Raw genomic sequence first — 53,252 nt, forward strand, 5'->3', positions numbered from 1 at the left:
TTGCAATTTAGTTATCCTAGCTGGCTCCCATCTGGGGGCCTTTTTTGCATCCTTCAGATTCCGCTCGGATTATGCATTTGCAAATAGAATTCGGGATGTATAATATACCTTTACGTATTGCTTTCGTCAATACACCTATATTTTGTTTAGAACCTCCTTTATACACGAATTTTTCAGGAACTTTGCACGCAACTTGTTTGATAATTTTTGTTAAATAAACAACCAAACCCAACTGCCTCAATAAACATAGTCTATCTTTACCTACGTGTTTTGGGAATGAAAAGGAGATTCAAATGAAAAAATTTTTCTAGCGGCCACAGTTCTGTTGTCATGCGCACTTTCGGGATGCATGAGTTTCTTTTATAAGATGAACCGTCTTGAGAGCACCCCATTTGCCAGCGAATTCATCAGTGACGCAAAACGGAATGTCGGTCTTGACACAACGTACAATGTTCCCGGAACAAACCTGGGCATGGAAAACATCTTCAAAAAGATTCCCTACGACACAAGAGCTCTTCTTCAAGGACTCATTGATAATTTCGGCGTTAAACAGCTTGAAGAAAATATGGAGCTCAATCTGGTGAACGGCTACGTTATGGACATTTTTATGAAATCCAAGACGGACGATTCCAAGCTTCATATGGTGCATATCAACTACGGTGGCGAAAAAGACGAAACCTTACGCAACGAGCTGAATGCATTTTACGATCTCTGGTATGTGGGCGGCCGCGTCACAAAACTAAGACGTCGTCTGCAGAATGGTTTTGAATACGACATGGACATCGAAAAGGAATATGAATACTCATATTATGAAGACGGAAAACTTAAAGAAGAGTACCACGGTACCCTTTTGAACGACGGCGAAGGTGTTGTTAGACAAAACGGCACGATGGCCATCTACAGAGATAATGGTAGAAAAGCTGTTGAATGCAAAATTTCAGACCTACAAGTTGATAAAGAAAGTTGCAAAGTCTGGGACGAAAACGGAAATTTAAAGAAGTAAAAAACACAAAAAATCTCGTCACACAAGACGAGATCTTTTTTTATCCAATCGCAGAGTTTATTTGAGCCTGTGCTGTTATTATTTCACGCCAGTGCTGCCGAAGCCGCCGCGGTCCTTGTCGGAGAGTTCGCCTTCCTCAAATTCCAGAGTAGGCTGGATTTCCATAATGCGGAACTGGGCAATGCGGGAGCCCTTCTCAATGGTCACGTCTTCGGTGGCATAGACCGGCATTTTCCACCAGTCGTTTGCGCCGCAATAGCTGGAGTCCACCACGCCAACAGAATTGGTCTGCAGAATCTTGAAGTTCTTGAAGGTGGAGCTGCGGGGGGCCAGATGGGCTTCATACCCCTCGGGCAATTTCATAGCCACCCCCAAATGAATCAGGCGAAACTCCCCCTTCTTCAGGGTAACGGTTTCCGCGGCGCTCAAGTCGATCCAGTCGGACTTACCGCCCACATATTCCAGACGAGGAATGGAATCATCAAGATATTGGATGGTGATTTTCATTGCCATAATGATGCCTTTTTGCGTTATGGGGTTACTATTTCCAAGTCAACAACCCATTTAGTAACCCATTTATTACTTTATTTTCAAAAAGATTGTGCTTTTTTCAAATTCTTTTTCTTGACAAGGTTACTAAACGCATTATTTACAGCAATTTAGTAACCTCTAGAACAGAATTTACAGCAATTTAGTAACCTCTAGAACAGAAATTTCGCCCCAAAAGCATTACTTTATTTAAAACCAAGGTTACTAAAAGGGCTCAAAACCTCCGTTTAGTAACCTATTTTTCAAATTTCTTAATGTTCGGCGTTATTACCCGGCCTTTCCTTCTTCGGCAGCAGCCTTAGTTTCTTCAGCTTCGGCGGCGGCCTTTGCGGCAGCGGCCTTTGCAGCGCGGTCTTCGGCCTGTTCCAGGCGAGCGGGCTTACCGGCTACATTACGGAGCAAACCGAACAGGGCCGAAAGTTCGTTGCGGGTGGGGTGTAGTCTCTGGAGCAGAGTGTTCAGGAAGTTATCTCTCCAGGCCTGATCATGATACTGACCGGTGAGATAGCGGTCCAGGAACTTCTTGAATCCGTTAATCTGGTCGATGGTTGCGGGCTGAGTTTCGCAGGCTCCCTTGGAACCACGCTTGGCGCGGCCTTCACCGTTTGCCAAGGCACCAGAACGGCACAGTTCATACAAAGAAATAGAAACAGCCTGACCCAAGTTCAAGCTCATCAAGCCCGGTACGGGAATTTCGCACTGGTAGGTGCAAGCGTTCACTTCTTCAAGAGCCAGGCCGCAGGATTCACGACCGAACACCAGAGCGATGGTTCCATCATCAGGAAGCATGCCCGACAGATCGGGAACCATGCAATGCTTAATAGCACTACCGAAAATGCGACGGCTGAAAGCGACTGCACAGGAGCAATCCCCAATAGCTTCGCGGAAGGTATGAACGATGGTTGCCTTGTCCAGAATGTCATGGCTGTTGGCTGCCGTGTGGTAGGAATTTTCAATCACCTTGTTACGCTTGGGGTAAACGATGTACAGTTCATCCAGGGCGTAGCAATGCATGGCGCGGGCTACGAAGCCAACGTTGTGAGGATGTTCCGGTTCAACAAGCACTACTCTAAACTTTCTCATTTCAATCCTTCATCATTCAAATTCTTCTATGGATTCTTCGCTACGCTCAGAATGACGCGCAGCCAATTCAACCATTCCAACACAAATCTAAATCTTCCAGCTAAATCCCTTACCGCGGATTTCATTTTCTACAGTTTCGCCCTCACCCACTGTGGCTCCTGCAAACACGATAGAATCGCGGGTCACAGCAACGCGTTCGTCAGTCCAGCTATCCACTCCAAGTTCATCAAGGCGGGCACGGCAAGCGGCCATCAGACCTTCAGGAGAACCCATGTCAATCCAGGTAGCATTCATCTGACTCATGTCCACAAAAGGTGGACGTCCTGCAGCAATTTCCTGCTTCCAGAATTCACGGATGTCAAATTCACCGTCAGCAATTCGGGCCAAAGCCTCGTCGCTGTAATAGGATACTCCGGAGAACGTTGCGGCGGCACCCTCTTCGGAACCAAAACGGCCAGCGATTCCTACCAGACGTCCATCCTTATTCACACGGAAGGTATTCACCTTGGGGAAATCCACAGCCAGCAGGGCCACACCAGGGGCAGAGCCGTCCTGAGCGGAGGCAAAAGTGCGCTTGGCATTTTCCACAAAGGCCTTCAGGTCAAAACTGCAGTAGGCATCGCCGTTCATGATCAGCAAGCCCCCACGGTATCCTTCGTTATAGATTCGCTTTAAGGGGCCTGCAGTTCCAAGAATCTCGGGCTCCACCCACACTTTTTCAAAGCCAAGGCGTTTACCCTCGGCAACCACCTGTTCGGCCAGATAGTGCGCATTGGCGTGAAGTCTTACGTTTCCAATACCGTTAGCTTTAACCGCCTGCTGCTCCAATATAGAAGCATCAACTACCGGAACCAAGGGTTTCGGCACATCGCTGGTCAACGGGCGCAAACGGGTTCCAAGACCCGCGGCAAGGATCAAAACGTTCAATTTTTTCATCAACATCAAAGATAGAAAACGTGGATATTTATCTTTTTACTAAAATTAAATGGTCTTACATTTTGAGCAATTATGATTAAGTATATCATTGATTATTTGATAAGAGCCAGCCTCACCAACTCGGATCTGTATACTATCCGAGACAAGGAAACCAATCATAACCATAGAGCGCTGCTGGTATATTCAGCCATATCGACTTTCTTTTTTTCGTTCACCTGCATAGCCGCCTTTGCAACCCGACTCCCCGCCATGTTGGAAAAGGCCCCCATCTACGCAGGGTTCGCCATGTTCTCCATTGTAAGTCTCGCCATAGCATTTGCTGTCGGAAAGAAAAATCACACCGTTGTCGGAATCTTGTGTCACATCTTCTACCCCATGCTCCTATGCTTCGGCCTGTTTTCATCGCTTGTGATATCCTGCGACGAACCCTCCACCTCCCTATTGGCCATGTACGTGGTTTCGCCGCTGCTGTTTGTCATGCGACCAATCCACATCGTAATTATCACTATTATCGCCGATTTCATCTTCCTCTATTATTGCGGTTCCGTCAAGCCGGCCGAAATTGTTGGAACAGAAATCGTCAACTGCATCGTCTATAGCGGCATCGGCATGATTGTCGGCATATTCAACGTCCGCGACAAATGCCAACGAATGCTTTTTGAAAATCGCGTATCCCAGTTCAGCACCAAGGATCAGCTTACCCACAACCTCAGATCCATTTCGGACATTTACGTTTCCATGCACCAGATCAACCTGGACTCGGACACGTTCTTCTCAATTAGAACAAACAACTTTATTGATTCTAGCGTAGACAGTTTCAACGAAAATTTCAGCAGACAAATAACGCTGGCCATGACGGCAACCACAGCTCCCGAATACCTGGACCGCATTCTGGATTTCGTAAACACCAAAACACTACCCGACAGGCTCAGAGGCAAGCGCACCATCACCCAGGAATTCATGGGCAAGAATTTTGGTTGGTGCCGAGCCCGCTTTATCGCCATTGGTCCCGTAAACACCGAAGTTAAGCCAAACCAGGTTATTTACGCCGTCGAAAATATCAGCGAACAGAAAAAGATCGAAACAACGTTGATTGCCAAAGCCGAAACCGACGCCATGACCGGACTGCTGAACCGCCAGGCCGGTATTGACAAGATAAAGACAGCCATCAACGAAAACCGAATCGGTATGTTGGCCCTGTTCGATGTAGATAAATTCAAGCACATCAACGACAACTACGGTCACCAAATGGGCGACGAAGTTATTATCGCTGTCGCCAACGCCATGAAGGAAACTTTCCGCGAAGAAGACATTCTATTGCGTCTCGGCGGAGATGAATACATTTTCTTCGTGAGCGGAGTTTCTAACGAGGAACAGGGAATCCAGATTATCAGCAGATTCTTTGAATCTATCAGCAGGATTACTTTCGAAAAGGTGAACAACCTAAATATTTCTGTCAGCCTGGGCGCAACATTCCTAAACGGCGAAGAAGGAATCGACTTCGAGGAATACTACCGTAGAATCGATAACTGCACTTACCGCAGCAAGAAGATCGAAGGCAAGGCCTTCACCTTCTGGCGTGACGAATAAGACTCTTGCACATTTGTACACCAAATATTATATTTACCTGCATGAGTGATCAGCAGGCAAGTCTTCTTTTTAATACAGCACAGCAGAAGCTTAAGGAATATTTCGGTTACGACAGCTTTAGACCCAAGCAGGTCGAAGTCATCAGACAGGTTCTTGAACGCAAGGACACCTTGGCCCTAATGCCAACCGGTGGAGGCAAGTCAATCTGCTACCAGATTCCGGCCCTGGTTTTCGATGGTTGCGCCGTGGTGGTTTCGCCTCTGATTGCCCTCATGAAGGATCAAGTGGACAGTCTCCGCGAAAACGGCATCCCCGCAGCGGCACTGAACAGCGGCCTTTCAACTGAAGAAGCTTCCGAGATCCGCAGCGCCTTTTGCCGCGGAGAACTTAAACTGCTGTATATCTCCCCCGAACGTCTGGTTTTTGAAGTAGAGAACCTGCTCCCCCGCGGTCGCGTTTCGCTGTTCGCAATCGACGAAGCCCATTGCATTTCTCAGTGGGGCCACGATTTCCGCCCCGAATACACCCAGCTTTTTAAGCTCCGCGAAAACTTCCCCGGCATTCCCATTCTCGCCCTGACGGCCACGGCCGACGCCATTACCCGAGAAGATATTTTACAGCAGCTTCGCATTCCCGAAGAAAATCTGATCCTGGATAGTTTTGACAGAAAGAACTTGTCCCTAGACGTTCGTCTTAACTATAAAAAATTGAGTAAGCTGGACGAAATTGCAGACTTTATAAAAGAAAGAAAGGGTGAAAGCGGAATTGTATACTGCCTTTCCCGCAAGTCTACCGAAACTGTTGCCGACGAACTCCGCAAAAGGCACATCATGGCAGACGCCTACCACGCCGGCATGACCGCCGATGAACGCGCAAGAATTCAAGAGGACTTCATCTACGACCGCACCAAGGTCATCTGCGCCACCATCGCCTTCGGCATGGGCATCGACAAATCCAACATCCGATTCGTCATCCATTACAACACGCCCAAAAACATGGAGGGATTCTATCAGGAAATCGGACGCGCCGGCCGCGACGGCCTCCCGGCCGACACCCTGCTGTTCTATTCCGACAGCGACATCGTTCAGCTGGCCAAGTTCGCCCAGGATTGCAGCGACCCACAGCAACGGCACCTGCAACTAGAAAAGTTGGAGCGAATCCAGCATTACGCCACCAGCCTGGTTTGCCGCCGGCGAATCCTACTAGGCTATTTCGGCGAAGTCATGGAACAGGACTGCGGCAACTGCGATATTTGCAACCACCCACCACGCCGTTTTAACGGAACCATCCTGGCTCAAAAAGCCCTCAGTGCCATCTTCCGCACCCGCGAACAAGAGAACGCCAACATGATTATCGACATCCTGCGGGGGTCCCATCGGGCAGAAATCATCGAAAAGGGTTACGACAAAATCAAGACCTTTGGCGTAGGGGCAGCCACCCCTGCCGACAAATGGCAATCCTACATCCAGCAGATGATTCATCTAGGTTGCCTTACCATGAGCTACACCGACAAGAAGACCTTGCGCATTACCGAATTCGGGAAGCAGGTGCTCTTCGGCGAAAAAGAAATTCAATTGGCCCTGATTACAGAAGACAAGCGAGAAAAAATCGCAAACCAGAGAAGCTCGCAACCGCAAAAAGTTTCTGTACGCCTCAGCGCCAAGGACAATCTGGAAGGAAGCGACGCCGTACTTTTCGAGGCCCTGCGAATCCATCGCCGCAATCTTGCCGACGCCGCCAACGTACCGCCCTACGTCATCTTCAGCGACAAGGTTCTGCTGGGTATGGTTCAGGAACGCCCGGCCAGCCTCACCGACATGGCCAACATCCCCGGAATCGGCGCCATGAAGTTGCAAAAATACGGTCAGGAATTTCTGCAGATAATCAACGGCGAAGACTAGCATTATAAAGCGTGTACACGATAATTAACGTGCAATTTCCGGACACTTTTTTTATTATTTGAAATATGAAGAAACGTTACATTGCCCTCATTGTCCTGGCGGTATTGATCGTTCTCGTGATCGCCGCCCTCAAAATCGCCCCCGGTATCGCAAAAGACTATGTAGTCGAGCATTCCGAAGAACTCATCGGCCGCAAAATGAAGATTGCCGACGTAGACTTCAATCCGTTCACCTTCACAGTTACCGTAGACGATTTCGCCATTTTCGAACAGGACGGCGCAACACCTTTCGTGGGATTTGAAAAGTTCCGCGTCAACGTGAATCCCACTCGCCTGCTGTCCAAAGAAATCAACGTCAGCGAAATCTATTTGAAAGGCCTTTATACCCAGGTAGTACAAGACGGCGACCGCTTCAACTTCAGCGACATCCTGGATAAGTTCGCCGCAAGTGAGCAGGACAGCGTCGCCACAGATTCCGCAGCCACCCCATCGGCAACCGCTGATGCAACTGCAGACTCCGCCGCAGGCGATTCTATCAAGGCCATAAACATTGACCCCGTCGAAATGACCGGAGGATTTGATGTCGCCATCCAGAACATCGTCCTGGAAAAGGGCAACATCATCTATCAGGATCGCAAGGTCGGTTCAAAAATTCACCTCCAGGATTTCTCTGTAGATATTCCCGCCGTCTACTTCAACAACAAGGACACCGACATTGGCGTAAACCTGAAGTTTGCAGATGGCGGCGATCTGACCGTGAAAGTTCTCTTCAACATGAAAACTCAGGACTTCAATGTAGCAGTCGCCCTGAAGCAGTTTGAACTGGCCTGCGGCAAGCCCTACCTGAAGGACTTCATCAACTATAAGGACTTTAGCGGCTCCCTGGACGTCAACCTGAATGTTGCAGGCAACGTGAATGACGTTCTTTCTAGCAATGTTGCAGGTACCGTAGGCCTTAACAATATCGTCCTTACCGAAACATCCGAAAAGACCATCGGCGTGAACAGCGTACAGGTCGGCATCAAGAAGGCTAACCTGAACGAAATGGACTTTGTCGTGGATTCCGTAGTGGTCGATGGCGCATTCGCCCATCTGGACCTGCTGAAGGGCGGCAAGACCAACATCGACATACTTCTAAATCCCAAGGGTGCAGCCGAGGACACCAGCGCAGTTGACAGCGCCCTGGCCGCAGCCGTCGTTACCGAAGCACCTGTAGACTCTTCCAAGTCTGATTCCGCTGTCGCAGCCGCCCCCGAAACAGCCAAGGCCGCCCCAGCAAAGCCTCTGAAATTCGTACTGAACAAGTTGCAAGTCAAGAACACGTCCGTCTCCGCAAACGATCTTACCATCAAGACGCCCTTCAACTATAAGGTTAGCGGCATCAGCGTTTCCGGTTCCAACATCAACTTTGACACCCCCTGCACCGTTAACGTAAACGCCAACTTCCCCGAAGGCGGCACCGTTTCTGTAAAGTACAAGGGAGCCCTCTCCGACCTGAGCACTATGGATGCCTATGTCAGCATCAAGAATCTGGCCCTGAAGCACTTCAGCCCCTACAGCCTCCACTACACCGGCTACCCCATCATTTCTGGCACCATGGCTTTCGCCAGCGACAACAAGATCAACAAGTTCAACCTGGATAGCAAAAATACAATCGACATCTACAACATCGACGTTGGCGACAAGGTAGAAGGCAGCGACCCGGAATTCACCGTCCCCATGAAGGTGGGTCTGTACATTCTCAAGGACAAGGACGACAAGATTCAGTTTGACGTTCCCGTGCAGGGCAACATGCAGGATCCCGAATTCTCTTACCTCAAGATTGTCTGGAAGACCGTGATGAACCTGCTGATCAAGGTGGCCCTTTCACCCCTGAAGATTGTGGGTAACGTCGCCGCATCCGGTGCAAGCGCCATCGGTTTCGACCTGAGCAAGAACGACGAAATCGTTATCGACCCGCTGAACAACCACATGGAAAGCGAACAGTACGCCAAGGCAATCAAGATGGTTTCTGCCCTGGCCAAGGATCCCAAGTTGAAGATGAACTTTGTGCAGTCCTTCAATATGAAGAAGACGGTGGAAGCCTACAAGACCCGCAAACTTAAAACCGAGTTCTACAAGTCTACTCAGGGCAAGACCGCCCTGAACGAGCTGGACGAAAAGGCTATCATCGCCATCGACGACAAGGACGAAGCCTACACCGCCTACGTTGCCGCCAACGCCGCCAATCTGGACCGCAAGGCTCTCGAAAAGGAACTGCTGGACATGGCTGCCAAGCGCAACGCAGAACTGCTGAAGACCCTTCAGCAGCAATCCGGTGTTACCAAGAAGAACGTCACGGTCACAACCGCTCCCCGTTCCCAGCTGGTTAACCACAAGGGCAAGGCAAACTTCAAGGTACAGATCGACGTACAGTAATTGGAAGTCGCGCTGCACCTACAGCGAAAAACGTTTCCTATAGCGAAAAAATCCTCGGTTTAAAACCGAGGATTTTTCTTTAAAGTTTGCGGGACCGACCTGCAGTCCCCACAAAATCAGGACTTACTTCTTCTTGTTGCCCTTAGACTTCGATTCATACCATTCATCGAAGGTGATGGAGCGGTCAACAACGCCATTGGGAGTCAGTTCCAGCACGCGGTTTGCCACAGTCTGCACGAATTCGTGGTCCTGAGAGCAGAAGATCACCGGGCCCTGGAAAGCGGTCAGGCCGTTGTTGAGAGCGGTAATGGCTTCCAAGTCCAAGTGAGCGGTAGGTTCGTCCAGCAGCAAGCAGTTTGCGTTGGAGAGCATCATCTTGGAAAGCATGCAGCGAACCTTTTCACCACCGGAAAGAACGTTACAGCACTTCAGGGCTTCTTCGCCGGTGAAGAGCATACGGCCCAGGAATCCGCGGATAAAGGATTCGTCCTGTTCCTTACTGTACTGGCGCAGCCAATCCACCAGAGAAAGTTCGCTGGCAAAGTAAGCGTCGTTGTTCTTGGGGAAGTAGTTGTAGCTAATGGTGCTACCCCACTTGAGCACGCCGTCGGCAGCCTTGGTTTCTTCGGCAATGAGCTGGAAGAAGGCGGTCTTCAGGGTGTCATATTCGCCAACCAGGGCAACCTTGTCGCCGTTGTTCAGCTTGAAGTTCACACCGTTGCAAACGATGCCATCACCGCCGTCGATAGAAGCGTTATTCACTTCCAGCACGATCTTGCCCGGTTCGCGGTCCATCTTGAAGTTGACCCAGGGGAACTTACGGCTAGAAGCCGGCATTTCTTCGACGGTCATCTTATCCAACAGCTTCTTACGGGAAGTAGCCTGCTTGGCCTTTGCGGCGTTGGAAGCGAAGCGGCGGATAAAGGCCTTCAATTCTTCAATCTTTTCTTCGGCGCGGCGGTTCTGGTCCTTACGCTGCTTCTGGGCCAGCTGGCTAGCTGCATACCAGAATTCGTAGTTACCACCGTAGATGTTAATCTTGCCGTAGTCAATATCGCAAGTATGAGTGCAAACCGCATTCAGGAAGTGACGGTCATGGCTCACCACGATCACGATATTTTCGAAACGTTCCAGGTAATCTTCCAACCAGGCGACGGTATCCAGATCTAAGTGGTTGGTCGGTTCGTCAAGCAGAAGAATGTCGGGGTTGCCAAAAAGAGCCTGAGCCAGGAGCACGCGAATCTTCTGACCGCCATCCAGATCGGCCATAAGGCTGTAGTGGAATTCTTCGGGAATGCCCAGACCCTTCAGGAGCACTGCAGCATTGGAGTCAGCTTCGTAACCGCCGATTTCACCGAAACGGGTTTCAATTTCCATGGCCTGCATGCCCTGTTCTTCGGTCATTTCCGGAAGAGCATACAGTTCGTCACGCTTCTTGCCCAGTTCATAGAGTTCCGGGAAACCCATCATCACAGTTTCAAGAACAGTGTTCTGTTCGTAGGCGAAGTGATCCTGCTTAAGGACGGCGATTCGTTCGCCCGGGTCCTTGGTCACGTCACCGGTATTGGGTTCCAGTTCACCGGAAAGGATCTTGAGGAAGGTGGACTTGCCGGCGCCATTTGCACCGATCACACCATAGCAGTTGCCGCGCTTGAAGGAAAGATTCACTTCCTTGAAGAGAACGCGGCTACCATATTGAAGACTTACATTAGAAACATTCAGCATGGCGCCAAATTTAGAATTTTTTTCAAAAAACAAAAGGGACGCCGGCCTCAAAACCGACGTCCTTTTTGCGGAAAGCGGAAAGCATAAAGCGTAGAGGCGAAGCCCCTTTAACCTTTAAACTTTAACCTTTATCCTCTACGCTTTATTAGCCTTTTCCAGTTCGCGAGCGTTGATGATCAGCATCTGCAAACGGTTTTCGATGTTTGCGAAGCTGGTATCCGGGTCGTAGTCCAGAGACAGGACCTGGATATGGGGGCAACGTTCCTTAACAGCCTTGGTCAGGCCGCGACCGGAAATGTGGTTAGCCAAGCAGGCAAAAGGCTGCAGCACAATGTGGCTATTAATGCCATGCTGAGAATTGTAGATGATTTCGCCCGGAATCAACCAACCTTCACCCGTATTGTAGGTGGGGTCGATAATGTCGCGGACGTAATCCATCAACTCGTAGCAGTCTGCATGATGTTCGTAAAGGCTGAAGTGTTCCTTCATGATCTTGCGAACAGTTTCCAGGGCACGGGTGTAGGCCTTTGCGGTAATGCCACCCACAATGCGATCGCTAATGGGGTTTGCAGAGAAACCACGCTTCAGCTTTTCGGCACGCACGGCTTCGTCCACGCGGAAGAAGTCGGTCATACCCGGCAGGTAGACTTCCATACCGTTGTTCATTAGGTAGTTTTCCACAAAGCCGTTGGCACTGGGGTGATAGTTCATGAGAATTTCGCCAAGCACGGCAACACGAGGCTTGCGGATACCCTTCTTACGGTCTTCGGTGATTTCAATACCGTTGAAGGCATCGATACACTTGGTGAATTCAGCCAGCATCTTGGTGGGGTGCGGCAATTCTGTCTTCTTCAGGTGACCGCCGATTTCCATGATGCGAGGCATCCAGACGTCGTAAACCTTCTGGGTGTCGCCAGCGTTCACTTCGTAGGGGCGAATAGCGCGGTACATGGTTTCAATAGCGTCCATGGTCACCAGGCCCCACAGCATATGGAGTCTGAAGTCCAGGCCAGTCTTAAAGCCCGGATGCATACCCTTCACGTCGTCACCGGTGGTAATGATACTTACATCTTCGAAACCAGCTTCGTCCAAAGCCTTACGGGCAAGCACGGCGTACTGCACGGCACGGCAGTTTTCGCAGTTCTTGGCCAAGCACATAGAAACGTTGGACGGCTTTACTTCGGGGTGTTCCACCAGCCACTTCAAACCTTCACCGATGTTCACCTGGCAGGGGAAGCAAATATCATTATGCACGTACTTCTTACCCAGTTCCACAGCCTTCTTGTCGGCCACAGGCAGGTATTCAGCGATAAAGCCGTTAGCCTTCATGTATTCGCTGGCAAGAACGGTAAATGCAGGAGACAGGTTCGGAGTCAAGATGCGACGGCGAGTCTTATCTTCGGCAACGAACGGGGTATGGAACAGCGGTTCGTTGGAAGCGGGCTTGTCGGGCAGATTTGCAGCACGGCGAGCCTTCACCGTTTCGATAAAGCTCTTGATACGAATGCCAACAGGACCGCGAGCGTCGCCTTCGTCAAGCTTCAGCATCAGCATTTCCTTGTTGGAATCCAGATGGAGCATACGGGACATTTCGTCGGTCAAGATGGAGTCATGACCGCAACCGAAGCTAACGATCTGAGCCAGTTCCACATTAGGATCCTTGGCAGCGATCATGGTAGCGCCAAGCATACGCAGGTGGAAGGTGTTCTTGATTTCGATACGGGTATGGCTAGGAATATCCTGATCGTAAACGCCAGGGAGAGATTCGGTTGTAAGAACCGGAATGCCCATGGCGGTAAAGTGAGAGGCAATGTTGTGGTTGATCAGCGGGTCCACATGGTACGGACGACCGGCAATCACCACGGCAAAAGTATTCTTGGCGCGAACGTCATCAAGGATCTTCTGACCTTCTTCAAGCAAAGTAGTCTTGTAGTCGTTCAGAGCCTTTTCACCTTCATCCACAGCCTTGGAAATCAGCTTCTTGTCCAGCTTCCAGTTTTCATGGAACCAGTCGATGGTCTGAGAGCGACGGAGCTTGGAATTGAACCAGTGGAAGATCGGCTGATCCATGGGAACGCCATAGTTCTTTTCAGGTTCGTCGGTGTTCTTGATGATGTTGGGGTAAGCCTGCACCACCGGGCAAACAGAAGTGGCGTCAAACTTGGTGTGGTCACTGGGAACAGCCACCATCATGGGGAAGAAGATACGGTCAACCTTCTTTTCGATGAGGCTGAGCACATGACCGTGAACAAGCTTTGCCGGGAAGCAGACCGTATCGGAAGGCACGCTGTGCAAGCCAGCTTCGAACATCTTGTAGTCAGAGCTACGGCTTACAACAACCGTGTAACCCAGGCTGGTAAAGAAAGCCTTCCAGAAAGGCAGACTTGCCCAGAATTCAAGAGCGCGAGGAATACCGATGGTCTTCTGAGTACCATCAGCCTTCAACTGCGGTTCCACCAACTTGGCCGGAGCATAGTCCTTCACCAGCAGCTGGTTGGTACGCTTGATCATATCGGGCACGGCCATCATCTTCTTGTTGATTTCGGCGATGAGAGCCTTGGTCTTCGGATCGTTAGGATCGGCAGTCACTTCACCACGTTCGCAGCGGTTGCCGGTAACGAAGTTCTGACCGTCGCTAAAGGTAACGATGGTTCTGGAGCAATGGTTGGTGCAGTACTGGCAAAGCTGACCCGGCTGGTTGTGCCAGCTGAAAGTCTTCATGGCTTCGAGGCCGATGAAGCTGGACTTCAGTTCCGGATTTTCCTTGCGCTTTTCTTCCATGAACTTCTTGGTGAGAAGAGCAATACCGATTGCACCCATTTCACCCGGACGTTCCGGACGGATGGGCTTGAGGCCCGTGTACTGTTCAAAGGCGCGGAGCACAGCGTTGTTCTTGAAGGTACCGCCCTGCACCACCACCTTCTTACCGAGAGTGTTGAGGTTGCGGATACGGATCACCTTGGTGAAAACGTTGTTAATAATGGAGCGGCAGATACCGGCGATAATGTCTTCAGGCTGCTTACCATCACGCTGTTCGGTGATGATAGAGCTGTTCATGAACACGGTGCAGCGAGAACCCAGCTGAGACGGGCTCTTGGCATTGAAAGCCAGTTCTGCAATCTTTTCCATGGGAATGCCCAGGGAACGTGCATAAGTTTCGATGAAGGAACCGCAACCCGAGGAGCAAGCTTCGTTCAGGATAATACCGGTAACCACACCGTCCTGAACAGAGATTGCCTTCATGTCCTGACCACCGATATCCAGAATGAAGGACACGTCGGGGCAGATACGCTGGGCAGCGTTTGCATGAGCCACGGTTTCCACAGTGTGGTAGTCGGCATGAACGGCCTTAGCGAAGAGCTGTTCACCATAACCGGTAGTACCCACACCCAGGATGTTCAACTTACAACCGTATTCTTCGTAACGGTCGGTCAGTTCGTTCATGGCATCCTTGAGCACCTGGAGCGGTTCGCCGTTGTTGCTAGCGTAGAAGCCATCGATCACGTTGTCCTGTTCATCGATAAGAACGAACTTGGTGGTGGTGGAACCGGCGTCGATACCCAGGTAGCAATTGATGGTAGAACCGGAAGCGGGCTGCGGGTACACGTTGCTCGCCATCTTGTGATCTTCCAGGAACTGCTGGTATTCCAGGTCGTTCTTGAAGAAGAGGTCGGCGGCAGCCTTGGCCTTATGTTCGGCCTGACGGGCTTCGTTAAAGTGGACCAGGGAGTCCAGAGAGCCTTCTTCGCGGTAAAAGCATTCCTGGTCAGCAAACATGGAGCCCAGGGAGAGAGCGGCGCCCATAGCTACGAGTACTTCGGAATGTTCAGGCACGATAGCCTGTTCATCCGTGATTCCCAGACGTTCCTTGAAGGCGCGGACAAGGGTCGGGTTAAAGGTAAGGGGACCACCTTCGAAAATGACGGGCGGCTTGATTTCCATACCCTGGGCAAGACCACCGATGGTCTGCTTGGCAATGGCATGGAAGCTGGAAAGGGCGATATCTTCCTTGGCGATACCGTTGTTCAGCATGGGCTGAATGTCGGTCTTGGCGAACACACCGCAACGGCCGGAGATTTCATAAACCTTCTGACCGCGCTTGGCGTAACCTTCAAAGGCCTCGGTCTTCACACGGAGGAGTTCTGCCACCTGGTCGATGAACGCACCGGTACCGCCGGCGCAGACACCGTTCATACGCATGTCGCTGGCAATCAGCTTGCCAGTAGTGGGATCCTTTTCAAAGAACACCACCTTGGCGTCCTGGCCACCCAATTCAATAGCGACACGGGTATCGGGGTAAGTAGCACGAACGGCGAGAGCGTTGGCCACCACTTCCTGTACGAAAAATGCGTGAGTTGCCTCGGCAAAGGGCTGACCGCCACTGCCACAGAAAGCGACTCTAAAGTTCTTGCCCGGGAACAGACCGTGGGCTTCGCGCAGCACCTCATGGACCTTCTGGGCCTGCATGGCGTTATGGCGCTGGTATGTGTAGTGTAAAAGCTTGTTGGTTTCAGGTTCAACGACGGCAATCTTAACGGTTGTAGAACCGACGTCGACACCGACCCATAAATCATTCTTAGTTGTACTCATAGTGCGCCAAATTTAGAAAAATAAGTTTAAAAACATAAACCTACAAAGCCCATTTTTTCTGTAATATGAGCAGAAATTCCCCATAAAAAAACAAAAAAGGTGGCACTAGGCCACCCGGGTATATTTTTTACAGATAAGCTATTAGAACTGCAAACCTATAAAAAGGTTTGCCCTATCGGGCAATAATAACCTTATTGCTGAACAAGACCTGCTTACCGCTCTCGACACGCACATAGAAACTGCCCTTGGCACCCACCAGTTCCTTCAGGGGGACGCTTACGGAACTGCCATAGAATCGGCTAAACAGTTTCTGTCCCTGCATATTGAACACGCTGACAGAAGCCCCGGAATTTTTCAGAGTCAATTCCAGATTGCCACGGGCATAAACCGCACGGCTAGCAGAAACCGCCGGAGTCCTCGGGCCAACCTTGATTGTACCATCAGATTCAGAGGAACCCATCTTCCAGGTGTCGGGAACACGCACCGCAATGCCACGGCCTGCAGTACTCATGTATACGACGCCATAGGTATTCATGTCGCCCATAACGAATTCACCATTGGCAAGACCGCCAAATTCATGACCGTCATCATTTACGCGGGTCCAGGAAGCGCCCTTGTCATCAGAGCCGAACACACCGGTAACGCCGTCAATTGTGGCAAACACATAAATTGCAGGATATCCGCCCTTCGTCTTGGGAGCGCCAAAACCAACGGCCTCGCAATAGCCAACGCCCTTCACCGCAGACCAAGTCTTGCCCCCGTCAGTGGAGTGCTGCAGACTGCCGCCAACGCCCACACCAGTAGACGGATCCTGTTCAGCAATGGGCAGCCACAAGTCGCCCTCATAACCAGGAATCGCACGGAACTTCTTAAAGACGCTCACACCGGGTTTTCCAACAGCGCTAAAACTAACACCCTTGTCGGAACTCTTGTAGAACAGGCCTTCCGTCTTGTTGTAAGCATAGAACACATCCGCATTTTCAGGATCGCCCACCACAAAGGAACCGTTATCGATACCCGTCACTTCCGTGTAGGCCGCATTGCTGTAGCGGTAAACGCTGGTACTACCTTCCATGGGAACAAACAAGGCCACTTCGCCGTCAGTTGAAATAGCGGCGGTGCCGTTGGCAATCTTTTCGTCAAGCTTGCAGTAAGTACCCACAGTCCAAGTCTTTCCGGAATCGCTAGAGAACTGCAGAGGTTCAATAGGAACATCGCTATACTTGCCCTCATACTTACGGGCATTGGCCACCTTCACCAAAGTACCGGACTTCGCCGCATAGGCAAGCCCCTGGGTAGTTCCCAGAGGAACTGCCGTTCCGCTCACGTCCGTCATATGACGGAACTGCGGGAACTTGGTAATATCATCATGACGGAATCCGTCGTAGTCGCCAATAATGGAAATCATGGGGCCGCCAGGAATGCTCACCACCTCGAAAGGCACGGTTTCTTCAACGCCATGGGCACTAAAATGCCAAACCTGATTCATGGCAATCTGATCTTCTTCCCAGGAGTTTTCCGCCTTCGTCACCGTATAATCAGTTAGATTGTCCGTCCTGAAAATTCCATTTCCAGAAGTCACGAAAACGCGATTATGGTCAAAGGGATCCATGGCCACGCTACCCGCCCAGTGAATGGAACCGTCGTGCATCCAGCCGATCCCGTTAGCATCCATCTGCTGCGTTGTCGGATAAACTCCACCTTCCATCCAATAGTAACGGAAAGAGGCAATCCATGTTTCGCCACCATCTGTGGTATGGAAAATATTGGAACCCCAGCGGTCGCTCCACACATCCTTTCCGTCTTCGCCCTTCTTGTACCAGAACTGCGGTCCATTGTAACCTTCCGTGGTCACCACCATTTCCTTATCATCGTTAGGGTTAATGGTGATGCCGCCATAAGGAGCAATATATTCGTACTCATCCGTCTTGGAGTAGTCGGTCATATCATACTTGGCCTCCCCTTCCCCATCCAGATAATCTGCAGGAGAAACGTCAGTCCAGGCGCCCGTCTTCAAATTGCACTTCAGTACGGCTCCGCGACCAAAGCCATCCCAGATCGGGCCCCAGCCTTCGTCCCAACCCATGGAATGAGGGCCGGCTCCATCGGCAAAAGTCACCACCATGGAACTTCCATCCTTGGTAATCACGGCACGCTGAGGCATCAGACGGACAACGCCGCCACCCTTCGTAGTACGCAAGCTATCAGGAATCGGCAAAGCCTTCCACGAAGCACCGCCATCCGTCGAAGCAAACACATTTTCAAAAGTCTTGTTCTTGGTAGAACCCTCACGCAAAAAACCGGCATAAAGATTCTTGGAACTGCCAGGCGCATACTGAACAAAGCTAAAACCGGAACCATTCCACGTCGTATCAGACCCGGCCGCAGTTGTCCAGGCATCCACATGACTCCAGCTGGAGCCGTTATCAGCCGACTTCCACAAGCCCTTATTCTTCGAACCGTAGAACATAATCTTCGAATCGTTGGGATCCACAGCCAAGGCTTCCCCATTTCCGCGGCCCATGCCGTTTCCGTGGGCACCAAAGCGGGTAACCTTAGCTCCCTTGGTACCATCTTCGTCCCAAGTGTAGAGCAATTCCCAGGAATTACCGCGATCCTTACTGCGCAAGAACGCACTACGGCCATTATTCCAGTAGCTGGTACCGGTCATCATATAGACCACGCCCTCTTCCTGAGGGTCAACGGCAATGGCTTCCACCCCCAGAAGGCCTCGTTCAGTCACATCGACCCAGTCCATGAGCGAAACCCAGCGGGCACCGGATTCATCCCAGCGATAGGCACCGCCCACGTCCGTACGAGCGTAAAAAAGGCCCTTTTCCAGCGGAGAAGCGACAATGGCACTAACGAATCCGCCACCGCCCATGCTGACAGCACTCCAATTAAATCCATCTGCAGCTTTTGCGCCGGCAAAAACAGACAGACCCAACACGAGGCCAGTGGCCCCAAACAACCCTTTAACCATAAACATCCCTTGGGCAGAGCCCTAAATCAGAAAATTCCAAACACCGGAATTTTCAAAACCAGCCATAATATAAACCCAACAAACAACGAAAGTATCCTAAAAGACTTGCGAACCCCAATAACCCTTGAGGTCATTACAACGGAGCATAAGGGTACAACTATTGATTTATTATGGGAAATGCAAAAAAGCCCTGCGACTTGCGTCACAGGGCTCTAAAAGTCAAACTTTTATTGGAATAGAAGATCGTTCAAGAATTACTTCTTCTTGCCCTTCTTCTTACCCTTGGCCGGCTTGTTGTCTTCCTTGGGTTCTTCCTTCTTTGCTTCGGCCTTCTTGCCGCCGCGGAGGTCCTGCATCTTGAAACTTACGTTAATTTCAGCAGTTGCGACCTTGGAGTAGAGTCCACCCGGATCCTTCACCTTGAAGGTGAATTCATCGAGACCGGAGAAGCCCTTGTTCGGCATATAGGTGAAGGAACCATCCTTTTCATTCAGGTTGATCTTACCATTGCGCGGCTTCTGGACAATCTGAACAGACACCGGCTTTTCGCCATCGGGGTCATTCACACCGGACATCAGGCCTTCAGAAGCGGAAACCTTAAGTTCATCGCCTTCCTGGGTCATGTAAGTCTGGTTGCTTGCTTCCGGAGCGTTGTTCACGGGGATCACGGTGAACAGAGCGGACTTGCTAGCCTTTGCGCCTTCAGGGTCAGTGACGGTGAAGGTAATGCGTTCCGGCTTGCCCTTCCAGTGTTCGTGCGGCATAGCAACAATAGCGGTCTTAGCGTTCTTGTCATACTTGACAGTCAGGAACTTGTTGCCAGTGAAGGTCCACTTCAGTTCGTCGAAGCGATGGTCCTTATCGCGGGCATACTGGTCAAGCTTGATCTTACCCACAACGCCCTTGTTGTCATTTTCCTTGATGGTGAAGTCAGGAATGTCGCGCATGATCGGAGCAGCATTCACATGCTTAACAACGAACTTGGCAACAGTCTTGTCCATGCCACCAGCCGGATCCTGAGCGGTAAAGACGAGGGTTTCTTCGCCGAACCAATCCTGCTTCTTCGGGCGGATCACAGCTTCGCGACCACCAGAAATTTCAACAGCCAGGTTCTTGGCACCGGTAACCTTCCACTTGATTTCATGAACCTTGTGGTCGGGGTCGGTAACGTAGTTATCCAGCTTGATAGCCTTGAAGGACTTACCTTCCAGAGTTTCCTGGCCAGGAATTTCCTTCACGACAGGAGGATCGTTTACGGGCTTCACGGTGAACTTCACAGGAATGGTAGCCTTTTCGCCAGCCGGGTCAAAGACGTTCACATTCACAGTTTCGGTACCATTCCAGTACTTGTCCGGAATTTCAACAGTCAGCACACCCTTGTCGTCAATGTTGAAGATCAGGTCATGCTTAACAGCTTCAACAGCAGCACCCTTGGCCTTCTTGCCCTTCTTTGCCGGAGCATTCTTGGCAGCCTTGGAAGCCGGAGTTTCGTTATCCAGAGTCCAAACCAGTTCTTCCAGCTTGTTATCCGGATCGCTTACAACCTTGCTGAAGTCGAAGGGAGCAAACTGCTTCTTTTCTTCGATGACGAAGGGCTGAACAGGCTTCAGAACAGGAGGATCGTTCACCGGGGTCACTTCGAAGGTAGCCTTAGTAGAAGCAGAGGCACCTGCGATATCCTTAACGGTGAAGGTCAGGGTTTCCTTACCGAACCAGTTGGGGTTCGGGGTAATGACGTTAGCACGGTTACCCTTGATATCAACCTTCAGTTCCTTGTTGCCAGAAACAGACCAGTGGAGTTCATTGGGCTTGTTATCCGGGTCAGTTGCAGACTTGGACAGGTCAACAACCTGGAACTTTTCCTTTTCCTTGATCTTCTGACCAGCAACCTTGCTGATTACCGGAGGATCGTTAACCGGGGTCACTTCGAAGGTCAGCTGCTGGGTAGCCTTTGCACCTTCCGGGTCAAAGACGTCGAGCTTGATCTTTTCGGTACCGTTCCAGTACTTATCCGGAGTAGAAACAATCAGCTGCTTCTTGGCATTGATAGAAGCCTTGAGAGCGCGGGTCGGAGCCAGTTCGAACTTCAGCTGTTCAATCTTATGGTCAGGATCAGAAACGAACTTGGTCAGGTCGATGGGCTGGAAGGATTCCTTTTCCTTGATGGTCTGGGTCGGAATCGGAGCGATAGCCGGAGCATCGTTCACAGATTCAACCAGGAAGTTAACGGTCTTGGAGTCCTTAGCACCTTCAGGGTCAGTAACAGTGAAGGTCACGTTACGTTCACCATTCCAGTACTTATCAGCAATCTTGATACGAGCAATGTTCTTGTTGTCGATTTCCACCTGGAATTCGTCAACCGGTTCCGGTGCCGGTGCTTCCGGTTCTTCTTCAACCTTAGCACCCTTCTTGCCCTTCTTAGCAGGCTTCTTAGCCGGCTTCTTGGCAGGAGCAGGAGCAGCAGCGCCAACCTTGGCAACCTTAACGGTCCAAGTCAGGTCTTCCAGCTTGTGGTCCGGATCCTTAACGAACTTGTTAAGATCGATTTCCTTGAACTGGCCCTTTTCCTTGATCTTCTGAGCCGGGATGTCCTTCATGACAGGAGCATCGTTCACAGAAGTGATTTCGAAGGTAGCGGTAGTAGAGGTAGTTGCACCATCCGGGTCAGTGACCTGGATAACCAGCATTTCAGGCTTGCACCAGAAATACGGATCCGGAGCGCTAACGGTAAGAATGCGGCTACCATTGATTTCAGCCTTCAGCTTCTTGTTGCCAGAAACGGTCCACTTCAGTTCGCTGGGCTTGTTGTCCGGATCCTTAACGTATTCGTCAAGCTTGATCTGGGCGAACTGCTGCTTTTCCTTGATCTTCTGGTCGGCAATCTTCTTGACGAAGACCGGAGCGTCGTTCACGCGGGTCACTTCGAAGATCATCTTATGAGTTGCAGATGCACCTTCAGGGTCGGTAACGGTGAATGCGATAGTTTCCTTGCCGTTCCACTGGTCATTGGGAACAGAAACAATAGCGGTATTGTCCTTACGGAGGTCAACCTTCAGACCCTTGTTGCCAGACACGCTCCACTTCAGCTGAGTGGTCTTGTGATCCGGGTCAGAAGCGAGAGTAGAAAGGTCGATGGTCTTGAATACACCATTTTCCTTAATGGTTTCACCCTTCGGGGCCTTTTCAGAAATCTTCGGAGGATCGTTAATAGAACGAACTTCGTAGCGTGCGGTCTTTACAGCCTTTGCGCCTTCAGGGTCAGTAACGGTGAAGGTAATGTCTGCAGCACCATTCCAGTACTTATTGGGGATAACGACGGTAGCAACGCGAGCGCCACCTTCGCCCTTGTCCACCTTAACGGACAGGGTTTCACCTGCAGGAACTTCTTCAGCCTTTGCAGCCTTCTTGCCCTTGGCAGCAGGAGCACCAGCCTTAACCGGCTTCACGTCGAAGGACCACTTCAGATCAGCCTTCTTGTGGTCAGGATCGTTAACCAGGTCGTCCAGCTTGATGGTCTGGAACTGCTTCTTTTCGTCAATGGACTGATCCTTCAGTTCCTTAACAAAGACAGGAGCGTCGTTTACAGATTCAACGGTGAAGGTCACTTCACGGCTATCTGCAGCACCTTCAGGGTCAACGACAGAGAACTTGATCTTTTCAGAACCGTGCCAGAACGGGTTGGGCTGGGTGATAGAAACGTTGTGGCTTGCATCCATAGCAACCTTCAGTTCCTTAGCACCTTCGATCTTCCACTTCAGCTTGTTCTTCGGGTGGTCAAGATCTTCAACATAGTTATCCAGGTTGAAGGACTTGAAGGAGCCCTTTTCCTTGATAGTCTGGTCAGCAATATCCTTCATGACCGGAGCATCGTTAATGGACTTCACGGTAAATGCAGCCGTAGCCTTGGCAGATGCACCTTCCGGGTCAGTAACGGTGAAGGTCAGCTTTTCGGAACCGTTCCACAGAACGTTCGGAGTCTTCACAGAAACCTTGCCGTCCTTGCCAACAGTAACCTTGAGGTCCTTAGCACCGGCAACATCAATCTTGAGCTTGTCGAATGCGTGGTCCGGATCCTTAACGATTGCAGCCAGGTCGAAGTCAGCAAACTGCTGCTTTTCGTCGATGGTCTGATCCTTGATCTGACCGATAGTCGGAGCGTCGTTCACAGACTGAACGGTGAACAGAGCGGTGCAGGTAGCCTTGCCGCCATCCGGGTCTTCCACCTTGAAGGTGATTTCTTCGGCACCATTCCAGTACTTGTCCGGAATAACGATCTTAGCCATACGCTGGCCATCAACAGACACCTTCAGAGCCGGGGTAGCACCCTTGGCCTTGGGCTTGACATCGAAGGACCAGGTGAGCTGATCGGCCTTGTGGTCCGGATCGTTTACGATATCGTTCAGGTTAATGATTGCGAATTCACGCTTTTCAGGAATGGTCTGATCCTTAATGGGCTTGGTGAATACGGGCAGGTCATTTACAGATTCAACAGTGAAGTTGACGGTACGCTTGTCAGCGGCACCTTCAGGGTCAGTAACGGTGAAGGTGATAGCTTCGGAACCATTCCAGTACTTGTTGGGAGTGGTAATGGTAGCCACATGCTTTGCGTCAATAGCAACCTTCAGGTCCTTGTTGCCGGAAACAGTCCACTTCAGCTTAGACTTATCGTGGTCAAGGTCTTCAACGAACTTATCCAGTTCGATGGTCTTGAATTCACCCTTTTCCTTGATGGTCTGGCCAGCAATATCCTTCATGACAGGAGGATCGTTGATGGACTTCACGGTGAACACAGCGTCGCTCTTGGCAGAAGCACCTTCAGGGTCAGTAACGGTGAAGGTCAGCTTTTCGGAACCGTTCCACAGCGGAGACGGAGCCTTAACAGTAGCGATACCGGACTTGTCGATATTAACCTTAAGTGCCTTGGCACCGGCAACATCCCACTTCAACTGGCCAAAGGCATGGTCAGCGTCAGAAGCGAGTTCAGCCAGGTTGATAGAAGCGAATTCCATCTTTTCGTCGATCATCTGGTCCGGAATCTTCTTGAGAACCGGCACATCGTTTACAGACTGAACGGTAAAGACGGCCTTAGAGGTAGCCTTTGCGCCTTCCGGGTCAGTGGCGGTGAAGGAGATTTCATCGGCACCGTTCCAGAGCTTGTTGGGGATAACGATCTTGGCAACCTGCTGAGCGTCGATTTCAACAGTGAGGCCAGGTTCCTTGCCCTTGATAGTAGACTTGACATCAACAGAGAAGGTCAGGTCGCTAAGCTTGTGGTCCAGGTCACGAACCATTTCACCCAGCTTGACCGGAGTGAACTGGCCCTTTTCCTTGATGGTCTGCGGAGCAATCTGCTTTACGAATTCGGGAACGTCGTTCACGGATTCAACAGTGTAAGCCACAGAGCGTTCATCGGTAGCGCCTTCCGGGTCAGTCACCTTGATGGTGAGAGTTTCGGAACCGTTCCACTGCGGAGACGGAGGAGTTACCTTCATAACGCGGTTACCGTCAACAGCAACCTTAAGTTCGCGGTTACCGGTGATGGTCCACTTCAGCTTATCCTTGGAGTGGTCCAGATCATCAACATACTTATCCAGTTCAACAACCTTGAACTGTTCCTTTTCCTTGATGGTCTGTTCCGGGATATCCTTCATGACAGGAGGATCGTTGATGGACTTCACGGTGAGCTTCATCTGAGTCTTAGCAACGCCGCCTTCGGGGTCGGTTGCAGAGAAGGTCAGAGTTTCAGAACCGTTCCAGAGTTCGCTGGGGGTCTTGAAAGAAACTTCGCGAGTCTTGTTATTCAGGTTGACCTTGATATCCTTGTTGCCGGTAATTTCAACCTTGAGCTTGGAAATATCGTGGTCAGCGTCAGACAGATATTCGTCCAGAACGATAGAAGAGAATTCGTTCTTTTCTTCGATAGTCTGGTCAGGAATCTTCTTGAATACAGGCAGGTCGTTGATGGACTTCACAGACAAAGTCACATCCTGCTTGACAGAAGCGCCATCCGGGTCGGTGCAGGTGAAGGTCACCACTGCAGTACCGTTCCAGTAGGTATCCGGGATTTCGATGGAAGCCACGCGAGAATCATCGATGTTCACGCTGAGGGTACCAGATTCCGGTTCCTTGCCCTGATGCTTAACATCAGCTTCCCAGGACAGTTCGGAATTCTTGTGGTCGGCATCCTTCACGAATTCGTCAAGCTTGATCTTGGCGAACAGCTTCTTTTCGTCAATGGTCTGGTTGGGGATAGCCTTGACCAGAACAGGAACGTCGTTCACAGAGTTAACGGTGAAGGTATTTTCGGATTCAGCGCATGCGCCTTCGGGGTCGCAAGCCTTGAACTTGATGGATTCGCTACCGTTCCAGAGTTTGTTCGGAATCTTGATAGTAGCGGTCTTGCCATTCAGAACAACCTTCAGGTCCTTAGTACCAGAAATGGTCCACTTAAGTTGTTCGAAAGAGTGGTCCGGATCCTTGATCAGCTTGTCCAGTTCGATGGGCTTGAATTCCTGCTTTTCATCGATGGTCTGTTCAGGAACATCTTGAACAAATTCAGGAGCATCGTTAATGGACTTAACGGTGAAGGTTACCTTAGCGCTAGCGGAAGCACCGGCAGCGTCGGTTGCCTTGAAGATAAAGGTTTCAGAGCCGTTCCAGAATTCATTCGGGATCTTGACGTTGGCGGTACCGTACTTGTCGATTTCGACCTTCAGGTCCTTACCACCTTCGACAGTCCACTTCAGCTTGGCGACATCGTCATCAACGTCGCTCACGAAATCAGTGAGGCTGATGGATTCGAATTCATTCTTTTCATCGATGGTCTGGTCAGGAATCTTCTGCATGACCGGAGCATCGTTAATGGGCTTCACAGTGAACACAGCGGTCTTGGAATCGCTGGCGTATTCACCATCAGTTGCAGTGAACTTGATCTTTGCGGAACCATACCAGTTGGGGTCCGGGATCACCACAGTGGCAACGCGGTTCGGGTCGATTTCCACGTTCAGGTCGCCATCGGCCTGATCCTTGCCATTGGGCTGGATATCGAATTCCCAAAGCATCTGATTCTTCGGATGGTCGGGGTCAGTAACGAAGTCATCAAGCTTGATCTTGGTGAACTGCTTACCTTCGTCGATGGTCTGGTCAGGAATCTGAGCCACCACCGGAGGATTGTTCACGGATTCAACATTGAAGTTTACAGTTTCAGAACCGATTGCGCCCTTAGTATCAGTAGCGGCGAAGGTAATGTCTTCGTTGCCGTTCCAGTACTGATCGGGTGTTTCGATGGTTGCCACGCGTTCCGGAGAAATGGACACCTTCAGCTTCTTGTTGCCGGAGACGGACCACTTCAGCTGGTTCGGCTTATCCATATCGTCGGATACGTAGCTATCCAACTTAATCGGTGCAAATTTGCCACCTTCGTTAATGGATTCACCAGGAATACCCATCACGGAAGGAGCGTTATTTTCGACAGCGGCTGCATTACCAGAACCAGCTTCTTGAGCAATTACGCCGACCGAGGCCAGTAGTCCGGTTGAAGCAAGCAGAGCTGCTACAGACCAGTTTTTTCGTTTCATTTATGATCTCCCATAAATTCCATCCACTATGCATTCGTTCACTTTTGTTTTCACAAAAACCATAAACACGCTAGCGGTAAAGCGAGTTATACCGCCCAAATATAGTGTTTTCAAACACATTTTTACAAAAAACTGACGTTTTTAAGCCCAAAATGGAACTTTTAACACTTGACAAAAAAGACAATCTTTCGTAAGTCGTTGATAATCAACAAGATACCAAAGTAATTAAAAAAAAAGTTTTTTTCATAAAATAAGAGAGACAGGATAGTCTTTCCTGTAATGGGTTCACCCAGTCAGAACGTCTAATTGTAAATTTTTCGTAAAATTGAAACTTTTTTACGTCCGAGTTGCCCAGGACCCCCTTTTTGAGGCCCTTTTTCTATGACAAGTTTCCAACAAAAAATTATCTTGCATACAGAATTAACAATAATAAAAAGGTGTATATAATGAAATTCGTATTCCTCTGCGACGCAAATTACCTCAAGGGTGACATGGTCAACTTCGTGAACAACTTCCCCACCAATCACGAACTGGTCACCATGACTTCCGACGAACTGCTCCAGACCAAGTCCATCTTTGACGGCACTTTCGCAGTTCTCGCCGAACGTACCACCTGGCAGAAGAATTTCAGCCTGTTCCGCTACTTCGGCCTGCTGCCCCTGCTGGAAGTCCTTCCCCTGGGCGTCGTTAGCCGTTCTCGCCGTAGCGAGCCCCTCAAGGGCCGTACCCAGAACCGCAACCAGGAAATCTACTTCAACCCCTCCTCCACCGCCGAAGAACTCTTCCTCCAGGTGGACAAGTTCGTTGCAGCTCCTCCTGCAGGTTTCACCTACCCCCGCGGCACCGCAAAGGCTTAATCAAAAGCTTTTATGCAGCGTAAGGTTCTAGACAACCTGTACCGTCAAGGCGGTCTGACCCTTTTCGCCTTCCCTTGTGAACAAGCCGACACCCAAAAGTCGGCTATTCCTCTGGAAAGCCTACAAAATCTGGCTCTGGCGCTCAACGCCGGGGCTTCTTTTGTGCTTATGGATTTTTCGGGCAAACATCCTTTTAACGACACCGTACTCAAAAGGAGCCTTCCCGAAAACGACGACCAGTTCCGCGAACTTTACCACCTGCTGCAAGAAATCAAGAAAACAACGCCCCAGGTCATCGGCATCCTTCCGCAAGAAGTTACCGAGGTACAGGCCCGCTACCTGGCGCTTATCGCCCGCGGTCTCATCATCGCCGACAACGACGAACCCAACAGCGACACGGCGGCAATTTATCTGGAAGACGCACCTAGCCTGCAGAAAATACCTCTGCTCTGGTTACACAAGTTTGTTCCAAACCGTCGTCGTTTCCCCGGTGCAGCAAAGGCAGTAAAGCGCAGCGTATCCCTGTTCGGCGAAGTCCGTAAAAGCAACTGGCAGACAAATCCAGCCGGCTTCGTCAAGATCATCGAGAACCTGCACAAGCTGGAGATTCTCAGAAAGAATCCCCTAGACGGTATTTCCAAAGTCTTCAAGCGATTCTTCCCGCTGTTCCTGCTACTGGCAATTACAATTCCGTTCTTCTTCTTCAGCCACCTGGAACCCGGAGTTTCGAACATCCGCAACAGGACCCAGGAGCGAGACCACCTGTCTGTGGCACCGTCCTTCGAATACGTTTTCGACGGCAAGGAAACCATGCAACGAATCGCCCGTTACGCCATCGGACGATTCAACGCCACCATTACAAACGAACGCATGATCCGTCAATACGTCAACGTCACCCTAGACGAAAACGGTTACGACGGCAAATCCTGGGAAAAGAACGGGTTCCACATCCCTCCCGCCGGAACAACAATCAAGTATTCCCGCCCCGACTACCTGGGCCAAACAGCCACAGACTCCATCGGTGCCGCCTGGAAGTACTGGACCTCCATCGTCTCTGACAGCATCAGCTACCTTACTGAATTTTACCACGCAAAGCCGAGCGCCAACCAGCGCCAGCACAACGGCATTGACCTGGCCAGCCGCCAGGGCGCCCGAATCCTGGCACCGTTCGCAGCAAAGGCCTGGACCAGCAAAGACGAAAGAGGCGGCGTCATCATCGGCCTTGTACGCGAAAAGGACGTCATCCTGTTCATGCACTGCGACAAGCTCCTTTACCTAGACGGCCAGGAAGTTATGGCAGGCGATCCCATCGCAACCGTAGGTATCACGGGACACACTACAGGCCCTCACGCCCACGTTGTCACAGGCCTTATCGACAGGAACGGAGACAAGCGCATCGGCAACGTCCGCTACAAGGTAATCGACCCTATCAAGTGGTTCTATCTCTTTAAGCCAAACAGTCCCTAGTCCTTTATTTTAGCGGAATCCAGCCCGCCAGCCGTTGTAAAAAACACAACACTCTACATCGTTTTTTTCTGTGTGATTTTTAACACAAGCGAAACGAAAATATGTTCAAAAAAACTTTTTCTTATGCTTTTTAGGCATTGTGTAATCTAAAAATTACATTCGCCATCTCGCCAAGATATCCACAAATAAATAACTTTGCACGCGGAATTAGGGATTGGTAAAAAACAACGGGTAAAAAAGGAAATAAAAATGAAGTTTAGTGTTTTGGCTTTCTTGACCATTACCGCCGCCCTACTCACCGCATGCTCCGGCATCGTCACCCCCAAGGCAGAACTGGCTTCCCACGACTCTGACCACAGCATTCCCGCTATTGACAACATGATCGTATCCCTGAAGCAGGAATACATCAACAAGTGCTACATGCCCGTCGCCAAGCGCAATCCTCCAGAAAACGCCTGCCAGTCTGAACTGTTCCAGACTCTGGAACGCCGCTACAATTTGAACTTCAACCAGAACCACGTGGCCATGGCCGCAAACGTCCTGTTCTTCAAGGATGTGGATGCAAAGATCGTAGAAATGTCCCGTAACGATCCCGAAGTCCGTAACGCCATCCGCGCAGGCGCTTTCACCAGCACCAGCGAAATGCTGGCCTACTACAAGGGCAAGTATCAGTTCGAAACTCAGCTGGAACAGTACTAATCGCCCCTTGGCCAATCAATAAATAAGGTTTGATTCAAACGCCCTGGTTTAAAAACCGGGGCATTTTTTCTAGATTTACACCGCAAATTTTATTGAGTCCGTTATGTACGGACCCGCAAACAAACGAGACACACTATGGGAAAATCATTATACCAGAAAATTTTCGAAAGCCACACTGTTGCTAAGCTCGAGAGCGGCCAGTGCCAGCTTTTCATCGGTCTCCACCTCTGCCACGAAGTGACCAGCCCCCAGGCATTCGCTTCCCTTCGTGAAGAAGGCACCAAGGTCCTGTTCCCGGAACGCACCTTCGCTACCGTTGACCACATTATTCCCACCACTTTCCCGGAACGTAACCGCCCCCTCCAGGACGGCATTTCCGAAGAAATGTTCTCCCATATCGAAAAGAACACCGAATCCAACGGCATCAAGTTCTTTGGCCCCAAGACCTGCGAACAGGGTGTGATCCACATTGTTGGCCCCGAAGAAGGCGTTACCCAGCCGGGTATGACCGTCGCTTGCGGTGACTCTCACACTGCTACCCACGGTGCTTTCGGCGCTATCGCATTCGGTATCGGTACTAGCCAGGTTGCCGACGTTCTCGCTACCCAGACTTTGGCCATGAGCCCCCTCAAGACCCGCCGCATCAACTTCACTGGTAAGCTGAAGCCGGGCGTTACCGCCAAGGACGTTGCCCTCGCCTACATCGCCAAGCTTGGCGTGAACGGTGGCGTTGGCTACGCTTACGAATTTGCAGGCCCGGTTATCGAAGCTATGAGCATGGAAGGCCGTATGACCATCTGTAACATGGCTATCGAAGGCGGCGCACGCGTTGGCTACTGCAACCCCGACGAAAAGACCTTCGAATTCCTGAAGGGCAAGCCCTACGCTCCCAAGGCAGACAAGTGGGACGAAGCTGTTGCCTACTGGAAGTCCGTGGCTACCGACGCCGACGCTCAGTTCGACGACGAAATCGAAATCAACTGCGACAATCTCGAACCCATGGTGACCTGGGGTATCACTCCGGCTCAGGCCATCCAGCTCAACGACAACATGCCGAAGATTTCTGAATTCGAAGGCTCCGAAAAGAAGGTCATCTCCGAAGCTTATGAATACATGGGCTGGGAAGAAGGTGGCAAGATGATCGGCACCCCCATCGACATCGCATTCGTGGGTTCCTGCACCAACGGCCGTCTCTCCGACCTCCAGGCTGCTGCTGAAATCATCAAGGGCCACAAGGTTGCCGACACCGTCAAGATGTGGGTTGTTCCGGGCTCCATGAAGATCAAGGTTGAAGCAGAAGCTCTCGGCCTCGACAAGATCTTTAAGGAAGCAGGTGCAGAATGGCGTGAAGCAGGCTGCTCTCTCTGCCTCGCCATGAATCCGGATAAGCTGAAGGTTCGCCAGGTTAGCGCTTCTTCCAGCAACCGTAACTTCAAGGGCCGCCAGGGTTCTCCCACCGGCCGTACCATTTTGATGAGCCCCGCCATGGTTGCCGCTGCCGCTATCGAAGGCAAGGTTACCGACGTCCGCAAGTACATCAAGTAATAGGAACAAGGAGATTTAAAAATGAATTCTATTGACATCGTTAAAGGTTCCGGCGTTCCTGTTCGCGGTAACGACATCGATACCGACCGTATCATTCCGGCTCGCTTCCTCAAGTGCGTGACTTTCGAAGGTCTCGGCGCAAACGCTTTCGCTGACGATATCGCCGGCCTGGAAGCCCAGGGCAAGGTTCACCCCTTCCGTGACCCGGCCTACAAGAACGGCACCATCCTGGTCAGTAACCAGAACTTCGGTTGCGGTTCCAGCCGCGAACACGCTCCGCAGGCTCTGAAGCGCTGGGGCATCAAGGCAATCATCGCTGAAAGCTATTCCGAAATCTTCTTCGGCAACTGCGTCGCCCTGGGCGTTCCCTGCTTCAAGGTGGACCACGCTACTGCCGACAAGATTCTCGCATGGATCGAAGCCAATCCTTCCAAGGAATTGGAAACCAGCACCGACGCTCGCACCCTGAAGCTGGGCGACGAAACCATCGCCCTCACTTTGGCTGACGGCCCCCGCGGTCAGTTCCTGGACGGTTCCTGGAACGCACGTTCCGCTCTCCAGGCTAACGCCGACAAGGTGCAGGAACTGGCATCCAAGCTTCCGTACATGAACTTCCTTAAGTAGTAGGGCGCACCTGCTCCACAAGGTGGATAACTCTACTACGGAACTAAAGTTCCAAGTATCGTATAGGTGCTTTGAGGCAAGAGGTCGCATCGCTTAGAGGTCGGCACTCCGTGCCTTAAAGGCAAAAGAGCGAATTAAAAATGCTCGGGTCACCAGACTCGGGCGTTTTTTAGTTACACAAAAACCGTAATTCAGCATCACAAAATTTAATTCTTTATTTTTACTGATTTATAATAAATATTTAGTATTTATTCGTATATTTTAAATAAAAATACATCATTTCGAAATAAAATTTGTATATTACCCCATGGAGGAATAAACCATGGTCAAGTACACACCCTTTTCTGACGAAGCAGTCCTTGTTGAATTCGGCAAACGCATTGCAGGCTACAGGCTCAACAACAACTGGACACAGGCGGAGCTCGCTAACAGGGCGGGCGTCAGCAAAAGCACCGTGGAGCACATCGAAAAAGGGCAATCCACCCAACTTCTGAACATGGTAAAAATTCTGCGCGCACTGGGGCTTTTGAACCAGTTTATCAGCATTGTTCCTGAGCTTGGCCCGAGCCCCATGGAACTTCTGATGCAGTCCAAGAACCAGCAAAAGAACAAGCGCAAGCGTGCCTCCAAACCAAGAAACAATACGCAGAGGCAGGCAAGTTCTTTCGACAGTCCAAATGATTTTTCTGAAACAAGTATCGCCGCCGAATCTAAGTCCAAATGGGTTTGGGACGAAGACAAGTAAGTCCATTTGGGAGGATTCATGATCGCCGTCGAAGTCAAGCTTTGGGGAACAACCATCGGGGCGCTTTCCATGCAGGAAGGCGAATCTGTGGCGCATTTTGAATACGCACCCGCATTTGTCGGGGCCGGCGTCGAGCCCTCGCCCATTACCATGCCCGTAAGCCGTCAAATTTACACATTTCCGCTTTTATCTAACACGTTTAAAGGTCTGCCAGGGCTTTTCGCCGACTCCATTCCCGACAAGTTCGGCAACAGGCTCATCGATTCCTGGCTTATAAAGCAAGGGAGGAATCCCGAGTCTTTTACGGCACTGGAGCGTCTCTGCTATACAGGCAACCGCGGCATGGGCGCCCTGGAATTTTATCCAGTCGAAGGTCCCGCCGCAAGCGAGAACGACATTCTGAATGTAGAAAACCTCCGAAACTTCGCCGCAAGCATTTTAGACAGCCGAAAGAATTTCAGGGCTAGCATCGGCAAAGGAGCCGCGCTCCCTCTAAAGACAAAAAAGCAGCAGCAGACCTTCGAGCAGATTCTTCGCGTAGGCACATCCGCAGGCGGCGCAAGGGCAAAGGTGCTTATCGCCCTGGACGAAACCACCAGCGAAATCCGATCCGGGCAAGTCGCCAATGGCGAAAACTTTTCCTATTGGCTTCTGAAGCTGGACGATGTGCAGAACAACAGCGACAAGGAAAAGGCTGATTTCCAAGGCTACGGCCCTATCGAATACACCTACTACCAGATGGCACATGCAGCAGGCATCCAGATGTCGGAATGTCGTCTGTTGGAAAAGGCTGGACACAGGCACTTTATGACAAGACGCTTTGACCGCCTCGCCGGTGGCAAGAAGTTGCATTACCAGTCCCTCTGCGCACTCGCCCACTACGACTTCAATGCTGCAGGTGCCTACAGCTACGAGCAGGCAATTACCATAATCAAACAGCTAGGCCTCGGTTACGACACCCTCGAAGAATTTTTCCGCAGGGCCGTTTTCAATATCTGTGCCCGCAACCAGGATGATCACGCCAAGAACATCGGATTTCTGATGAACAAGCGGGGCGAATGGAGCCTGGCCCCCGCATTCGACATGACTTACGCCTACAATCCGGGCGGTCTCTGGACCGGCACCCACCAGCTCACCTTCAACGGCAAGCGGGACTATTTCACCACTGACGATTTCAAGGCCGTGGCAAAGTTTGCTGGCCTTAAGCAAGGCCGCTACAAAAAAATATTGGTCGACGTGCAAAGCGCAGTCAGCCAATGGAGTAAGTTTGCAAAAACAAACGAAGTTAGAGCGGAATACATCAAGCAGATCAAGGCTGCACATAGAGCATTTTAGGCTTTACGCCTTCATCTTCCACAACGCCACCATCTACACAGCTTTCTCTAAAATTAACATTTTCATTCATCAGCCCAATTTTAAAAGCAAAAGCCGCAAAATCAAACAGAACAATACAAACAAAACGAATTTCGCAATACAAGAAAGGGCATGGTCAAAGCCATGCCCCTTTGCTACATCATAGAGAATTACGCATTCCTAACTACCCAAACATCAGTCAAAAAAATCAGAAATGTCAGTACTAGAATTTTCATTGTTAATACTTGCAGTCTCCGTTGATTTTGATGACAAAGTCGAACTTCTTATCAATCGTTACAGAATCAATCTGGATTTTCGCACGATTTTCAATTAGCAATTGACGGGCTGAATTATTCAGAATGTACTCATCTGACACGTCGATAAAATCAGTCAAAACGTATTCATCACAGCCCTTTGTAATGAAATCTTCCAAGACCAAAAGCATATTTTTAGGATTTCTGATATAGGTCGTGACTTGTTCGACGTATTTTTTACAGTTGCACAAACTATTTTCGATTCCCGAAAACAAGAATTTAGGAAGATAGTCTAAATCCTTAGTCTTGTACAATCGCTTACCCTTTTTGTCAACACAATATTCAGCAACAACAAGATTGTTTTGACACTCACCCTTAATTTTGAATTTAAAGAATTTTGTCTTTTTTTCTTGGTTGTCATATCAAATGACTCAACCTTGCCGTTTAAATGCGCGCCATAATGTGTTTCCAGTTTTCTTGATGCGTCATTCAAATGAAAGTTGAAATCAAAAACAGGAGGGCCACCCAGCACGGCGCATCCTCCCATAAGTGAATCCAAACTATCTGATGGCGCGTCGAACTTAAAATGAACATACGGTTCTTTTCCTGATGTATAATTCGCACCAAAAGACTCACTAATCAAATCGTTATTCAATACAGGATGAATACTGTATTCATTTGGGTTTTCTGCAAAGTATGCACAGAAGTCATACACATCTTCATGCCCGAAGCAGAATGCGCAAAGAATCAAATAAGCACTAATCTTTTTCATACATAATTAAATCTAATTTATCTTATTTTTTTAAGCATATTTGACTAATTAAACTATTGTAGTTATTTATCAATTCCGCATTTACATCGATGCGATCTTTACAATTATTATTTGTATCGTAATCATCCCATGCGTTTTGTACATTGTATAAATCACTGAGTTTAACAGATATTTTCTGCCACCACATTATTTCAACAGCATTTCCACAAATTTCTTTTTTTTGTTTTTGATGACGCAACTGAGAATTCCAATGTCCAACTTCCGCTATATTTGCTATCAGACCATATTTCTTTATGCCTTTTTTCATGAGAAATCAGAGTTTCGTTATTTCCTTGGTATACTAGCCTACCCACTTTCATTCGCAAAGAACCTTCAGATATAAAATATCTAGCGTCCCCTTCAATCCGTATGGACTTGTAACAAATTCTTATCATGGGTTCCGCTTTAACATATCCACTCAAAGTTTCAGATTTTAGTAAGGCATGAACATTAGACTCTTTTTTGCGTTTTGATTTATTCCAAACTCTTTGATAAACGTTTTTTTTCTAAATCAAAAGATATTTTATACCCTAAATTTCTGCCTAGTGCATCATAATGATATGCATCACTATTTAACTCTAATGCATTATTATTCTGTAATACAGTTTCATCTTTGTATGTATTTTCACTTGTTCGTTTTGTCCTGCAATAACAACCCATATCTACACATCAATTTCAAAGCCTCGCTAACCTCACTTGCGGGAATTTCCGGATAACACAGCTTTGCAATTTCTGCCGGTTTAGGATTTTTCAATGTGGAGGCAACTTCGCGGATAACAGAATATTTCCAGGATTTAAAGAACTTGTAGGATTCACTATTCAAAACCGCTTCCTTGCGATTTTTTACAAGATCCTTGTAAAAGTCAAGAAGAAATTGACGATAATCAATATATTCAACAATATTGGTCATAAATCAAAACATAGTTAAACGCCACTCATCCCGAAAACAAGAACAATACAAAAAGTCCGGGTCTCTAGACTCGGACTTTTTTCATATTTAAAGCAAAACTTTTATTCCTTGCAGATCTGATTTTTTCCGTTAGCTTTAGCCTTGTACAACAAGGCGTCTACCCCACTCAAAATCTTATTCTGACTTTCAAAGGCTTCATCGCCGCAACAGACCAAACCGCCGCTGATGGATATCACCATCTCGGGCTTGTCGGCATAGGCAATTCCACGGACCTGGGTGCGGATATATTCCGCCTTGGCAAAGGCCATTTCCATGGAACTGGCGCGGATCAGCTGGATAAACTCCTCGCCACCATAACGAACAGCGCATTCCCCCTTGCTGGCATCCTCGACGCTGCGCCCAATAGTCGCAACACCGCGCAACACCATATCACCAAAAGGATGGCCGTAAGTATCGTTAATCTCCTTGAAGTTATCGATGTCGTACATGAACACGTAATAGCCATCCTTGCGATCATGCCATACCGTTTTCGACAGGTAGTCAATAAAATGGCGACGGTTGTACAAATCGGTCAGCGGATCCTTTTCGGCCAGATACCGCAGTTTCTCCAGAAGTTCGTCCTTGTCTTTCTGGTTCAAGGCATAAAGTTTCAGCAAATACGAAGTCGTCGCACCAAGGCAAATGGACAGCACCAGATAAGTGGCGCAATAATCGATAAACGTGGTTTCGGCATCGATGTTGGTCACCCACTCCGGATGCAGCCAGGACACCACAAAAGAAGCTTCGCCCGACACAATGGCAAAGGCGATCAACATATAACGGGTCGCCCTCTTTTCGTGAAGCGCACAGAGGAACACCGAGCCAAAGAAATAGATGATGATACTGCTGTTCAGAGCGCCATACATGAAAAACTGAAGAGGCAGGATAATGCCGCACATCAAAAGGCACAGCGCCACATAGCAAAACGAGATTTTCTGAGTTATCTTGGCGAGAACCCCCAGGAGGACAACACACAAGAAGCAGAAAAAGCAAAAAGTAACTGTCGATCCCGGCAGCTTTTCAACAACAGAGGAAACTGCAGACATGAACGATGCCAGGCCTACAAGGCCTAAAGTCACCCAAAAGAAGACATTTTCCAATGTATCCTGCTTACGCAGGAATTCGTCCAGACGTTCCTGAAACATGACACCTCTCCTTCAATACCATACCCAACAGAGTTCTTAATATAAAATTGTATTATAAGAATTTCAACAAGAATCACCATTTTTTATGGGTAATAAGCATAAAGCAAAAAGCGCCCGCCACAGCGGACGCTTTCGCACAAGTCTAACTTTAATAATTAGATAGAAGACTCGATAAATTCCTTACGGAAGGTTCCATTGCCCAGCAAGATGTCGATGGGCAGCTTGTGGAATTCGTATTCGTAAGGCGGCTGCTTCCAGGCGAAATCCTTGGGATATTCGTTGAAGATGTACTGCAGAAGTTTAATTGCCATGTCGAAACTGCGGAACTTGTCGCGATCCAGAACGTGAATCTGGGCACCACCGCAAATCTGGCCAGCGCCCTTGTGGAAGGTAGGCTGGAAGTAGTTTTCGCGGAAGTACACACCAGGCAGCTTCAGACCGTTCATGTACTTGCAAAGTTTAACGGCATCGATGAAGGGCGCGCCAAAGATTTCGAAGGGGCGAGTAGTTCCGCGGCCTTCGCTGACGTTGGTGGCTTCAAAGAGGCACATACCCGGATAGACGATTGCGGTATCCAGGGTCGGCATGTTGGGGCTGGGAAGAATCCACGGGAGACCAGTCTGGTCGTACCACATCTTCTTATCGTAACCTTCCATGTGCATCACGTAAAGTTCGCACTTGGGGAAACATTCAGCCTTGAACTGTTCAGCCAATTCGCCGATAGTCTTGGCGTGGCGGGTACGGATGCTGTGGAGGCCCACAAAACTTGTGTAATTCAAATCCAGAACCGGACCTTCTTCGTCCACACAATTAATGGGGTTCGGGCGATCCACGACCACAACGGGAATACCCAGCTTTTCGCAAGCCTTCATGCACAGGTAAAGAGTCCAGATGAAGGTGTAATAGCGGGCACCCACATCCTGCAAGTCTACCAGGAGGGCGTCCACGTGAGAAAGCATTTCGGCGGTAGGTTCGCGGTGTTCGCCATAAAGGCTGTAAACAGGAATTCCAAGTTCCGGGTCGGTGTAGCCTTCCCATTCAATCATGTTGTCCTGGGTGTGGCCCTTGATACCATGCTGGGGGCCGAACAATGCAGACAACTTAAACAGTTTGCCATCATAGGACTTCAGAAGATCAAGAGTATAGCTCAGGTCTGCACAGACAGAAGCCGGATGGAGAACGGCGCCAAGGCGCTTGCCACGGAGGGCGGCAGGGAAAGACTTTTCGAAATTGGAAAGAGCGAGAGTAACCATGGTTAGTTAGTAGTTAATAGTGAAGAGTGAAGAGTTATGAGTTATGAGTTATGAGTTATGAGTTATGAGTTATGAGTTATGAGTTATGAGTTATGAGTTAAAATATGGCGCCTTCGGCGCGATTATTTAGCTGAAAGGAGCCACAGGCTCCGCCCTCATACCTGATACCTCATACCTAACTTTGGTGCCTTCGGCGCGATTATAAGATTTCGTATCTGACAACTCATATCTAATATCCAGCCTCGTACCTTTAGCCTTTAAACTTGCTGCTTTAAGATAGTTATTTGAGCAAAAAATGTCGCATATTGTTTGCAAAATGCTCTGGTTTTTCAAATTGACAGTTTAATGACATTCGTTTTTTTTATCTTTGCTCCCGTAGAAACAAAAAAATAAAAATAGGATTAATTATGGCTTATCTCAATAAAGTGATGCTCATCGGTAACATCGGCAAGGATCCCGTCATTAGCGCAGGTCCCACTGGCCGTAAGCGCGTGTCTTTCTCCCTGGCAACTTCCCGCCGCTACCGTGACAACAACGGCGAACAGAAGGAACAGACCGACTGGCACAACATCGTCGGCTGGGGCAAGGTTGCCGAAACCATGGAACAGCTGGGCGTCCACAAGGGCATGACCCTCTATGTCGAAGGTTCTCTCACCAACCGCAGCTGGACCGACCAGACTTCCGGCCAGAAGCGCTACGCCACCGAAGTCAGCCTGGATACCTTCCAGCTTCTGACTCCCCGCAACCAGAACGGCGGCAATTTCGGCGGCGGCTCCTTCAACCAGGGCAGTAGTTTCAATCAGGGTAACAGTTTCAACCAGCAGAGTTCCGCTCCCGCCTACGACGCTCCCATGGCCGAAGGCGCAGACGAAGACCTGCCGTTCTAACTAGATGAACCATCAAGTCGCAGACATTGCATTAAAGCTCGTGCTTCCGCTGGGAATCACCTTTACGGCGATTCTCCAGTCAGCAGCAGCCTATACCCGCAGTCAGAAGATTCTGGGAGTCCTTCTGTCTATTTTGATTGTAGCCATGGACTGCGTGTTCTACTTCGCCAAGAACACCTACATCACCTACAACTGCGACGGCGGCCTGCTGTTGACTTTCGCCAGCATGGTAATCCTGTCTATCATCTACGCCATCCGTAGCGAAGACCGAGCCACCATGAGCGGAAACATCTTCCTTGCCGTATTTATGCTGGCCGGCTTCCTGGGAATCGCCTATTGGGACCGCCCCACGTTCATTCCCACTTCGGAATACAACCCGAGGGAACTGGCCGAACAGAACGCCCGCTACCAGGACTACATCGCCTCCTTCGAAAATGGCGACGGAGGCAAGGCTGTTCAGTACAAGGCAAAGCAGTACGCCGCATCTAAAATCGGCGCCCCCGCTTCTTCTGACAGGGAATTCGCCAACAGCCGTCTCGAGAGCTATGTAGACGAGGCAGAATCCGTCATTCGACGCATGCTGGACATCTCGAACTCCATCGACGTCTTTGAACCTATCCCTGCCAACATCAGCGAAAGCGAACGTGAGATTCGTAGCCAACAGGCATTGGCCATCAACAACAATGCCGTTGCCCTGAACAAGAAGGTTCTGGGACTGTTCCACCCCCACGAGTCCAGCGAAGCTCACTCCGAACTGATTCAGGCAAGTGAAAGCGCCCGTCTGGCCGCTTATTCCCTTTACAACTATACGCTCCAGGATAACCCCGAGGAACAGCTTGTGCAATACAGGCAGACTCGAAGCCAGATTGCCCAGATGAACGTCTATCTGGACCGCTTCCGGAACGATATCGAAAATTTGAAATCAAACAATAAACCACAACCAATAGAACAACAGGATCAACAATGATTCGTAACGTAGCTATTATGGGCGCCACCGGTGCCGTTGGCCAGGAACTGCTTTCCATCTTGGAACAGCGCAACTTCCCTCTCCAGAACCTCAAGCTTCTCGCTTCCGAACGTAGCGTCGGTAAGGAATTCACCTTCAAGGGTGAAAAGCTGAAGGTCGAACTGACCTGCGCCGATGCATTCAAGGGTGTCGACCTGGTTCTCTCTTCCGCAGGCGCTGCAGTTTCTAAGGAATTTGCACCCATTGCTGTAGAAAATGGCGCAGTCGTCGTCGACAACACCAGCTACTTCCGTATGATGGACAACGTTCCTCTGGTCGTTCCCGAAGTGAACGCTTGCGACATTCCGCTGCACAAGGCCGAAAACGGTGGCTGCGGCATTATCGCAAACCCCAACTGCACCACCATCATGATGGTTGTGGTTCTGAACCCCATCGAAAAGATTTCCCACATCAAGAAGATCCGCGTTTCCTCTTACCAGAGCGCAAGCGGTGCAGGTGCAGTTGCTATGGAAGAACTCCAGCAGCAGTACAAGGACATCATTGAAACCGGTTCTACCACCCACATCAAGAAGTTCCCCTTCCAGCTGGCTTACAACGTCATTCCGCAGATCGACAAGATGACCGAAAATGACTACACCAAGGAAGAAATGAAGATGTTCAACGAAACCCGTAAGATCATGCACTCCGATGTTCGCACCAGTGCAACTTGCGTACGCGTTAGCTCTCTCCGTTCTCATTCCGAATCCGTGTGGTTCGAAACCGAAAAGCCGGTTTCCGTCGAAGAAATCCGCGCAGCCCTCAAGAACGCTCCGGGCGTATTCCTGAAGGACGATCCGCAGAACTACGTCTACCCCATGCCGCTGGAAAGCGCTGGTCACGACGACGTTTATGTCGGCCGTATCCGTAAGGATCTCGCTGACGATTGCGGCAACACTCTGTGGCTCACCGGCGACCAGATCCGTAAGGGTGCTGCACTGAACGCTGTCCAGATTGCAGAACTCCTGTAAAGGCGAGTGCGCGGACAGGTTCCGCGACAAAATGCAATTGAAAAACGACCCGGTTCAAGCCGGGCCGTTTTTTTACCGCCAAAAAGAATTACTTTATCTAAACAACCCTGCCCGATAAAATTCCTGATTGGTTATATTAGGTAAAAGAGGTTTGAATATGGCAAGCAAACTTGCAAAAATGATTTTGGTATTTGCCGTAGCGACCACAACGATGGCCGGATGTACGGAGAATGGAGAAAAATCGCAGAAGCAACAACAGGAAAAACGTCTGATTGAAAAAGCAAAAGTTGATGAAGCGAAACTATTAACGGAAGAATTCCTTATTGAAACGGACGAAAAAAAATTGGATTCTCTGGTCGAATTAAAAGTGAAAAAAAAGATGGAAAAAGATTCCTTTAGATTGTACGTCACAGAAGTAAAAAAATACAATGATTCTCTTGACCAAATAAAAGGAAACCAGTCACCACATAAACCCGACCCAGAAATATTGTTTAGAAAGATGATGAAAGAGTGTTTAAAGAAGGGAATGTGCAATTAAATGAATAAAATTTTACTTTATCTAACTATTTTTTGTCGATTTCTTCTGCCGTAGAATATTGTGAAAAATTGTCACCTTATATAGAAGAAGGTGGACTTAGCAAGGAAAATGCGATATCGCTTATTGAAACGCTAATGCACGACCACTACGCAAACGAATGTTTTTCTGAGGGAGGCGAAGTGTCTCGCTACGTCAGCACAACAAGACCCGAAATGAATGGCATTCCTACCCTGGACTTAGACGGCGGAGCAGTTGAAATTTATTGTTGGCACGAAAACAATGAAACATCCTTGGGCATAAGGGCTAAATTTGCAGCAGTACAGTATTACGACAATTACGACCATATTTTTTACCGATGCTACAACGATAAAGAAAGTTGCGGTCAGAATGGAGCCTACCTTGAACAGCCATACTATACATGTTTCAGAGGAGCCTTGGATGAAAGCGGCTGTACAGAACACACTTCTGACGTAATTTATTTCGACAAGGATTTGGAATTTACAGAGAAAACATTACGTCGAATCCCTGCTAATTTCACACGAAAAATGGCTATTGAACTCGGGGATGAATCGATTAAGACATTCCCGACAATGTATGTATACTACGACTACGATTACATCGGCAGAGGCCATCTTTCAACTTTAAGTCCGAGGACACTTTCAAACGCATACGATTTCTGCGAATATATCATCGAAGAACATCAGAGGAAAATCACTCCTAGCATAAATCCAACAAGTTCATCGGCAGCGGTTTCAAGTTCAAGCATAGAGGTTCAGCAGTCCAGTTCCAGCAAGGCAGAATCTTCTTCATCCTTGGCCACAAACGTTTTTGACGGTATCGTCAACAACCCCGATCAAATTTTCAATTCGGGTCTACAAAACATGGAAGAGGGCTCTTGCTATTCCCTGAATCCCGCCCGAGCCAACGAGTTCAATGGCTGGGTAAATGACAATGCATCGGATTCATGGTGGTGGCGAGAGGTTGATTGCAATACAGGGAACCGAATCGAAAAAAATAAAATCGGAGCATGTCCCGGTTTCCCGTTGGACGAAATTCCAAGCAATCCAACATCAGCCTGTTTCGCATACAACGGCACATGCTATAAATGCAACCCATCCCGCGGTGGCGATTGCGGAAACTCCTGGCTGTGGAGCGGCTCCTTCAGCTACGGCAACATTGGCTGGTGGTATGTAGAAATCGACTGCCACACATCATTGCAAAAACAAGCTCCCTACGGCCAGAGCCAAGACATCACCACCGAAGAAACCTTTGATATAGATTTCACCATATCTCAAAAAAATTTTGACATTCTTGGTCGAAGGAAAAATAGTCGTCCAACAGCAAAACAAATAATATACAGAACACAAAAGCCGTTCTAAGACAACAAAAAGTCCCCGCCCATCAAACAGATGCGGGGACTTTTTCGTCGTAAGGAGGCGAGCAACGCAGTAATGCGCAGGTTATGGACAAAATTAAGCGAGTTCTTCTGGATTCAGGCATTTCAGTTCGTCGATGACGAACTTGCCGTCCTTGCGGATCAGAACGTCGTCGAACCAGATTTCGCCACCGCCGTATTCCGGGCGCATGATAAGGACCAGGTCCCAGTGGATGGCAGAAACGTTACCGTTGGGAGCGTCTTCGTAGCAACGGCCCGGGGTAAAGTGAATGGAGCCAGCAATCTTTTCGTCAAAGAGAATATCGCACATGGCGCTGTTCACGTAGGGGTTAAAGCCGATGGCAAATTCACCCACATAGCGGGCGCCTTCATCGGTATTGAACAGGGCCACCAGAGCATTGTTATCGCCGGTTTCGCAAGAAGCTGCCACAATGGCACCGTCCTTGAATTCCAGGCGCACATTGCCGAACTGCTTGCCGTCATAGAGGGACGGAGTATTGTACTGGATTACGCCATTGACGCTGTTGCGGACCGGGGCGGTATAGACTTCGCCATCGGGGATGTTCATGTTGCCGCAGCAAGGAACGGCAGGAATTCCCTTGATGCTGAAGGTCAAATCCGTTCCCTTGGAAACCAGGCGCACCTTGTCGGTACGGTTCATCAGGTCCACCAGATTCTGGGCGGCCTTGGCCATGCGGGGGTAATCGGCCAGGCAAGCTCCAAAGTAGAAGTCCTCGAAAGCTTCGGTGCTCATCTTGGCGGCCTGTGCCATAGAGGGGTTGGGCCAACGAAGTACGCACCAGCGGGTCTTGTTCACACGATAGTCCAGAACAGCCTGGTTGATGATTCGATAGTTCCTCATCTGCGGGCCAGGAATGTCGCAGTTTTCCATGGCGTTTTCTGCAGCACGGATAGAAATGTAGCACTGCATCTTCTGCATTTCTTCCATGGCCAGATCCGCAGCCAGCTTCATCTGCTCCACAGAAGCGGACTTGATCATTTCGCGACGGACACGGCCATTGTAGTTATGCACAAAGGCATTGCCACCAGCCTTGGAAACAGCCTTGATCAACTCCGTCGTCAGTTCATCGGGAGTGTCGGTGGTTTCGATGAGAATGTTTTCGCCAGCCTTAAGAGCAATGGCGTTATTAATCAAATTTTCAGCAAGCTTGGTAATGCGAGGATCTTTCATAATGAGCAGTGAGTGATGAGCCGTGAGAGATGAGCGGTGAGTAGTGAGTGATGAGCCGTGAGATACGAGTCTTTATAATCGCGCCGAAGGCGCCTAACTTATTAACTCATAGCTCATGACTCAAAACTCATACCTAAATATAAAAATGTCCGACAGCCTTGGGGGCTATCGGGGTTTAGGGTGTTATACTATTCAGAGAACGTGAAGGGGATTGTCACGGTGGTATTGCCCGCCTTAATCTTACTGAAGGTCCAACGGCTCACGGCATTCCTGATTTCACTATCGAATTCCGCGTAGCCGGTTGTCGACCCGACAATGGCGTTGCTAATGACTTCACCGCCCGGAGCAATGGTAAACCGCAAAGTCACCTTGCCCTGGAATCCCGGTTTTTTCTTGAGGTACTTGTTGTAGATATGGCGAAGCCCAGGCGTTCGAGTCCTAATCACCTTCATCACATCAGAAGACGAACGGACCGAATGATCGGAACCCCACTCAATATCCGTAGGCGACGGAATTTTCATAGGCCCCCTAGCCCTTGTGGAAAGCGCTCCGGCAGAGCCTCCAATAAGACTGCTGAGAGCATCTCCCACGCCACCGCTACCGCCAGCAGCATAGCCCTGATTAAAGCCCCCATCCACCTTACCGGCACGTTCACCGATTCGATGTTTTCCGGAGAGCTGAAGGCCGCTGCTGTGCTTAAGCACCTTGTCGATATCCTTGGCGAACTTCTGCGTCATCAGATCGTAGGCCCCGGCGCTTGCGCTATGGGTCTGCGCCGTTAGCATTTTTAGAACACTACGTTCCTGGACCGCATTAGGTCTACCCGTACCACGACGGGGGCCGCCGCCACCCGCTCTCCTGCGATTGACCTGTTCCATATTTCTTTTGGGACGTTCCTCCTTCTTTTCTTCTTTTCGGTCTAGGATCTGCATGGTAGCCCTGATGTTCTCGTTCACCGAATCCACAAAGGCCACTTCGGGAACAAGCTGTTCGAATGCCGCCGCCCAAAAGCAAAGGGCAAGCGCCACCAGAAGAGAACCACTTGCAATGGCACCCATCTTCTTGTCGGAATCCGGCATCAGCGCAGCTACCAGCGGATCCAATTTTACTTTCTTCTTTTCGTTTACGTTTTTCATGATTTTATCCTCCTTTCCTTTCGGAAAGAGTTTGGTGATTTATGGGAGAAATACCTTAGAAACGGCTCTTTTTGGGAGAGTCTTTTTTTATGAGGGGGTAAAGCAGAGAACGACATTGCAGGGCAATGTCCAACACTCAAACTTTATATGAAACGGGAATACAAAAACGTTAAGTTAGCTTGTTCTCAACTCCGTTCTACCACCGCTCCTTACTTCGGGGAATGAACGAAATTCATCTCGAACATCTTGAATGTACAAAGAAAAAATCAGGCGGGAACGTCGGCATCGGTAAACAAATCTTTATGGGATTTTCTGTAAAAAATCAGTCGAACCGCCAATGCCATATGGCATAAGGGCTAGAGGCGGATTCACCCCATCATTTTAGCGGTCCATTTTTACAAAAAATACGGCAACCTGTTCTATTCCAAATTAGAGTTTTCTTATATTTTTTTGCATCATGAAGCTTTTACAGAATTCTCCCGATCTTAATAGAATCGCGCGCCCCAATTGGATTGAAATCAACCTCGACGCCCTTTGTAACAATATTCAGTTTATCCGTAGCCAGATTCCTGCCAACACCAAGATTCTCCTGCCCGTCAAGGCAGACTCCTACGGTCACGGCAGCCTGGCCTGTTCCTTTGCCGCCAAGTTCGGCGGAGCAGACTACCTCGGCGTAGCCCACATCAGCGAAGGTATGGTCCTGCGCCAGTACGGCATGGACTTGCCCATCCTGGTTCTTGGCCCCTGCACCCCCGCAGACTTCGCCTACTTCGTAGAATTCCAGCTGACCGCCGTCATTACGGACATCCGTACCGCCATGGCCTTCGACCAGTTCCTCCGCGAAAACGATTGCACCTGCAAGGCCCACCTGAAAATTGACACCGGCATGAACCGCTACGGTTTCGACGCCGAAGACTTCAACAACGTACGTGCCGCCCTCAGCCTCAAGAACCTCAAGTTCGAAGGCATGTTCACTCATCTGGCCACCGCCGACATGCCGGGCAACCCCAAGACCGAAATCCAGATCCAGAGATTTGCCCGCTTGGTAGATGTGCTGGAAGCCGAAGGCCTCCGTCCCGAAATTTGTCACTGCTCCAGTTCTGCAGGCACACTGACCCATCCCGAAAGTCATTTCGACATGGTCCGTCCCGGCCTCGCCCTGTACGGTTACAATCCCATGGGAGCCGCCCCTTCCCCCTGGCCCATCAAGCCTGTCATGAAGATCAAGTCTACTATCCGTCACATTCACGATGTGAAGCCCGGCGAAACCGTAAGCTACGGCGGATACTGGATGGCACAGCAGCCCACCCGCATCGCCACCATCGCCATCGGTTACGGCGACGGCTACCTTCGCGGTGAATACAACAAGGGATTCGTCTTTATCCGCGGACAGCTCTGCCCCATCCTGGGTCGAGTCTGCATGGATGCCACCATGGTGGACGTGAGCCACATTCCCGACGTGCAAGTCGGTGAAACCGTAGACGTGGTGAACGGCGAACTGGATTTCCGCATTTCCATGGAAAGTGTGGCCGACGACCATCACACCATTCCCTACGAACTGACAAGCCGCGTGGCTCGCCGTCTGTACCGCAAGTACTACTGGAAGAACCGCCTGGTCCGCTGGGACTACCTGCGTCAGGAATTCGGCGTAAAGGAATTCAAGGAATACCCGTTGAGATAGTGGTTCGCTGAGTTCGCAGCAAAAAAGGCGGTGGAAATACCTTTTATAGGGTCAATCCACCGCCTTTCTTTTAGTTTATCCGTGTAAAAGGCATAAAAAAGAGGATTTTCGCTTCTATTTTTTCAAAAAGAAGGAGATTTTCTTCAACATCAAGTGCGTTTTGCAGGAAAATTCACATACAACATAACAAAAAGGCGGTTAAAAATCCTTTTTAAAGGAAAAAGCACTGCCTTTTTTCATCCACATAAAAAATAATCTTGTATATTCAGGATATGGACTTTTCAGACGAAAAATACACAACCATACGCCACCGAAACTTATGGGGCGAATGGACTTTTGTATTCGAGAAGTCTAAACTTTGCAGCCTGCGCTACAATTCTGACAACGCAAAGCCAAGCCAGGTTCAGGCCTGCACTTACGCCGTTGCAGACATCGAAGCGAACCTGTCGCCAGTGGTGAGCAGAGCCTATCGCAAGGCGGTTCAGCAGCTCAACGAATTCTTGGCGGGTAAGCGGAAAGAGTTCAGCATACCATATAAATTATACGGCACGGAATTTCAGACAAAAGTCTGGAACGCCCTCAAGGAAATCCCCTACGGTGAATCCCGCACCTACAAGGAAATCGCAGAAATCGTGGGGAGTCCAAAGGCCATGCGAGCCGTCGGGCAGGCGCTGCACCAGAATCCGATTCCGCTGATCCTCCCCTGCCATCGCGTTATCGGGAAAGGCGGAGCCTTGGTAGGTTTCGGGCTGGGCCTAGATATGAAAAGACGCCTCCTGGTAATAGAAGGCGCAATTCCACAGGAAATGCTGTTGGAGTAAAGGAGATCCCGGGACAAGCCCGGGATGACATTTCGGCTTCGCTCAATGACTAGCGGAATCAAACCTCGGTAGGTGAGCGGAGTCGAACCTAGTCCTTGTCGTCGAAGGCTTCGGCTTCTTCGGGCTCTTCTACGATCCAGTCACGGATGTGCTTGGCCAGATCCTTTTCGCCATCCTTTTCGGCGGCATCGGCTATTTCGTTCAGCTCTTCGGCATCCATGCCAGCCAAGTCTTCTTCAAACTTGTCTACATAACCGGCCAACTGCTTATAACGCTTCATGCCTGCCAGAAGCTGCATGAATTCCATATTGGCTGAAGAACCGCAACGGAACTTTTCGTGTTCGGTAAACAGCTGATCCGCTTCGGAATCCGAAAGCAATGCGGCCAGGCGACCCAGGTTCATGATTCTCGGATAGGTTTCGTAAAGCTGGCGGGCAATCTTCAGGCAATCCGACTTGCGGCCTTCCTTGTCGGCGATGGCTGCCTGCAAATCAAGGTAAGCTTCTTCGTCTTCGTTGCCGGGATTCTTCACATCGTTCATCCACTGCTTGGCAAGCACCAGGTCGCCAGCCATGAAGTAGGCGTTTGCAATGTCGATGATGGTAGCGTTGCTCTTGTCCGGATCCTTCAGCAGGGCGGCCTTGGCATAGTTTGCAGAATCGTTGATAGCGTCTGCCATATCGCAAATGGCGTCCAGAACGTCTTCGCGGTTTTCGTCGGCGAACTGAGCTTCTTCCGCCACAAGTTCATTCAAAAGCTTGCTTGCCCTTTCCAGCGGCATCACCTCTTCAAGGCTCAGGAACACCACGGAACGGCCTTCACCGCCCACATGGCGCACGGCCAGGTCGTGAATCAGGTCGGCCACGTAATCCTTGTCTTCGTACTGCTTGGCAATTTCCACAAAGAACGTACCAGCGTCATAGAACAGGCTGTCCCAATATTCCTTTTCTTCGTCATCTACCTTGAAGGAGACGAAATCGGTACGCAAGGTCCAAGCCAAAAGTTCCAGCTGAACCTTGGGATCCTTGCAATCCTCGATATCGTCAATACCCTTGCCGATGGTTTCGTACAAGTCATCGGGGCGGTTCAACAGGCGGCTTTCACCGCTAACGATCTGAGTCAAGGTATCGCGAAGGCGATCTTCTTTGCTGCGGTTGGCCTGAGCCAGCGCCGGGGACTTAAAAAACTTTTTCTTCTTTGCCATGATTAAAAATTTAGAAAACTAGAATAAAACGCGGTAAGGCAGTTCTTTCTTTTGCTTTGAGAAACGACGACCCTTCAGGTCGATGTAGTGGTCTCGAGATTTAAACACAGGCTCAGCTTTCATCCGCTTCGCAATCGCCAGCGTTGTATCCTTCGAAGTTTCTACTGAATCCACAGGCGTAACAACGGAATCCTTAGGCAGTTCAACCACTGTGGTATCGGGGATTTCGGCTGCAGAAGTATCTGGATTTTCTACAGAACTATCATCCTTCAACACAGTAAAGAAATACTGTTGAAGGGGCTTGCTATTTTCGTCAACGTCAGTCAAAAAAAGAGAATAGCCATTTTCTATTTTTTAAATTCGCCTTTACGATCCTGTACGGTATCTCCCGTAGCCAAAACAACCCATTGATTACACAAGGTAGAATCATTTTTATCGACAGCAAGAATAAACTCTGTCTGAACGTACAAATCTCCAGAACTATTTTTTGTCCATTTCCTGGTGAACAAGGTATCGTTCCTTGTAATCAATTCCTCACGATCGAAAAGAGAACTCACAGATTCATCCGGTAAAAATTCTATGACAAGATTTTCACCGAAAAACAAGCCTCTGCTATTTACGAAACTTTTTCCATCGGTATATCGAGTATGATTAACAACCGTGGTATCGCCATTCAGCTCCTTTGACAAAAGGATTTCAAAGCCTGTTTTCTTCGGTTCACTTTCTCTTTCTACATAAAAAGGAACAACCGAGCTCATTGCAGACAATCCATCAGAAAGAATTCTTATTCCACTGTAAGATTCAAGGTAAGGTCCGTTCCACAAAAAATTATAGGTCGTTCCAGAAACACCATCTCGATTCACAGATTTATTGCTATCGAGACGAACGGATTCATCTAGAGAGAACAACATCTGTTCTGTAATATTCACCAATCTTACGGCATCGATGCAGTTAAAAGCACTTGCAATTCAGACGAAACCTAAGACAGCGAGAGATAAAATTTTATTCATCATAGCCTCCACCCTTAAATCTAACAACTAAGATTCCCTTAACCTAGTTATCAATCATCAAAGTCACTGATTTTTTCTGGCTTTACGCTGCTGAATTTGTCTAGCCTTTCGGCGTTCCTTGCGACGGCGGCGGCGTATCCTGTTACGGGCGGCATTCATTGCAGACACCTGATGCAGTACGTCCATGATGCGTTCGGCAGCGAATGCATTATTCAACTTCTTACGGGTAACGTAATCCAACAGGCAAACGCAAATCAGAAGACAACTCACAAACACAGCCAATGCAACAGGCCAGAGAATCACAGAAAAATGAGCCGCAATCAATCCAAAAGTAGGAGGCATTATAATGGACCCCACATAAGAGCCCGCCATTTGTATACTAATGGCTCGCCCCGAAAGATTTTCCCCAAAACGGGCCGGAGTCGCGTGAATTAAGGATGGATAAACAGGGGCACAGCCCAAACCAAGCAAACAAATGCAAAGAGGCGTGAACCATAACGGCAACGGAAGGATCAAAGTAAAACAGCCAACAATCACAATGGCTATACCCGCATGCACCAGGCGCATATCCGTAAACTTGATGGCAAAGAATCCGCTTGCAACGCGGCCTATCATAACACATGCAAACATCAGAGAAACCGCCAAAGCACCAATCTCCGGAGCAAAGCCGCGGGCAACCAAATAAGTTCCACACCAAAGGCTAGTGGAAATTTCAAGCGCCGAATAAAAGAAGAACGTTAAGAAGGAAAGCTTCATGCCAGGTACGCGAAGGGCCGCCCGCAAGGATATGTCATTTTCCACCGGAGCGGAGGTCTTGCCACCACGATTTTCGGAACCGTTGCCTCGCCCACTCTCGCTACTTGGCCTCGGTTTTTCGACACGTTTCCACAACGGGAGAGCCCCCAGCATCATCACCACGATGGCTCCGAGCAAGACTGCATTCAGTTCATAGGCACCTCGCCACCCCGCCCCCACAAAAACGGAAGCCGACAGGATTGCAGGCCCCAGGCAGGCCCCGACGCCCCAGCTGGCGTGCAGCCAGTTGGTGTGCTTTGATTCCAAATAGATTGCCGCAAAGTTATTGAGGGCAACGTCGATGGCTCCGGCGCCAAGGCCCATGGGTATGGCACAGACGCACATCATCCAGAAAGCGGTCGCAAGGCCGTATCCAGCCGTAGCCACTGCAGTACAGCAAATGCTAATCGCCACCAGCTTGCCCGTACCAAGCCTGCGCATCAACGTAGGCGTAATCAGGCTGGAAATTATCGTCCCGACACTCACGATAATCGAAAGGATTCCCGCCGCAGAAAGAGGGGCCGCCAGATCAGTCTGCATCAAGGGCCATGCCGCCCCCAGAATCGTATCCGGGAGACCCAAGCCGATAAAGGCGACATATATGACCACAAGCAGGAATGTCATACCCTTGAAGATAAATAAAAATTTCGGAAAAAAGAAACCACTTTACAGAACGAAAAATGCCCGGCCACCTGGCCGAGCATTTCTACTGCAAATTTTAACAATTAGGCATTCTTGTTCATTTCGGGATTGTAGTCAAAACCGAATTCGCCATCGTATTCGGTAGCGTCGGGGCCGCCTTCGGTACCGGAGCCTTGCAGCAGTGCGGCATTTACGCAAACTTCCAGAACATCCATCTTCGGGGCTACATATTCTTTCTTCATGGTTCTCCCCTACTTGATGACGACCTTCTGGCCTTTGTTGTAGTAAGTTCCCTTGGCGGTAGGCTTCTTGTTCAGCTTGCGGCCCTTCATGTCGAACCAGAGATTATCATCCGTCGAGATTTCTCCAGTGCGGGTATTCATCACGCCAATGGGGGTCAAGTCGCCATCGCTTCCGCGAATGACAATTTCAATCTTTTCGGGAAGTTCCTCATCCAGGGAGGCAGTTTCCTCCGGCTTTGCAGCAGCCTTCATACCGACGAACTTGCCAGTTGCGCAGTTGTTGCAGAAGTAAGCTCGCATGGGGCGGATAAATGCGCCGGCAGAGCCCTTCACAAAGTCGCCAACAGAAACTTCTTTCTTGCCATCCGTGGCTTCACGCTTTTCGGCGGCATAGCCATACACGCGGCCGAGATCCTTATCGCCAGCCACCCATTTTTTGTAGCTGTAAGTGCCAACGAATTTCCAGCCCTTGGAATCTTCGTCTTCGGACACGACGACCCCGTTATTTCCACCCTTGGTGCTCAACGGATAGCTTGGTACCTTCAGGAAATTTTCATAGGTCTGTCGAAATTCAATTTGACTAGCCCCATCAACACCACCAACCTTTACAATGTAGGGGGTATTGGCTTCCAAGGTATCAGCTCTTTTTACTTCATCGACAACAGCCTGCACAACGCATTGTGGACAATAACGTTTCAGCATTACAAACTTGTAAACGTTCGCGCCAAAAAGCTGAAGTCCATCACCACCAAAAAGAGTGGATTCAAAGGGGAACATTACCGTTCCATATGTATTGCCACTGAAATCACGATGATAGATAATATGTTCCACATATTCCGTATCAGGAACACTAATCGTAGAATCACGATTCGGGCTCTTATCGTCAAAATAGGCAACACACCGAACATACTTGCCAACGTCATTACCAAAATCAACGGTCATGGTGTCTATGGTAAGGGAGCCGTACACCTTCGGAGTCCCCGGCGTGCAAGTATTCACGGCAGTGGCGCCTACAGCGCAGAGTAAAATAGCAGCTACAGCTATTGCAAACTTCTTCATATTGAACCCCAGTCTTAGGAAGTCCCTATACAACCGCAGCCAAAAATAGAAGTCAAAAAATTACGATTAAAGCCTATTACATATTATAAAAAATTTACTAAAGACACTTAATAATGTTATCGCAAGGCTACAAAATCAGCGAAATCGGAGCATCGTGAATGGTTCGTGAGCGCAGCAAGGAGTTCGAGGGCTGAGCCAATCTTTTGGGAAGGCTTTGCAGGACTTTTGAGTGTGCGAAAAAGCCTTTGTAAGCCGCAGTAGCTTCGTTTGGAGAAAAAGGAGATCCCCGAACAAGTCGGGGATGACACCGGAGGGGCGCGGGGGAGACGCAAACAAAAAAAGAACCCGCGAGGGGTCCTAACGTTATGCGAAATGATCGCAGCAGCTATTTGCTTTTTTCGGCCAGCTTCGCCTGAAGAGCAGCAATCAGTGCATCCTTCTCAGCAAGAGCATTGTCCTTCTCAGCGAGAGCATTGGCCTGGTCGGCCAGTTTAGCTTCACTCGCAGCCAGTTTCGCATCTTTTGCCTTGCTTGCCGACTCCATTCTGCGAACCTTGCGTTCAAGAGCGCGTCGTTCGTCGCCTGCACTCACAAAGCCAAGCCTTTGTCCAATACTCTT

General features: G+C 49.6%; 39 protein-coding genes and 1 pseudogene. 18 read left to right on the forward strand and 22 right to left on the reverse strand.

Annotated features, from left to right (window positions below; genetic code table 11):
• Positions 1-349 precede the first annotated feature (349 nt).
• Positions 350-1,003: a hypothetical protein gene (locus BUB73_RS14315; RefSeq protein WP_073286909.1), complete on the forward strand. Its 654-nt coding sequence runs from the start codon at positions 350-352 to the stop codon at positions 1,001-1,003.
• A 78-nt stretch (positions 1,004-1,081) separates the two neighbouring features.
• Here BUB73_RS14315 and BUB73_RS14320 read toward each other — a convergent pair whose 3' ends face one another.
• From BUB73_RS14320 to BUB73_RS14330, 3 genes are all read right to left on the reverse strand, one after another.
• The gene (locus tag BUB73_RS14320; protein WP_073286975.1) at positions 1,082-1,510 is read right to left on the reverse strand and encodes a dCTP deaminase domain-containing protein; all 429 of its coding nucleotides are present in this window, start codon (positions 1,508-1,510) and stop codon (positions 1,082-1,084) included.
• 309 nt (positions 1,511-1,819) lie between these two features.
• Positions 1,820-2,635: an RNA methyltransferase gene (locus tag BUB73_RS14325; RefSeq protein WP_073160421.1), complete on the reverse strand. Its 816-nt coding sequence runs from the start codon at positions 2,633-2,635 to the stop codon at positions 1,820-1,822.
• Positions 2,636-2,722: 87 nt separating this feature from the next.
• The gene (locus BUB73_RS14330) at positions 2,723-3,571 is read right to left on the reverse strand and encodes a nucleotidyltransferase family protein (protein WP_249269339.1); all 849 of its coding nucleotides are present in this window, start codon (positions 3,569-3,571) and stop codon (positions 2,723-2,725) included.
• A 72-nt stretch (positions 3,572-3,643) separates the two neighbouring features.
• Between BUB73_RS14330 and BUB73_RS14335 the strand changes: the two genes are divergently transcribed.
• The 3 genes from BUB73_RS14335 (at position 3,644) to BUB73_RS14345 (ending at position 9,479) form a co-directional block, all read left to right on the forward strand.
• Positions 3,644-5,161 (forward strand): GGDEF domain-containing protein, encoded by a 1,518-nt coding sequence (locus BUB73_RS14335; RefSeq protein WP_073286911.1) that lies wholly within the window; start codon positions 3,644-3,646, stop codon positions 5,159-5,161.
• Positions 5,162-5,202: 41 nt separating this feature from the next.
• A complete protein-coding gene (gene recQ / locus BUB73_RS14340) occupies positions 5,203-7,062 on the forward strand; it encodes a DNA helicase RecQ (RefSeq protein ID WP_073286913.1) in 1,860 nt (619 codons plus the stop codon).
• A 65-nt stretch (positions 7,063-7,127) separates the two neighbouring features.
• The gene (locus tag BUB73_RS14345; protein ID WP_073286916.1) at positions 7,128-9,479 is read left to right on the forward strand and encodes a DUF748 domain-containing protein; all 2,352 of its coding nucleotides are present in this window, start codon (positions 7,128-7,130) and stop codon (positions 9,477-9,479) included.
• Between the two features lie 123 nt (positions 9,480-9,602).
• Here the strand turns inward: BUB73_RS14345 and BUB73_RS14350 are convergent, their stop codons facing one another.
• The 4 genes from BUB73_RS14350 to BUB73_RS14365 all read right to left on the reverse strand — a co-directional run bounded on the left by BUB73_RS14350 (position 9,603) and on the right by BUB73_RS14365 (position 26,354).
• Positions 9,603-11,204, reverse strand: a complete 1,602-nt coding sequence (locus BUB73_RS14350) for an ABC-F family ATP-binding cassette domain-containing protein (protein ID WP_073160517.1) — start codon at positions 11,202-11,204, stop codon at positions 9,603-9,605.
• Between the two features lie 135 nt (positions 11,205-11,339).
• The gene (locus BUB73_RS14355) at positions 11,340-15,794 is read right to left on the reverse strand and encodes an acyl-CoA dehydratase activase (protein ID WP_073286919.1); all 4,455 of its coding nucleotides are present in this window, start codon (positions 15,792-15,794) and stop codon (positions 11,340-11,342) included.
• Between the two features lie 172 nt (positions 15,795-15,966).
• Positions 15,967-18,777 (reverse strand): T9SS type A sorting domain-containing protein, encoded by a 2,811-nt coding sequence (locus BUB73_RS14360; protein WP_158535498.1) that lies wholly within the window; start codon positions 18,775-18,777, stop codon positions 15,967-15,969.
• Positions 18,778-19,031: 254 nt separating this feature from the next.
• Entirely contained in the window at positions 19,032-26,354 is a 7,323-nt protein-coding gene (locus BUB73_RS14365) for a tandem-95 repeat protein (RefSeq protein ID WP_073286925.1), read from the reverse strand.
• A 446-nt stretch (positions 26,355-26,800) separates the two neighbouring features.
• Here BUB73_RS14365 and BUB73_RS14370 point away from each other — a divergent pair, with 446 nt between their 5' ends.
• From BUB73_RS14370 to BUB73_RS14400, 7 genes are all read left to right on the forward strand, one after another.
• Positions 26,801-27,211, forward strand: coding sequence for a hypothetical protein (locus tag BUB73_RS14370; RefSeq protein WP_073160405.1), 411 nt, complete (start codon positions 26,801-26,803; stop codon positions 27,209-27,211).
• Between the two features lie 12 nt (positions 27,212-27,223).
• Positions 27,224-28,678 carry a M23 family metallopeptidase gene (locus tag BUB73_RS14375; RefSeq protein WP_073160403.1) on the forward strand — a complete coding sequence of 485 codons (1,455 nt, stop codon included), beginning with the start codon at positions 27,224-27,226 and terminating at the stop codon, positions 28,676-28,678.
• Positions 28,679-28,927: 249 nt separating this feature from the next.
• Positions 28,928-29,377 carry a hypothetical protein gene (locus BUB73_RS14380; RefSeq protein WP_073160401.1) on the forward strand — a complete coding sequence of 150 codons (450 nt, stop codon included), beginning with the start codon at positions 28,928-28,930 and terminating at the stop codon, positions 29,375-29,377.
• Between the two features lie 135 nt (positions 29,378-29,512).
• The gene (gene leuC / locus BUB73_RS14385) at positions 29,513-30,922 is read left to right on the forward strand and encodes a 3-isopropylmalate dehydratase large subunit (RefSeq protein ID WP_073286928.1); all 1,410 of its coding nucleotides are present in this window, start codon (positions 29,513-29,515) and stop codon (positions 30,920-30,922) included.
• Positions 30,923-30,943: 21 nt separating this feature from the next.
• Positions 30,944-31,546 (forward strand): 3-isopropylmalate dehydratase small subunit, encoded by a 603-nt coding sequence (locus BUB73_RS14390; RefSeq protein ID WP_073160397.1) that lies wholly within the window; start codon positions 30,944-30,946, stop codon positions 31,544-31,546.
• Between the two features lie 322 nt (positions 31,547-31,868).
• The gene (locus BUB73_RS14395) at positions 31,869-32,291 is read left to right on the forward strand and encodes a helix-turn-helix domain-containing protein (RefSeq protein ID WP_073236547.1); all 423 of its coding nucleotides are present in this window, start codon (positions 31,869-31,871) and stop codon (positions 32,289-32,291) included.
• Positions 32,292-32,309: 18 nt separating this feature from the next.
• Positions 32,310-33,626: a type II toxin-antitoxin system HipA family toxin gene (locus tag BUB73_RS14400; RefSeq protein WP_073286931.1), complete on the forward strand. Its 1,317-nt coding sequence runs from the start codon at positions 32,310-32,312 to the stop codon at positions 33,624-33,626.
• A gap of 256 nt (positions 33,627-33,882) precedes the next feature.
• Here BUB73_RS14400 and BUB73_RS14405 read toward each other — a convergent pair whose 3' ends face one another.
• The 6 genes from BUB73_RS14405 to BUB73_RS14430 form a co-directional block, all read right to left on the reverse strand.
• A complete protein-coding gene (locus BUB73_RS14405) occupies positions 33,883-34,089 on the reverse strand; it encodes a hypothetical protein (protein WP_073286934.1) in 207 nt (68 codons plus the stop codon).
• Positions 34,090-34,190: 101 nt separating this feature from the next.
• Positions 34,191-34,670, reverse strand: coding sequence for a hypothetical protein (locus BUB73_RS14410; protein WP_073286937.1), 480 nt, complete (start codon positions 34,668-34,670; stop codon positions 34,191-34,193).
• Positions 34,671-34,692: 22 nt separating this feature from the next.
• A complete protein-coding gene (locus BUB73_RS14415) occupies positions 34,693-34,977 on the reverse strand; it encodes a hypothetical protein (protein WP_073286940.1) in 285 nt (94 codons plus the stop codon).
• 357 nt (positions 34,978-35,334) lie between these two features.
• Positions 35,335-35,619, reverse strand: coding sequence for a TIGR02147 family protein (locus BUB73_RS14420; protein WP_073286944.1), 285 nt, complete (start codon positions 35,617-35,619; stop codon positions 35,335-35,337).
• Positions 35,620-35,720: 101 nt separating this feature from the next.
• Complete coding sequence (locus BUB73_RS14425) at positions 35,721-36,803, reverse strand: GGDEF domain-containing protein (RefSeq protein ID WP_073160387.1); 1,083 nt, start codon at positions 36,801-36,803, stop codon at positions 35,721-35,723.
• Positions 36,804-36,958: 155 nt separating this feature from the next.
• Complete coding sequence (locus tag BUB73_RS14430) at positions 36,959-38,056, reverse strand: exo-beta-N-acetylmuramidase NamZ family protein (RefSeq protein WP_073160385.1); 1,098 nt, start codon at positions 38,054-38,056, stop codon at positions 36,959-36,961.
• Positions 38,057-38,463: 407 nt separating this feature from the next.
• Here BUB73_RS14430 and BUB73_RS14435 point away from each other — a divergent pair, with 407 nt between their 5' ends.
• From BUB73_RS14435 to BUB73_RS14455, 5 genes are all read left to right on the forward strand, one after another.
• Positions 38,464-38,943: a single-stranded DNA-binding protein gene (locus tag BUB73_RS14435; RefSeq protein WP_073160383.1), complete on the forward strand. Its 480-nt coding sequence runs from the start codon at positions 38,464-38,466 to the stop codon at positions 38,941-38,943.
• Positions 38,944-38,947: 4 nt separating this feature from the next.
• Positions 38,948-39,910 carry a hypothetical protein gene (locus tag BUB73_RS14440; protein WP_083539809.1) on the forward strand — a complete coding sequence of 321 codons (963 nt, stop codon included), beginning with the start codon at positions 38,948-38,950 and terminating at the stop codon, positions 39,908-39,910.
• Entirely contained in the window at positions 39,907-40,917 is a 1,011-nt protein-coding gene (locus BUB73_RS14445; protein WP_073160381.1) for an aspartate-semialdehyde dehydrogenase, read from the forward strand. Before BUB73_RS14440 ends, BUB73_RS14445 begins: the two co-directional genes overlap by 4 nt.
• A gap of 157 nt (positions 40,918-41,074) precedes the next feature.
• Entirely contained in the window at positions 41,075-41,455 is a 381-nt protein-coding gene (locus BUB73_RS14450) for a hypothetical protein (protein WP_088658748.1), read from the forward strand.
• A gap of 68 nt (positions 41,456-41,523) precedes the next feature.
• Positions 41,524-42,834 carry a hypothetical protein gene (locus BUB73_RS14455; protein ID WP_139259233.1) on the forward strand — a complete coding sequence of 437 codons (1,311 nt, stop codon included), beginning with the start codon at positions 41,524-41,526 and terminating at the stop codon, positions 42,832-42,834.
• Between the two features lie 93 nt (positions 42,835-42,927).
• On the opposite strand, the gene BUB73_RS14460 is transcribed toward BUB73_RS14455, so the two are convergent.
• Positions 42,928-44,043, reverse strand: a complete 1,116-nt coding sequence (locus BUB73_RS14460; RefSeq protein WP_073286953.1) for an aminopeptidase — start codon at positions 44,041-44,043, stop codon at positions 42,928-42,930.
• A 188-nt stretch (positions 44,044-44,231) separates the two neighbouring features.
• The gene (locus BUB73_RS14465) at positions 44,232-45,179 is read right to left on the reverse strand and encodes an AgmX/PglI C-terminal domain-containing protein (protein ID WP_073286956.1); all 948 of its coding nucleotides are present in this window, start codon (positions 45,177-45,179) and stop codon (positions 44,232-44,234) included.
• Between the two features lie 457 nt (positions 45,180-45,636).
• On the opposite strand from BUB73_RS14465, the gene alr reads away from it, so the two are divergent.
• Both alr and BUB73_RS14475 read left to right on the forward strand, forming a co-directional pair.
• Positions 45,637-46,860, forward strand: a complete 1,224-nt coding sequence (gene alr, locus BUB73_RS14470; RefSeq protein WP_073286959.1) for an alanine racemase — start codon at positions 45,637-45,639, stop codon at positions 46,858-46,860.
• A 272-nt stretch (positions 46,861-47,132) separates the two neighbouring features.
• Positions 47,133-47,681 (forward strand): methylated-DNA--[protein]-cysteine S-methyltransferase, encoded by a 549-nt coding sequence (locus BUB73_RS14475; protein ID WP_073286981.1) that lies wholly within the window; start codon positions 47,133-47,135, stop codon positions 47,679-47,681.
• A gap of 88 nt (positions 47,682-47,769) precedes the next feature.
• Here the strand turns inward: BUB73_RS14475 and BUB73_RS14480 are convergent, their stop codons facing one another.
• From BUB73_RS14480 to BUB73_RS17435, 7 genes and pseudogenes are all read right to left on the reverse strand, one after another.
• The gene (locus BUB73_RS14480) at positions 47,770-48,885 is read right to left on the reverse strand and encodes a hypothetical protein (protein ID WP_073236514.1); all 1,116 of its coding nucleotides are present in this window, start codon (positions 48,883-48,885) and stop codon (positions 47,770-47,772) included.
• Positions 48,886-48,903: 18 nt separating this feature from the next.
• The gene (locus BUB73_RS14485) at positions 48,904-49,212 is read right to left on the reverse strand and encodes a hypothetical protein (protein WP_073286962.1); all 309 of its coding nucleotides are present in this window, start codon (positions 49,210-49,212) and stop codon (positions 48,904-48,906) included.
• Between the two features lie 20 nt (positions 49,213-49,232).
• Positions 49,233-49,814, reverse strand: a complete 582-nt coding sequence (locus BUB73_RS14490; protein ID WP_139259234.1) for a hypothetical protein — start codon at positions 49,812-49,814, stop codon at positions 49,233-49,235.
• Positions 49,815-49,958: 144 nt separating this feature from the next.
• Positions 49,959-51,314 carry an MFS transporter gene (locus BUB73_RS14495; protein WP_073286967.1) on the reverse strand — a complete coding sequence of 452 codons (1,356 nt, stop codon included), beginning with the start codon at positions 51,312-51,314 and terminating at the stop codon, positions 49,959-49,961.
• A gap of 101 nt (positions 51,315-51,415) precedes the next feature.
• On the reverse strand, positions 51,416-51,574 hold the full coding sequence (locus BUB73_RS17430; RefSeq protein WP_158535569.1) for a hypothetical protein: 159 nt from the start codon (positions 51,572-51,574) through the stop codon (positions 51,416-51,418).
• A gap of 9 nt (positions 51,575-51,583) precedes the next feature.
• Positions 51,584-52,633, reverse strand: coding sequence for a hypothetical protein (locus BUB73_RS14500; protein WP_073286969.1), 1,050 nt, complete (start codon positions 52,631-52,633; stop codon positions 51,584-51,586).
• 385 nt (positions 52,634-53,018) lie between these two features.
• Positions 53,019-53,252 (reverse strand): annotated as a pseudogene (locus BUB73_RS17435) (hypothetical protein); the annotation flags it as partial.

It is taken from the genome of Fibrobacter sp. UWH6, assembly GCF_900142465.1.
In the GTDB taxonomy this organism is placed as follows: Bacteria; Fibrobacterota; Fibrobacteria; order Fibrobacterales; family Fibrobacteraceae; genus Fibrobacter.

Excerpts from the sequence above, each read along its gene's own strand:
- BUB73_RS14315 (WP_073286909.1), top strand. The coding sequence starts at position 350 with ATGAGTTTCTTTTATAAGATGAACCGTCTTGAGAGCACCCCATTTGCC.
- BUB73_RS14320 (WP_073286975.1), bottom strand. The coding sequence starts at position 1,510 with ATGAAAATCACCATCCAATATCTTGATGATTCCATTCCTCGTCTGGAA.
- BUB73_RS14325 (WP_073160421.1), bottom strand. The coding sequence starts at position 2,635 with ATGAGAAAGTTTAGAGTAGTGCTTGTTGAACCGGAACATCCTCACAAC.
- BUB73_RS14330 (WP_249269339.1), bottom strand. The coding sequence starts at position 3,571 with ATGAAAAAATTGAACGTTTTGATCCTTGCCGCGGGTCTTGGAACCCGT.
- BUB73_RS14335 (WP_073286911.1), top strand. The coding sequence starts at position 3,644 with ATGATTAAGTATATCATTGATTATTTGATAAGAGCCAGCCTCACCAAC.
- recQ (WP_073286913.1), top strand. The coding sequence starts at position 5,203 with ATGAGTGATCAGCAGGCAAGTCTTCTTTTTAATACAGCACAGCAGAAG.
- BUB73_RS14345 (WP_073286916.1), top strand. The coding sequence starts at position 7,128 with ATGAAGAAACGTTACATTGCCCTCATTGTCCTGGCGGTATTGATCGTT.
- BUB73_RS14350 (WP_073160517.1), bottom strand. The coding sequence starts at position 11,204 with ATGCTGAATGTTTCTAATGTAAGTCTTCAATATGGTAGCCGCGTTCTC.
- BUB73_RS14355 (WP_073286919.1), bottom strand. The coding sequence starts at position 15,794 with ATGAGTACAACTAAGAATGATTTATGGGTCGGTGTCGACGTCGGTTCT.
- BUB73_RS14360 (WP_158535498.1), bottom strand. The coding sequence starts at position 18,777 with ATGGTTAAAGGGTTGTTTGGGGCCACTGGCCTCGTGTTGGGTCTGTCT.
- BUB73_RS14365 (WP_073286925.1), bottom strand. The coding sequence starts at position 26,354 with ATGAAACGAAAAAACTGGTCTGTAGCAGCTCTGCTTGCTTCAACCGGA.
- BUB73_RS14370 (WP_073160405.1), top strand. The coding sequence starts at position 26,801 with ATGAAATTCGTATTCCTCTGCGACGCAAATTACCTCAAGGGTGACATG.
- BUB73_RS14375 (WP_073160403.1), top strand. The coding sequence starts at position 27,224 with ATGCAGCGTAAGGTTCTAGACAACCTGTACCGTCAAGGCGGTCTGACC.
- BUB73_RS14380 (WP_073160401.1), top strand. The coding sequence starts at position 28,928 with ATGAAGTTTAGTGTTTTGGCTTTCTTGACCATTACCGCCGCCCTACTC.
- leuC (WP_073286928.1), top strand. The coding sequence starts at position 29,513 with ATGGGAAAATCATTATACCAGAAAATTTTCGAAAGCCACACTGTTGCT.
- BUB73_RS14390 (WP_073160397.1), top strand. The coding sequence starts at position 30,944 with ATGAATTCTATTGACATCGTTAAAGGTTCCGGCGTTCCTGTTCGCGGT.
- BUB73_RS14395 (WP_073236547.1), top strand. The coding sequence starts at position 31,869 with ATGGTCAAGTACACACCCTTTTCTGACGAAGCAGTCCTTGTTGAATTC.
- BUB73_RS14400 (WP_073286931.1), top strand. The coding sequence starts at position 32,310 with ATGATCGCCGTCGAAGTCAAGCTTTGGGGAACAACCATCGGGGCGCTT.
- BUB73_RS14405 (WP_073286934.1), bottom strand. The coding sequence starts at position 34,089 with ATGCTTTTGGTCTTGGAAGATTTCATTACAAAGGGCTGTGATGAATAC.
- BUB73_RS14410 (WP_073286937.1), bottom strand. The coding sequence starts at position 34,670 with ATGAAAAAGATTAGTGCTTATTTGATTCTTTGCGCATTCTGCTTCGGG.
- BUB73_RS14415 (WP_073286940.1), bottom strand. The coding sequence starts at position 34,977 with ATGAAAAAAGGCATAAAGAAATATGGTCTGATAGCAAATATAGCGGAA.
- BUB73_RS14420 (WP_073286944.1), bottom strand. The coding sequence starts at position 35,619 with ATGACCAATATTGTTGAATATATTGATTATCGTCAATTTCTTCTTGAC.
- BUB73_RS14425 (WP_073160387.1), bottom strand. The coding sequence starts at position 36,803 with ATGTTTCAGGAACGTCTGGACGAATTCCTGCGTAAGCAGGATACATTG.
- BUB73_RS14430 (WP_073160385.1), bottom strand. The coding sequence starts at position 38,056 with ATGGTTACTCTCGCTCTTTCCAATTTCGAAAAGTCTTTCCCTGCCGCC.
- BUB73_RS14435 (WP_073160383.1), top strand. The coding sequence starts at position 38,464 with ATGGCTTATCTCAATAAAGTGATGCTCATCGGTAACATCGGCAAGGAT.
- BUB73_RS14440 (WP_083539809.1), top strand. The coding sequence starts at position 38,948 with ATGAACCATCAAGTCGCAGACATTGCATTAAAGCTCGTGCTTCCGCTG.
- BUB73_RS14445 (WP_073160381.1), top strand. The coding sequence starts at position 39,907 with ATGATTCGTAACGTAGCTATTATGGGCGCCACCGGTGCCGTTGGCCAG.
- BUB73_RS14450 (WP_088658748.1), top strand. The coding sequence starts at position 41,075 with ATGGCAAGCAAACTTGCAAAAATGATTTTGGTATTTGCCGTAGCGACC.
- BUB73_RS14460 (WP_073286953.1), bottom strand. The coding sequence starts at position 44,043 with ATGAAAGATCCTCGCATTACCAAGCTTGCTGAAAATTTGATTAATAAC.
- BUB73_RS14465 (WP_073286956.1), bottom strand. The coding sequence starts at position 45,179 with ATGAAAAACGTAAACGAAAAGAAGAAAGTAAAATTGGATCCGCTGGTA.
- alr (WP_073286959.1), top strand. The coding sequence starts at position 45,637 with ATGAAGCTTTTACAGAATTCTCCCGATCTTAATAGAATCGCGCGCCCC.
- BUB73_RS14475 (WP_073286981.1), top strand. The coding sequence starts at position 47,133 with ATGGACTTTTCAGACGAAAAATACACAACCATACGCCACCGAAACTTA.
- BUB73_RS14480 (WP_073236514.1), bottom strand. The coding sequence starts at position 48,885 with ATGGCAAAGAAGAAAAAGTTTTTTAAGTCCCCGGCGCTGGCTCAGGCC.
- BUB73_RS14495 (WP_073286967.1), bottom strand. The coding sequence starts at position 51,314 with ATGACATTCCTGCTTGTGGTCATATATGTCGCCTTTATCGGCTTGGGT.
- BUB73_RS17430 (WP_158535569.1), bottom strand. The coding sequence starts at position 51,574 with ATGAAGAAAGAATATGTAGCCCCGAAGATGGATGTTCTGGAAGTTTGC.
- BUB73_RS14500 (WP_073286969.1), bottom strand. The coding sequence starts at position 52,633 with ATGAAGAAGTTTGCAATAGCTGTAGCTGCTATTTTACTCTGCGCTGTA.